45 protein-coding genes, 1 tRNA gene and 2 rRNA genes (2 of these 48 cut by a window edge) are annotated in these 57,245 nt (G+C 68.1%); 15 read left to right on the plus strand and 33 right to left on the minus strand.

Features of this window, described 5'->3' with window-relative positions:
* Positions 1–1,431 (plus strand): 23S ribosomal RNA (locus tag RVX_RS05230) (it extends 1,497 nt beyond the left edge of the window).
* A 103-nt stretch (positions 1,432–1,534) separates the two neighbouring features.
* Positions 1,535–1,649: ribosomal RNA gene (gene rrf / locus RVX_RS05235) — 5S ribosomal RNA — on the plus strand.
* Positions 1,650–1,949: 300 nt separating this feature from the next.
* Here rrf and RVX_RS05240 read toward each other — a convergent pair.
* Positions 1,950–2,894 (minus strand): endonuclease/exonuclease/phosphatase family protein, encoded by a 945-nt coding sequence (locus RVX_RS05240; protein ID WP_116305014.1) that lies wholly within the window; start codon positions 2,892–2,894, stop codon positions 1,950–1,952.
* A gap of 319 nt (positions 2,895–3,213) precedes the next feature.
* Between RVX_RS05240 and RVX_RS05245 the strand changes: the two genes are divergently transcribed.
* Positions 3,214–3,987 (plus strand): inositol monophosphatase family protein, encoded by a 774-nt coding sequence (locus tag RVX_RS05245; RefSeq protein ID WP_230404405.1) that lies wholly within the window; start codon positions 3,214–3,216, stop codon positions 3,985–3,987.
* A gap of 138 nt (positions 3,988–4,125) precedes the next feature.
* On the opposite strand, the gene RVX_RS05250 is transcribed toward RVX_RS05245, so the two are convergent.
* The 4 genes from RVX_RS05250 to RVX_RS05265 all read right to left on the minus strand — a co-directional run bounded on the left by RVX_RS05250 (position 4,126) and on the right by RVX_RS05265 (position 9,174).
* Positions 4,126–5,496, minus strand: a complete 1,371-nt coding sequence (locus RVX_RS05250) for an MFS transporter (RefSeq protein WP_230404406.1) — start codon at positions 5,494–5,496, stop codon at positions 4,126–4,128.
* A 186-nt stretch (positions 5,497–5,682) separates the two neighbouring features.
* Positions 5,683–7,434: a tetratricopeptide repeat protein gene (locus tag RVX_RS05255; RefSeq protein ID WP_172596526.1), complete on the minus strand. Its 1,752-nt coding sequence runs from the start codon at positions 7,432–7,434 to the stop codon at positions 5,683–5,685.
* Between the two features lie 218 nt (positions 7,435–7,652).
* Positions 7,653–8,258 carry a rhodanese-like domain-containing protein gene (locus RVX_RS05260; RefSeq protein WP_116305017.1) on the minus strand — a complete coding sequence of 202 codons (606 nt, stop codon included), beginning with the start codon at positions 8,256–8,258 and terminating at the stop codon, positions 7,653–7,655.
* A gap of 124 nt (positions 8,259–8,382) precedes the next feature.
* The gene (locus RVX_RS05265; RefSeq protein ID WP_116305018.1) at positions 8,383–9,174 is read right to left on the minus strand and encodes a 4Fe-4S double cluster binding domain-containing protein; all 792 of its coding nucleotides are present in this window, start codon (positions 9,172–9,174) and stop codon (positions 8,383–8,385) included.
* A gap of 826 nt (positions 9,175–10,000) precedes the next feature.
* On the opposite strand from RVX_RS05265, the gene RVX_RS05270 reads away from it, so the two are divergent.
* The 3 genes from RVX_RS05270 to RVX_RS05280 all read left to right on the plus strand — a co-directional run bounded on the left by RVX_RS05270 (position 10,001) and on the right by RVX_RS05280 (position 13,258).
* Positions 10,001–11,194, plus strand: a complete 1,194-nt coding sequence (locus RVX_RS05270) for a quaternary amine ABC transporter ATP-binding protein (protein WP_116305019.1) — start codon at positions 10,001–10,003, stop codon at positions 11,192–11,194.
* Positions 11,195–11,235: 41 nt separating this feature from the next.
* Positions 11,236–12,123, plus strand: coding sequence for an ABC transporter permease (locus RVX_RS05275; RefSeq protein ID WP_116306374.1), 888 nt, complete (start codon positions 11,236–11,238; stop codon positions 12,121–12,123).
* Between the two features lie 268 nt (positions 12,124–12,391).
* Positions 12,392–13,258, plus strand: coding sequence for a glycine betaine ABC transporter substrate-binding protein (locus tag RVX_RS05280; RefSeq protein ID WP_116305020.1), 867 nt, complete (start codon positions 12,392–12,394; stop codon positions 13,256–13,258).
* A gap of 74 nt (positions 13,259–13,332) precedes the next feature.
* Here the strand turns inward: RVX_RS05280 and mtgA are convergent, their stop codons facing one another.
* The 4 genes from mtgA to RVX_RS05300 form a co-directional block, all read right to left on the minus strand.
* A complete protein-coding gene (gene mtgA / locus RVX_RS05285) occupies positions 13,333–14,562 on the minus strand; it encodes a monofunctional biosynthetic peptidoglycan transglycosylase (RefSeq protein WP_116305021.1) in 1,230 nt (409 codons plus the stop codon).
* A gap of 149 nt (positions 14,563–14,711) precedes the next feature.
* The gene (locus tag RVX_RS05290) at positions 14,712–16,268 is read right to left on the minus strand and encodes a PhoH family protein (RefSeq protein WP_116305022.1); all 1,557 of its coding nucleotides are present in this window, start codon (positions 16,266–16,268) and stop codon (positions 14,712–14,714) included.
* A 392-nt stretch (positions 16,269–16,660) separates the two neighbouring features.
* Positions 16,661–18,604: an AAA family ATPase gene (locus RVX_RS05295; RefSeq protein WP_116305023.1), complete on the minus strand. Its 1,944-nt coding sequence runs from the start codon at positions 18,602–18,604 to the stop codon at positions 16,661–16,663.
* A 53-nt stretch (positions 18,605–18,657) separates the two neighbouring features.
* Entirely contained in the window at positions 18,658–19,776 is a 1,119-nt protein-coding gene (locus RVX_RS05300) for a type IV pilus twitching motility protein PilT (protein ID WP_116306376.1), read from the minus strand.
* Between the two features lie 333 nt (positions 19,777–20,109).
* Here RVX_RS05300 and RVX_RS05305 point away from each other — a divergent pair, with 333 nt between their 5' ends.
* Positions 20,110–20,913 (plus strand): prepilin peptidase, encoded by an 804-nt coding sequence (locus tag RVX_RS05305; RefSeq protein WP_116305024.1) that lies wholly within the window; start codon positions 20,110–20,112, stop codon positions 20,911–20,913.
* A gap of 201 nt (positions 20,914–21,114) precedes the next feature.
* Here the strand turns inward: RVX_RS05305 and RVX_RS05310 are convergent, their stop codons facing one another.
* Entirely contained in the window at positions 21,115–21,708 is a 594-nt protein-coding gene (locus RVX_RS05310) for a lytic transglycosylase domain-containing protein (RefSeq protein ID WP_371682093.1), read from the minus strand.
* Positions 21,709–21,836: 128 nt separating this feature from the next.
* On the opposite strand from RVX_RS05310, the gene RVX_RS05315 reads away from it, so the two are divergent.
* Positions 21,837–22,517 (plus strand): DUF4124 domain-containing protein, encoded by a 681-nt coding sequence (locus RVX_RS05315; RefSeq protein WP_116305025.1) that lies wholly within the window; start codon positions 21,837–21,839, stop codon positions 22,515–22,517.
* A 205-nt stretch (positions 22,518–22,722) separates the two neighbouring features.
* Here the strand turns inward: RVX_RS05315 and RVX_RS05320 are convergent, their stop codons facing one another.
* The 13 genes from RVX_RS05320 to RVX_RS05380 all read right to left on the minus strand — a co-directional run bounded on the left by RVX_RS05320 (position 22,723) and on the right by RVX_RS05380 (position 39,938).
* Positions 22,723–25,977, minus strand: coding sequence for a PulJ/GspJ family protein (locus RVX_RS05320; protein WP_116305026.1), 3,255 nt, complete (start codon positions 25,975–25,977; stop codon positions 22,723–22,725).
* A gap of 11 nt (positions 25,978–25,988) precedes the next feature.
* Entirely contained in the window at positions 25,989–26,465 is a 477-nt protein-coding gene (locus RVX_RS05325) for a PulJ/GspJ family protein (RefSeq protein WP_116306379.1), read from the minus strand.
* 17 nt (positions 26,466–26,482) lie between these two features.
* Positions 26,483–26,989, minus strand: coding sequence for a pilus assembly FimT family protein (locus RVX_RS05330; protein WP_116305027.1), 507 nt, complete (start codon positions 26,987–26,989; stop codon positions 26,483–26,485).
* A gap of 113 nt (positions 26,990–27,102) precedes the next feature.
* Positions 27,103–28,395 carry a type IV pilus twitching motility protein PilT gene (locus RVX_RS05335; protein ID WP_116305028.1) on the minus strand — a complete coding sequence of 431 codons (1,293 nt, stop codon included), beginning with the start codon at positions 28,393–28,395 and terminating at the stop codon, positions 27,103–27,105.
* 64 nt (positions 28,396–28,459) lie between these two features.
* Entirely contained in the window at positions 28,460–28,879 is a 420-nt protein-coding gene (locus RVX_RS05340; protein ID WP_116305029.1) for a type IV pilin protein, read from the minus strand.
* A 123-nt stretch (positions 28,880–29,002) separates the two neighbouring features.
* Positions 29,003–30,217, minus strand: a complete 1,215-nt coding sequence (locus RVX_RS05345; protein WP_116305030.1) for a type II secretion system F family protein — start codon at positions 30,215–30,217, stop codon at positions 29,003–29,005.
* 244 nt (positions 30,218–30,461) lie between these two features.
* Positions 30,462–32,168 (minus strand): GspE/PulE family protein, encoded by a 1,707-nt coding sequence (locus RVX_RS05350; RefSeq protein WP_116305031.1) that lies wholly within the window; start codon positions 32,166–32,168, stop codon positions 30,462–30,464.
* Positions 32,169–32,225: 57 nt separating this feature from the next.
* Positions 32,226–33,902 (minus strand): type IV pilus secretin PilQ, encoded by a 1,677-nt coding sequence (gene pilQ, locus RVX_RS05355; protein WP_230404408.1) that lies wholly within the window; start codon positions 33,900–33,902, stop codon positions 32,226–32,228.
* Between the two features lie 35 nt (positions 33,903–33,937).
* Positions 33,938–34,534, minus strand: coding sequence for a hypothetical protein (locus RVX_RS05360; protein WP_116305033.1), 597 nt, complete (start codon positions 34,532–34,534; stop codon positions 33,938–33,940).
* A 4-nt stretch (positions 34,535–34,538) separates the two neighbouring features.
* The gene (locus RVX_RS05365; protein WP_116305034.1) at positions 34,539–35,087 is read right to left on the minus strand and encodes a hypothetical protein; all 549 of its coding nucleotides are present in this window, start codon (positions 35,085–35,087) and stop codon (positions 34,539–34,541) included.
* Between the two features lie 11 nt (positions 35,088–35,098).
* Positions 35,099–37,018 carry a hypothetical protein gene (locus RVX_RS05370; protein ID WP_116305035.1) on the minus strand — a complete coding sequence of 640 codons (1,920 nt, stop codon included), beginning with the start codon at positions 37,016–37,018 and terminating at the stop codon, positions 35,099–35,101.
* Between the two features lie 735 nt (positions 37,019–37,753).
* Positions 37,754–39,661, minus strand: coding sequence for a helix-turn-helix transcriptional regulator (locus RVX_RS05375; protein ID WP_230404409.1), 1,908 nt, complete (start codon positions 39,659–39,661; stop codon positions 37,754–37,756).
* A gap of 190 nt (positions 39,662–39,851) precedes the next feature.
* Positions 39,852–39,938 (minus strand) — tRNA-Leu (locus RVX_RS05380).
* Positions 39,939–40,171: 233 nt separating this feature from the next.
* Between RVX_RS05380 and RVX_RS05385 the strand changes: the two genes are divergently transcribed.
* On the plus strand, positions 40,172–41,083 hold the full coding sequence (locus RVX_RS05385; protein ID WP_420192418.1) for an Hpt domain-containing protein: 912 nt from the start codon (positions 40,172–40,174) through the stop codon (positions 41,081–41,083).
* 229 nt (positions 41,084–41,312) lie between these two features.
* Here RVX_RS05385 and RVX_RS05390 read toward each other — a convergent pair whose 3' ends face one another.
* The 3 genes from RVX_RS05390 to RVX_RS05400 all read right to left on the minus strand — a co-directional run bounded on the left by RVX_RS05390 (position 41,313) and on the right by RVX_RS05400 (position 44,782).
* Entirely contained in the window at positions 41,313–41,963 is a 651-nt protein-coding gene (locus RVX_RS05390) for a response regulator (RefSeq protein ID WP_116305038.1), read from the minus strand.
* 286 nt (positions 41,964–42,249) lie between these two features.
* Positions 42,250–43,404 (minus strand): ABC transporter ATP-binding protein, encoded by a 1,155-nt coding sequence (locus RVX_RS05395; protein WP_116305039.1) that lies wholly within the window; start codon positions 43,402–43,404, stop codon positions 42,250–42,252.
* Between the two features lie 58 nt (positions 43,405–43,462).
* Positions 43,463–44,782 (minus strand): M20 family metallopeptidase, encoded by a 1,320-nt coding sequence (locus RVX_RS05400; RefSeq protein ID WP_116305040.1) that lies wholly within the window; start codon positions 44,780–44,782, stop codon positions 43,463–43,465.
* A 414-nt stretch (positions 44,783–45,196) separates the two neighbouring features.
* Between RVX_RS05400 and RVX_RS05405 the strand changes: the two genes are divergently transcribed.
* The 4 genes from RVX_RS05405 (at position 45,197) to feoB (ending at position 48,369) form a co-directional block, all read left to right on the plus strand.
* Positions 45,197–45,463 (plus strand): FeoA family protein, encoded by a 267-nt coding sequence (locus RVX_RS05405; RefSeq protein WP_116305041.1) that lies wholly within the window; start codon positions 45,197–45,199, stop codon positions 45,461–45,463.
* Between the two features lie 27 nt (positions 45,464–45,490).
* Positions 45,491–45,682: a hypothetical protein gene (locus RVX_RS05410; RefSeq protein ID WP_116305042.1), complete on the plus strand. Its 192-nt coding sequence runs from the start codon at positions 45,491–45,493 to the stop codon at positions 45,680–45,682.
* A gap of 123 nt (positions 45,683–45,805) precedes the next feature.
* Positions 45,806–46,063, plus strand: coding sequence for a FeoA family protein (locus tag RVX_RS05415; protein WP_116305043.1), 258 nt, complete (start codon positions 45,806–45,808; stop codon positions 46,061–46,063).
* Between the two features lie 2 nt (positions 46,064–46,065).
* Positions 46,066–48,369 (plus strand): ferrous iron transport protein B, encoded by a 2,304-nt coding sequence (gene feoB, locus RVX_RS05420; RefSeq protein WP_116305044.1) that lies wholly within the window; start codon positions 46,066–46,068, stop codon positions 48,367–48,369.
* 349 nt (positions 48,370–48,718) lie between these two features.
* Here the strand turns inward: feoB and RVX_RS05425 are convergent, their stop codons facing one another.
* Both RVX_RS05425 and RVX_RS05430 read right to left on the minus strand, forming a co-directional pair.
* Positions 48,719–49,141: an FKBP-type peptidyl-prolyl cis-trans isomerase gene (locus RVX_RS05425; RefSeq protein WP_116305045.1), complete on the minus strand. Its 423-nt coding sequence runs from the start codon at positions 49,139–49,141 to the stop codon at positions 48,719–48,721.
* Positions 49,142–49,294: 153 nt separating this feature from the next.
* Entirely contained in the window at positions 49,295–50,497 is a 1,203-nt protein-coding gene (locus RVX_RS05430) for a M20 metallopeptidase family protein (RefSeq protein WP_116305046.1), read from the minus strand.
* Between the two features lie 442 nt (positions 50,498–50,939).
* Between RVX_RS05430 and RVX_RS05435 the strand changes: the two genes are divergently transcribed.
* Positions 50,940–51,677: a TrmB family transcriptional regulator gene (locus RVX_RS05435; protein ID WP_007523009.1), complete on the plus strand. Its 738-nt coding sequence runs from the start codon at positions 50,940–50,942 to the stop codon at positions 51,675–51,677.
* Between the two features lie 67 nt (positions 51,678–51,744).
* Positions 51,745–53,010 carry a diaminopimelate decarboxylase gene (gene lysA / locus RVX_RS05440; protein ID WP_116305047.1) on the plus strand — a complete coding sequence of 422 codons (1,266 nt, stop codon included), beginning with the start codon at positions 51,745–51,747 and terminating at the stop codon, positions 53,008–53,010.
* A 12-nt stretch (positions 53,011–53,022) separates the two neighbouring features.
* On the opposite strand, the gene bioD is transcribed toward lysA, so the two are convergent.
* The 5 genes in view from bioD to RVX_RS05465 are tightly spaced (at most 18 nt apart) and all read right to left on the minus strand, a layout consistent with a single transcriptional unit that may run on beyond the window.
* Positions 53,023–53,760 (minus strand): dethiobiotin synthase, encoded by a 738-nt coding sequence (bioD, locus tag RVX_RS05445; protein ID WP_116305048.1) that lies wholly within the window; start codon positions 53,758–53,760, stop codon positions 53,023–53,025.
* Positions 53,757–55,187: an aminotransferase class I/II-fold pyridoxal phosphate-dependent enzyme gene (locus tag RVX_RS05450; RefSeq protein ID WP_230404411.1), complete on the minus strand. Its 1,431-nt coding sequence runs from the start codon at positions 55,185–55,187 to the stop codon at positions 53,757–53,759. Before RVX_RS05450 ends, bioD begins: the two co-directional genes overlap by 4 nt.
* On the minus strand, positions 55,166–55,642 hold the full coding sequence (locus RVX_RS05455; protein ID WP_116305049.1) for a hypothetical protein: 477 nt from the start codon (positions 55,640–55,642) through the stop codon (positions 55,166–55,168). Before RVX_RS05455 ends, RVX_RS05450 begins: the two co-directional genes overlap by 22 nt.
* Complete coding sequence (locus tag RVX_RS05460) at positions 55,639–57,009, minus strand: beta-ketoacyl-[acyl-carrier-protein] synthase family protein (RefSeq protein WP_230404413.1); 1,371 nt, start codon at positions 57,007–57,009, stop codon at positions 55,639–55,641. The genes RVX_RS05455 and RVX_RS05460 overlap by 4 nt, the downstream gene beginning before the upstream one ends.
* Before the next feature lie 18 nt (positions 57,010–57,027).
* A protein-coding gene (locus RVX_RS05465; protein WP_116305050.1) for an acyl carrier protein crosses the window boundary here: on the minus strand, positions 57,028–57,245 show its 3' portion. 205 nt of this gene lie beyond the right edge of the window; 218 of the gene's 423 nt are visible here — the last part of the coding sequence; its start codon lies beyond the right edge, outside the window — the gene reads right to left on this strand; the stop codon is at positions 57,028–57,030.

Here is a 57,245-nt window from a genome sequence, read left to right on the forward strand (position 1 = left end):
GGTGCAAGCAGGTAGGCTTGAGGGTAGGCAAATCCGCCCTCTTCAAGGCCGAGACGCGAGTCCGTGACCGCAAGGTCTGAAGCTGTTGAGCCTCTACTGCCTAGAAAAGCTCCTAAGTTTAGCGCGTGCGAACCGTACCGGAAACCAACACAGGTGGGTGGGGTGAATAACCCAAGGCGCTCGAGAGAACTCTGGCCAAGGAACTCGGCAAAATAACCCCGTAACTTCGGAAGAAGGGGTGCTCTTATGGGTGAAAGGATTTACTCTCCAAGCCCGCGAGAGCCGCAGAGAAATGAGGGTGGCGACTGTTTACTAAAAACATAGGTCTCTGCTAAGTCGCAAGACGACGTATAGGGACTGACGCCTGCCCGGTGCCGGAAGGTTAAGAGGAGAGGTCAGCGCAAGCGAAGCTTTGAATCGAAGCCCCGGTAAACGGCGGCCGTAACTATAACGGTCCTAAGGTAGCGAAATTCCTTGTCGGGTAAGTTCCGACCTGCACGAATGGCGTAACGATCTCCCTACTGTCTCGGCCAGAGACTCGGTGAAATTGAAGTCGCGGTGAAAATGCCGTGTACCCGCAGAAAGACGGAAAGACCCTGTGCACCTTTACTATAGCTTGACATTGGGTTTTGGGCTTGCATGTGTAGGATAGGTGGGAGGCTGTGAACTCTGTACGCCAGTATGGGGGGAGCCATCCTTGAAATACCACCCTTGCAAGTCTAAGGCTCTAATCCATGCCCGTTACCCGGGATGGAGACAGTGTCTGGTGGGTAGTTTGACTGGGGCGGTCGCCTCCCAAACAATAACGGAGGCACGCAAAGGTTCCCTCAGCCTGATCGGAAACCAGGCGTCGAGTGCAAACGCATAAGGGAGCTTGACTGCAAGACAGACATGTCGAGCAGGGACGAAAGTCGGCGTTAGTGATCCGGTGGTTCCGCATGGAAGGGCCATCGCTCATTGGATAAAAGGTACGCCGGGGATAACAGGCTGATCGCGCCCAAGAGTTCATATCGACGGCGCGGTTTGGCACCTCGATGTCGGCTCATCACATCCTGGGGCTGAAGCAGGTCCCAAGGGTACGGCTGTTCGCCGTTTAAAGTGGTACGCGAGCTGGGTTTAAAACGTCGTGAGACAGTTTGGTCCCTATCTTCTGTGGGCGTAGGAGACTTGAGAGGGCCTGTCCCTAGTACGAGAGGACCGGGATGGACGCACCCCTGGTGGTCCTGTTGTCACGCCAGTGGCACAGCAGGGTAGCTATGTGCGGAAGGGATAACCGCTGAAAGCATCTAAGCGGGAAGCCTGCCTCAAGATAAGGTCTCCCTCTCTTCGGAGCTGAAGGGCCCGGGTAGACAACCCGGTTGATAGGCTGGAGGTATACATGCGGTGACGCATTCAGCTGACCAGTACTAATAGCCCGTGCGCCTTGTTTTCTTCTCTACACTTCCTTTCCACCCTGTTTGATTACATCTTTCGGTCCCGGCCGATGTGGCGGCGCTCAATAGCCAGCCTTGCCGGACGGTGACCAGAAATTTGTGCTGGTGTCCATGGAGGAGGGGGTACACCCGATCCCATTCCGAACTCGGAAGTTAAGCCCTCCATCGCCGATGATACTGCGTACTCTTGCGTGGGAAAGTAGGCCGATGCCAGCACTTATTTTCAAAAGGGATGCGACAAACCGCATCCCGACCCATCACGCAAAGGCCCCGGTGAGAAATCACCGGGGCCTTTGCGCGTTTGTGACAGGACGCGAGGGGGCGGGGGTTAGGAGCGTATTGGGCGAGTTTGTCGGCCTGCCTGTGGCGTTTGCCCACTTCCGTGTCGTTGCACTGCGGCGAAAATGGGGCCGGGCTGTTCGATGGATGCCTTCTGGGCTGTCAGCCGTGAAATTGCAAGGGAAGGCGCACATTCCGCCGTCCCTTTGTCTTTGGAAACGTGCCTCCAACTACCGCTCATCGGATCATCTGCGAAAGCACCATGTCGTCGATGTCGGTACGCATTTGCAGCCAGAGCGGCAGATGGTCGGACATCTGGTAGGTGAAGTCCGTCTTGCTCATGCCGGGGAAAAGCGCGTCGATGCCTGCTTCGCTCCCGTAGAAGTCCAGCACCCCGCCCGTGTTGGCGAAGTTTTCCGGGTAGGTGGGGTAGTGCAGGATCTGGTCGTAGCGCTTGTCCTTTTCCAGATTGGAACCGTGCGATAGCCCGGCAAGCCCCTTGGGCAGGCACAGCCCCCTGGACGTCACCGCCTGGTACAGCGGCCCGGTCGTGTCCGGCACGTTGAAGTCGCCCATGACGATCACGTCGCGATCCACGGCCCATTTTTCCGCGCGCTTGGCGTCCACCCATTCCGCCAGCAGGCGCAGTTCCTTTTCGCGCCCTTCCTCCGTGCCCCACTGGATGTGCGCGGTGATGACCAGAAAATCGAAGTTGCCTGAAGCGAACGACGCCATGTACGGCGGCCGCCACCACGAGGATTCCGGCAGGTATTGCGTGCCCGTCTTCTTGCGCGGCGGCGTGGCGTTCGCGGCCATGCCCTTGAAGGCCACGCAGCGGGTGTCATGGATGAAGGCCACCCGTTCGCGATTGCCGCCCGCGTCGGGAATCATGTCCGAGTACACCACCCGCCAGTACGGCCCCAGAATGTCCAGCACGCGCTTAAGGTCCGTCAGGTTGTCGCGCAGTTCCACCAGCCCCACCAGATCGAACTGACCGATGATCTCGGCGATGTAGTGCACGGCGGGTTCGGTCCGCCGTTTCTTGCCGAATTCACGGACGTTCCAGGTGGCGATGTTCAGCGTTTCGTCCACGCGCGAGGACGGGACTTTGGCCGCCTCCATGCGCGTGCGCAGTTCCAGAAGACCGGCCGCGATCTGCGGCGACACCTTGCCATGGAACATGGTGCTGCCCTCCTGTGAAGAGCGGATGACGCTGCCCCGGAATGGCCGACAGCATTTCTCCCCTCTAGGGTGAGCGAGTATCGAATGCCATTATAAGCAAGGTGATGGCGTGGTTCCCTCCGCGAACTCGTGATGGTAGGGAAGTGAGGCGGCCCTGCGGGCCGCGCCAGGTGTGCCGCGATGCCAATGGCCGGGGATGCCGTCTCGCAATCCTTCAGCATGGGATATCCACATGTCTTCCCCCTCGCCGTCCTGTTCTCCTCATTCCTTGCCGAGTGCGAATGCCGTTCACGATCTGGATATCGATTCCGCGCTGGTCGTGGCGCTTGATGCCGCCAAGGCCGGGTGCGCCGTGCTGTCGCGCGGCCGTTCGCGGCTTGCCGGGCTGCGCACCGCCACCAAAAGCCCCGGTGATATCACCACGGAACTGGACGCGAGGTCCGAGGCGGCCATTTTCGCGCGCATCCGGCAGGCCTATCCGGAACATGCCCGTTTGGGCGAGGAGACGGGCGAGGGAGCAGGCAATGCCGGGGCATCGCCGTACCGCTGGATTGTCGATCCGCTGGATGGAACGGTGAATTATGTGCACGGCATACCCTACTACGCGGTGTCGGTCGCGTTGGAAGTGGACGGGGCGGCGGTGCTCGGCGTGGTGGCAGACCCGGCCCGGCGCGAATTTTTCACGGCCGTGCGCGGCGGGGGGGCGTTTTGCAACGGGCGTCCGCTGAAAGTGGCCGGGCGTGCCCGCATGGACGAGGCCGTGATCGGCACCGTGGTGCCGCCGCCGAAGTGGCCGGGCATGGAGGCGTACCTTGCGCAGTTCTGCGCCGTGGCGCGCTGTGCGGCGGGAATGCGCCGTGGCGGCGCGGCCGCGCTGGACTTGGCTTACGTTGCCGCCGGGCGGTTGGACGGGTTCTTCGTGGTCAGTCTGAAGCGATGGGATTTGTCCGCCGGAGCCCTGCTGGTGCAGGAGGCGGGAGGGTGCGTGGCCGACATCGATGGCCACCCGGACCCGTTGCACGCCAACCGGCTTGCCGCCGCCAACGGGGCGTTATTGCCCGTGCTGCTGGAGCGGCTGCGGGTACCCGCGTAGGGGCGCGCGGGCTGCATCGGGCCGCGCAACGGCTGGCCGGGTTCCGCATGCGGCGCGGCTGCCTGCGGCCATGGGCCGGCACGCCACAAGGATGATCGGCCGGGGGGCAGGCGGACCCATCGGGCTCCGCCCTGCGCGTCAGCGGCCGCCCCGCGTCATGCCCTCGATGGCCGTGCCGCGTCTGCGCAGCCACAGCCCGAACCACAGCGCGTTGCCCAGGCAGACCACGCCCGCCAGCATGATGGCCCGCGAAGGCCCCACGGCGTGGGCCACCGCGCCCGCCAGCAGAGAGCCGAACGGCGCCATGCCGATGAACATCATGGAGAACAGCGCCATGACCCGCCCCCGGTAGGCATCGGGCGACATGGTCTGGAGCAGGGTGTTGGCAGAGGCCATCAGCACCACCATGCTCAAGCCCAGCGGCACCAGCACGGCCAGCGCGGGCCACACCGACCGGCACAGCGAGAAGGCGGTGAGGCTGGCCCCAAGGCCCGTGGCGGCGTACAGCACCCACCGGAAAAGCCCCTTGCCGCTGCCGCGCGAGGCAAGGCCCAGCGCGCCCGCCAGCGCCCCCATGCCCACGGCCCCCATCAGCAGCCCCAGGGTAGAGGCGTCACCCCCCAGCACCTTGTCCGCCACCACGGGCATCAGCACGGAATACGTGATGCTGATGAGGCTTGTGGCCCCCACCAGCAGCAGAATGGTGCGGATGCCCTCGTGCCGCGCCGCGAACCCGAGGCCCTCGCGGATGCGCTGCAACGTCGAAGGTCCGGATGGAGGGGGCACGTGCGCTGGCAGACGCATCAGCAGCAGCCCGGCGATGACCGCGACGAAGCTGACGCCGTTGAGCAGGAAGCACCAGCCTTCGCCCACGGCGGACACCAGCAGGCCCGCCAGCGTGGGCCCCACCATGCGCGCCCCGTTGAACATGGACGAATTCAGGCCGATGGCGGCGGGCAGGTCTTCCCGCCCCACCATGTCCATGATGAAGGCGTGCCGCGCGGGCACATCGAAGGCGTTGACGATGCCGAGGCCCGTAGCCAGCACGAACACGTGCCACACCTGCACGAGGTCGGTCATGGTCAGCACGGCCGCCACGAGGGCCAGCAGCATCGAGGCGACCTGCGTGCCGATGAGGATGGCGCGCTTGTCACGGCTGTCCGCCAGCGCGCCGCCGAACACCGAGAGCGCGAAGACGGGTATCTGCCCGGCAAATCCCAGCGTGCCCAGGGCCAGACTGGAACCGCTCAACCGGTACACCAGCCACGCCTGGGCCATGGACTGCATCCAGGTGCCCAGCAGCGATACGGCCTGCCCGGCGAAGAACAACCGGTAGTTGCGGTGGCGGAATACGCGCAGCAGGCCGCTGCGGCCAGATGCGCCGGTAAGGCTGGCGGCCTCGTTGTCCCCGGGGGACGGCGGGGCATGCGCCGGTTCTCCCGCCGATGGCGCCGGCCCTTGCTGTTCGCCGGGGGCGTGATGGACGTGGGGAGCGTGCACTGGAGGCATGTGGGGTCCGTGGTCGTTTGGCGTGCGAAGGAGGCCGCGTAACAGCACATCATGGCGCGCCAGCGGGGCGCATTCACCGCGTAGCCTGCGGGCTGCCGTGCCCGCTTTCCTGACCCGCCCGTCGCGCCTGTCCTGTCTGATTTGGCCGTCGCGCCGTCGCGCCTGCCGCCCGCCGGACGTGCGGCGTCAGTTGGTGGCGCGGGCGGCCTTGCCTGTCTTGGCGCTCTTGGCTTTCTTCTTCTGGACCGGGGCGGACGACTTCGTGCCGTTGGTCGATACCTTGGCGGACGAGGCCTCGGGCGCGGCCTGCACGGCGGGGGCGTCCTCTTGCACGGGTTGCACGGGCTGCGCGGGCTGCATGGACTGATTCGACTGTTCGGGCGTGGCGGGCATGTCGCTCATGCCCTGTCGGCCGGTGTCTTCGGGATGCCCCGGCGCCGCTTGCGGCTCGGGCAGGCCGGGAACGGCGGGCTGAAACTGCGGATGCGCCTGCATCCACTGCGCGGCGATGTTCTTGGAATGCACCAACTGGTCGGGCGTCATGCGCTGCTGCACCTCGGCCGCCACGGGGGCGGCGTCGCCATCGCCGAAGAGCATGGCGCGGGTCAGCCACGAGTGGGCGGTGACGATGTCCACCGGGGTGCCCTCTCCCTCGGCCAGCATGCTGCCCAGCAGGGTCATGCAGCGCGGGTGGCCGCCTTCGGCGCACTGGCCGAACAGTTGCAGACTGCGGCCAAGGTCTTTGGGCACGCCCTTGCCCTCGTGATGCAGGATGCCCAGATTGAGCCGCGAATGCTGGTCCCCCGCCTTCTCGCCCATCTGGAAATAGCGCACCGAGCTTGCCAGGTCCGGCTCCGTGCCCTGGCCCCGGTAGAGCATTTCGGCCACCAGGCCCATGGCGTCGGGGTTGCCGTTGTCGGCGGCCTCGCGCAGCAGTTGCAGGGCTTTCGCGTCGTCGCGTTCGGTGCCCATGCCGTAGCGGTAGTGCACGCCCAGCCAGAACCGGGCGCGCACCACGCCCAGCGCGGCGGCGCGCTCCGTCCAGCGGAAGGCCTGCTTCTGGTCTTCCGGCCCGGCCAGCCCCTTGCGGTGGTATTCGGCCAGCAGGTCGCAGGCCTGCGGATGGCCGCGTTCGGCCGCCAGCGAAAGCCACTTTTCGCCCTGCATGAAGTCGCGCCGGGTGCCGCGTCCGTACGTGTACAGCACGCCCACCAGGGTCTGCGCGTTGACGATGTCCTGCTCGGCGGCGGACATGGCCAGCGAGAACGCCTTGGCCTCGTCCTTCTGCACGCCCGCGCCGTCCAGATACATGCGCGCCAGCACGTCCTGCGCGGGGCCAAAACCCTGCGCGGCAGACTTTTCCAGCCACTGCGCGGCGCGGGCCGGGTCGGGCTGGCCGTCCGCGCCCTGCAGCAGGGCCATGGCGAAGGCAAACTGGTCCTGCGGGCGGGTGGGGGCCTCTATGCTGGTGCCGTCGGAAAGTTCCACCAGTTCGCCCACGGGGGCGGCGAGGGGGGCCGCCGTGGCGTTCCGGGGCGGTTGCGCCGGGGCGGTTGCCTGCCCCGCCATATCCGCCGTATCCGCTCGGTCTTTGCCTGCGTCCGCCATGCCCTCGGGTTGCACCACAAGGTCGGGCGTCGCGGGCTGGGCCGGAGCCGTGGCGGGCGGCGCGGCCTCTTCAGCCGCCTTGCCGTCGGCATTTGCCGCGGCGTCCTGTCCCGTGGCCTCGCGCACGTAGGTGGGGCGCTCCGGCAGCGCGGCCGTGCCTTTTTTGGGGGGCTTGCAGCCGCCCAGCAGCACTCCCCCCGCCAGCAACGCGATCAGCGCGAGCCGGGCGCAGAGGGCGGGGCGCGCCGCACGGCGCGCGCGGCCGGGCCTGGCGGGGGCATGGGGCAAGAACGAAAGGGAACGCGCGGCGATGCGGCGGGCTATGGTCATGGTCACTCCGGGTGTGCGGCTGCTGGCGGCGTGCGGAACGGGGCGAACGCATAGCGCTCGGGCGGCCGCGTCGAAGGTGTGGGCATAGCACGCGCCGGGGTGGGGGTAAACGGCTGCGGGACGGCTCCGACCGGTTGGGTCGAGCCGCCTTGCACTGCACGTGACTGGCGGAAGAAGAGGAAAAGGGCCGGTACGCGGACGCGCCGGGTGGGGGCTGCCTAGTGCGCGCCGCCGCCTTCACCGCCCGTGGAGCCGCCCCCCGTGCCGCCCGGCGCGTCGTGCCGCTTGGCGCGCGCGTGTTCATGGCCACCGGCCTCGCTGCCGCCCCGTCCGGGCTGACCGGTCTGACCGGGCTGCCCGGACTGTCCATTGGGGCCGGTGCCCATGGGGCGGTGCAGGCCGCTTTCGCCCCCGGCGGGGATGTGCCCGCCGGGTTCGCCGCGCACCGGAGAATGGCCGCAGCCTTCACCCGCGCGCAGGCCCTGCGCGCCGAGCCCTCCCGGCTCGCCGTGCTCGCCGCCGTGCTGCCGCTGCCATGCGGCCAGACCGCCTTCCAGATAGCGCGCCGCCACCCCGCGCGCCGCCAGGCGCGACTGGATGCCCCGGCTGGCCTCGCCCCCGCCCGCGCAGTACACCACGGCGCTGGTGCCTTCCGGAATGGAGGGCAGCCACGTGTCGGCCGCCGCCGGGTCGCGCCATTGCGAGCCGGGGATGGCCTCTGGATGCAGGGCGTGTTCGCTCTGGCTGCGCACGTCGAGCAGCAGCATGCGCTCTTCGCCGCAGAGGGCGTCGTCGAGTTCACGGGGGGTGATGGCGCGGACCATGGGGGCCTCCCTGGGCTGCGGTGTCATGCGGGCACACGGCTGTGACGGTTCGGCGCATCGGCCGGGCCGTGGCCCCGGGGTAGTCGCATGCGCGGAAAACCTGCGGGCTGCCCGAGCCGTGCGTTCAGGACGACTGCGGAAACAGGGTGAACTGGTCGTCCATCATGGTCATGGGCACGTCGTCGCGCCCGTGCAGCACACCCTTGCCGCGTGCGCCCCACGGGCACACCTTCACGCACACCCCGCACACCGAATGCCCGATGAGCGGACGCCTGGCGAAGTCTTCGCGCAGCAGGGTGCGGCAACGCTCGAAGTGCAGGGCCTCGTCGCGGCTTTCGTAGTGCGCGCCCGGCTCGTTGGGCAGCGCCGTCCCCTTGATGGCCCCGGCCGGGCAGGCGTCGGCACAGCGGGTACAGTTGCCGCAGCGGTTCATCAGCGGGCGGCCCGGCTGCAGGGGCAGGTCTGTGAGCACCGTGCACAGGCGGATGCGCGGGCCGTACAACGGAGAAATGGTCAGCAGGCTTTTGCCCTGCCAGCCCAGCCCGGCGGCCACGGCCACGGCCTTGTGCGAGAGCATGCTGGTGCAGGCCACGGGGTCCAGCGTTTGCGAGGCGGGCAGCGGCAGGGCGCGGCCGCCAGATTCCTGGATCAGCAGGGTGAGGCGCAGGGCGGTGTCGTCCAGGCGGGTGTTCACGGCCTGGTAATGATGGGCGTAGAGCGGGGTGGGGCCATCGACGATGTCGTCCAGCACGGGGTCCGCCAGGCGCACACCCAGGCTGATGGCCCGCGACCAGCCGTCCAGCAGGTTTTCCGGATGGGTGGGCAGGGTGCGCAGGCGGTCCAGGTCGGCCACGCCGAACAGACTTGCCCCCCACCGTAACGCCGCCTGTCGCAAGGAAAAACTGTCCACGGCCATGCTTGCCTCCGCAGCGTGCTGCCGTCATGGATGGCATGTTTTCCGCCTGGGTGCAACGGCCTTGGGCGCATGGGCGAACCGTTTCCGAGGTGGCGTGGTACGCCTGAAATATCGGGGATTGTCATGAAAATACATTGCGGGTGGACACAGGACATTTTTTGATTTATATCTAGAAAATGGTGCCGGTAGTTGATTGCATCATGCAACTAAAACATGCTGCCGCACGAAATTGAAATATTATGCTTCGATGTCCTGGAGGATATTGAGCGCACGGGCCAGGGCCAAGGAATGCCTGCCCGCACGCACATGAGTTCGGTTTGATGATGGCCTCCGGAATAGTGTGACTTTCCGGTGCGCGATATTCAGGATGCAGTCGCCTTGCGCGGCCCGTGCCTTTTGGTGTGCCTTGCGGCCCGGAGGGTGGCGGCCGTGTCGTGGCCCGTGCCGCATGTCCGGGCGCCCGCCTTGTGCGGGTGCTGTCGGGGGCGGCTGTCCTCGCGGCGTGCCCGCAGGGCCGCCGCGTGGTCCGCTTCACGCTCCCCGCCGTACTGCATCCGTTCCGTGTCTCCCTCCCGTGCATCCCCACGAAAACATGACGCGCGCCCTCGCCGGGTGTTGCCCCCAGCCGGTCCGTCCGTGTCCGCCCTTTTGCGGATGACGCACGGCATGGCCGGTGGCGGGTTCGCCCTGGTGCTTTGGCGGGGCCGCACCGCCCGCACCATGCACGGCGGGTGCATCTGGTCCGGTCCGCTCCGCCCGTTCCCGTCAGGTCCGGCGCGGGCCTTCCGAACCGGGACACCGATGGCGCGAGCCCACAGGAGGCAACATGGCCAAGATAGAAATCCGCAACCTTACCAAGATATTCGGGCCTGCGCCGGAAAAGGCGCTGGGCATGGTCCGCGAGGGCAAGCCCAAGGACGAGATATACAAGCGCACCAGGCACGCCGTGGGCGTCAACCGCGCCACCTTCGACGTTGAGGAGGGCGAGATCGTGGTGGTCATGGGCCTTTCCGGCAGCGGCAAATCCACCCTGGTGCGCTGCCTGAACCGGCTCATCGAACCCACCGACGGCATGGTGCGCATCGACGGCGCGGACGTGACCTCCCTTTCGGTGAAGGACCTGCGCGCCCTGCGCCAGCGCACCTTCGGCATGGTGTTCCAGAACTTCGCGCTGTTTCCGCACCGCACGGTGCTGGAAAACGCCGAATACGGGCTGGAGGTGATGGGGGCGTCCAAAGCGGCCCGGCGCGACAAGGCGGCGGAAGCCCTGGCCCGCGTGGGCCTTGGCGGGTGGGAAGCGGCCCGGCCCGGCCAGCTTTCCGGCGGCATGCAGCAGCGCGTGGGCCTGGCCCGCGCCCTGGCGCTGGACCCGGACATCCTGCTGATGGACGAGGCCTTCAGCGCGCTGGACCCGCTGATCCGGCGCGACATGCAGGACGAGTTGCTGCGCCTGCAGGACGACGTGCGCAAGACCATCGTGTTCATCAGCCACGACCTGGACGAGGCGCTGAAGATCGGCGACCGCATCGTGCTCATGCGCGACGGGGCCGTGGTGCAGGTGGGCACGCCCGAAGACATTCTGACCAGCCCGGCGGACGACTACGTGGCCCGCTTCGTGGCCGACGTGGACATTGCCCGCGTGCTCACGGCGGGCACGGTCATGAAGCGGTCCGAGGCGGTGGCGGTGCTGGGCGTGGACGGCCCGCGCACGGCCCTGCGCAAGATGCGCAATCACGCCATCGCCACCCTGTTCGTGCTCGACCGCAACCACAAGCTGTTGGGGCTGGTCACCGCCGACGACATCGCCGACCACATGGCGGGCGGCGAGCGCGACCTTGCGGCCATCATGCGCACGGACATCACCACCGTGCCGCCTGAAACCCCCGCCTCCGAACTCATCCCCCTCATGGCCGGGCTGCCCCACCCGCTGGCCGTCACCGACGAGCGCGGGCGGCTGGCGGGCGTCATCGTGCGCGGACTGTTGCTGGGGGCGCTGGCCGAACGCGGAGGGAACGCCTGATGGAGGTGACGAACATGACGAGCGTGACGAGTATGGCGGATATGACCGGCCTGCCCGATCTGACCGGTCTGCCCGATCTGACGGGCCTGCTGGAAGCCTTTCCCCGCATTCCCCTTGGGCAATGGCTGGAGGCGGCCATCGACTTTCTGGTCACCCACCTGGCCCCGGCCACGCGGGCCTTTTCCGCCGTGACCGAAAGCGGCCTGGACCTGCTGGAGGCCGGGCTGGACGCGCTGCCTCCCCCGCTGGTCATCGCCGTCGTGGGGCTGGCGGCGTGGCGCGTTACCCGCAAGGTGGGGCTTGGCGTGTTCGCCGTGGCCGGGCTGGCCCTGGTCTGGAACATGGGCCTGTGGCAGGCCACCATGAGTACCCTTGCGCTGGTGCTGGTGGCCACCCTGCTGGCGGTGCTGGTGGGCATTCCGCTGGGCATTGCCGCCGCCATGAGCGACCGGGCCCGCGCCGTGGTCATGCCCGTGCTGGACGTGATGCAGACCATGCCCGCCTTCGTCTACCTGATTCCCGCCATCCCCTTCTTTGGCCTTGGCAAGGTGGCCGCCGTGTTCGCCACGGTGATCTTCGCCATGCCGCCCGCCATCCGCTTTACCTGTCTGGGCATCCGGCAGGTGCCCGCCGAACTTGTGGAATGCGCGGAAGCCTTCGGCACCGGGCGCTTCCAGCGGCTGGTGAAGCTGGAACTGCCCCTGGCCGCGCCCACCATGCTGGCGGGCGTGAACCAGACGGTCATGCTGGCCCTGTCCATGGTGGTCATTGCCGCCATGATCGGCGCGCGCGGCCTTGGCGGCGAGGTGTGGAAGGCCATCCAGCGGCTGGAAATGGGCAACGGCTTCGAGGCGGGCATCGGCATCGTCATCGTGGCCATCTGCCTTGACCGCATATTGCAGCATGTGGGGAAGCGGGTGGGCGGGTAACAGACTGTTGGAAAACCAAGTTCATGCGGGGGAGGGGCCCTTTTGGAAAAGGGTCTCCTCCCCCGAACCCCCTCCTCCTAAAACTTTTATTTGTATTCTGCGTACCTTACGAGAGTGCAGAGAAAAAGGGATTCCAAGAGGCGACAGCCACTTGGCCGCTGGAGGTGTCCCAAAGCAGATTTTTCCAACTGCCTGTTAAGGCCCCGCCCACACGCCCCGCATCACATCGCCGCAGTGCGCGGCATAACCTCCAACAGAGGAGCACGACATGAAGAAGATACTGCTGATGACCGTGGCGGCCCTGCTGCTGACGTCGCAGGCCCTTGCGGCCCCCGCGCCCGTTGCGGGGGACGGCAAGCCCGTTCGCCTTGCCTACGTGGAATGGGACTGCGCCACGGCCAGCACCCATCTGGCCAAGGCGGTGATCGAGGACAAGTTGGGCCGCAAGGTGGAAGTGCTGCCCGTCAGCGCCGCCGCCATGTGGATGGCCGTGGCCTCTGGCGACGTGGACGGCATGGTCACCGCGTGGCTGCCCGTGACCCACGGCGACTATCTGAAGAAGGTGGACGGCAAGGTGAAGGACCTTGGCCCGCTGGTGGGCGGGGCGCGCCTTGGCTGGGCCGTGCCCGACTACGTGCCGCTGAAGTCCATCGAGGAACTGAACGCCAACGCGGACAAGTTCAAGGGCAAGGTCATCGGCATCGACCCCGGCTCCGGCCTGATGAAGCTGTCCGAAAAGGCCATGCAGGAGTACGGGCTGAATAAGCTGACCCTGGTGGAGGGCAGCGGGGCCACCATGACCGCCGCGCTGGATGACGCCATCCGCCGCAAGGAATGGATCGTGGTCACCGCCTGGTCGCCGCACTGGATGTTCGGCCGCTGGAAGCTGCACTACCTGGATGACCCCAAGAAGACCCTGGGCGAAGAGGAGCGCATCCACACCGTGGTGCGTAACGGCCTGGACAAGGACATGCCCGAGGTCTACGCCTTTCTCGACCGCTTTCGCTATGCCAACGCCAACCAACTGGAAACGCTGATGGCCTGGAATCAGGAAAAGGGCGCGGACCTCATGGCCAACGCCCGGCGGTTCATGAAGGAACACCCCGAACTGGTCAAGGAGTGGCTGGGGAAGTAGGGAAAAGGGAAGAAGAAAGAAATGAAAAGCGCGGCGGGTAACCGTCGCGCTTTTTTTGCCGGGATGCGTTTGCGCTACCCGCCCCCCATCCGCCGCTCCATGCGCGAATGGATGATCGACGCCCGCACCTGCACCCCGCGCGAGGTGCCCGTGGGCGACCAGCGCAGGGGGTTGGGCAGCACCGCCGCAAGGCGGGCCGCCTCCCAAGAGGTGAGCGCGGCGGCGGACTTGCCGTAGTGATGGCGCGCGGCGGCCTCCGCCCCGAACACCCCGTCGCCCCATTCCACCACGTTCAGGTACAGTTCCAGAATGCGCTTTTTGGGTAGTTCGCGCTCCAGGCGCCAGGCCATGATGGCCTCCTTGGCCTTGCGCGACAGGCTTTTTTCCGGGGTGAACCACAGGTTCTTGGCAAGCTGCTGGGTGATGGTGCTGCCCCCGGCGGCAATGCGCCCTTCCTCGATGTTGCGCAGGAATGCCTCTTCCATGCCGTCGAGATCGAACCCCTCGTGCTGCCAGAACTTGTCGTCCTCGGCGATGGTCACGGCCAGCACGAGGTTGCGCGAGATGTTGCCCAGGCTCACCCAGTTCTGGCGGTAGCTGGGGCCGCGCCCCTGCCGCGCCCACTGCGCCTGCCGGTATTCCATGAACGAGGTGACGGCGGGGTTCTGTTTCTCCAGCCGTTCCACGGGCGGCCACACCGCGTAGCGGGCGATGTCGCCCCCCATCAGCAGCGCCACCAGCAGCGCCAGCCGCACGGCCAGCGGCCAGCCGGAGCGGGGCGCGCGCGGGCGCGTGGGGCCTTGCGGCGTTTTTCGTGGCGGGGTGGGCGAAGTGGCGGGCGGCTGCATGCTCAGGTAGGGGGAGGAGCGGTGATCGGCGTCCCGCGGCGATGCGCTGGGGCCGCCGTGCGTCCCGGTTTCCTGGCTACCACCAGAACCCGGCACCGTGCCCGATTTTCCAGAGATTCCTGCCGAACTGGCCGGACTGGCGGCCTTGCCGCCCTTGCGGCCCAGCAGCGCGCCCACCACGTGGGCGATGACCGCCCACAGGCCGCGCGCCATGCGCCACACGGACACGGCCAGCCAGCGCAACGCGCCGAATATCCCACGGCCTGTTGCCGTCACCGCCAGCGTCAGGCCCAACGCCACCCCCCGCAACACGCGGCCCGCCAGCCAGCCTACGCCGTGCAGCGCGCGGCCGGTCAGACCGCCTTCGGTGTGCGGGGCGGGCAACTGGATGTCCGGCAGATCGGCTGCGGACGTGGCGGGGGCATGGCCCCTACGTGGGGTGTGGTGGCTGGACATGCAAGGATGCTATCCGTGCCGCACCGGGTGCGCAAGGGACCCGTGCGGCCATTTTGTCCCTCGCCGCCGGGCCGGGCGTCATCACGACAAAGGGCGGATGCCTCGCGGCATCCGCCCTTCGCGGTTCTTACGGCAGGTCCGGGTTAGTTCTACAACCCCGCCGCCACCACCATGTCGGTGATGGGGCCGCGGCTCTTGCGGCCGCGCAGCACCAGGTGGGCATAGCCGGGGTTGCCGCGCAGCAGGCGCACCAGCCAGTTAAGGCCGTTGTTCTCCGGGCTGTTGAAGGGGGCGTCCACCTGCTGGGTGTCACCCATGCAGATCACCTTCACGTTGCGGCCCATGCGGGTGAGCAGGGTGCGCAGGTCTTCGCGCGAGAGGTTCTGGGTTTCGTCCAGTATCACCACGCAGTCTTCCAGGTTGCGGCCGCGCGTGTAGTTGATGGGCAGCACCTGGATCACCTTGGGGTTCAGGCGGCTGAGGCTGGTGCCGTTGGGCGTGGCCGCCAGCGCGTTGGGGGCGCGGCGGTGCTCGTTGTGCAGCTTCAGCATCAGGTCCACGATGTATTCCATGTACGGGTCGGTCTTTTCGGTCAGGTCGCCGGGCAGGTAGCCCAGCTTGGGGCCGATTTCCACCAGCGGTTTGGAGATGAAGATGCGCTTGTGGCGCTTTTCCTTCAGCACCATTTCCAGCGCGCAGCCAAGGGCCAGGAAGGTCTTGCCCTTGCCCGCCGTGGATTGCAGGCTGACCAGCGGAATGCCGGGGTCCAGCATCAGGCGCATGGCCAGCGCCTGGTACACGTCGCGCGGCACGATGTTCCACGGCGTGGCGGCAAACTTCACCTCGTGCGTATCCAGCGCGTGGTCGTGGAACAGGGGGTAGGCCCCTTCCCAGGTGAAGCTGTTGGGCACCACGTCGGCGGGCGCGACGAAGCCGGTGTAGCGTTCCGATTCCGAGCGGAAGGGGATGGAGCAGCGGTATTCCTCGCTGCGCAGGCCGGAACTGGTGTCGGCCATGATGCGCAGCAGCCGGTCGTTGGAGACGAGCACCACGGGTTCCTCGCGCGGCACGGTGGCCAGCAGCGAGCGGGCGTCGGCGATGATGTACTGGTCGGGGGAGGATTTTACCTCCGGCGCGGAGGAGGGCAGGGCCAGGGCCTGGTAGTCGCCGGTGACCACCCGCAGATGCCCCTGGGTGACGGCTGCCTCCACGGCGGATACGGCGCGGGATACCAGGTGGGCCTTGGCGGGCTGGCGTTTCAGCTTGTCCAGTTCCTGCAGGACGGTCTGGGGCAGGTAGCAGGCGTTCTCGCTGCCGCTGCGCAGCTGCTCGATGCAGCCGGGGTCTTCCAGCAGGACGTTGGTGTCGATGACGTAATGCTTGCGGATTTCTCCGGCGGAGGGGCGCGTTGCGGCCTTGCGGCGTCCCGCCGCGCCAGTTGCGGCTGTCGCTGCGGTCTTGCCGCCCGGTTTGCCGGTGGGGCGGGGGGCCGCGCGGGCGGCGTTCCTGAGGTCGGCGTGGTGCGCCTGCTTGTGCTCCTCGAAATCCTCCAGTGACGAGAGCCTGAGCTTGCCGTTGCGTTCCGGCAGGGGCGGGGCCTCTTCCTGCATCGCAGAAGGCGCGGGGACGGATGTGGCGCCGGTGACGGGGACAACCCGTTCCTTGCGGCGCTTGCCGTTGCCTGCGTCCACCTTCTTCTTCGCCATGGGTGCTCCTGGGTTGGGGGCCACGAGGCGGAATGGGCGGGGCGACGTGCGCTCCCTATTTCGAGACTCTAGAAAATCTTTAGCGCGGTTTCACCAAATAAGGAAGCATCCCTCGGCGTGCGTTGCGTGAGGATATGGTGACGGCGCGGTGACGGCGGCGCGGGCGCGCGTTGGAAGGGCGTGACGGCGCGGTTCCGGATACGTCGCGCGCGCGCGTGACCGGCGCGTGGCATACGGCGCGAGGCATACGGCGGAGCAGGGTGGGGCACGGTGACGGGCGTTGCCACCCCGGCGAGATGGTACGCGCAGCCGGGGCCGAACGGAATGCGGCCCGGCAGTGCTGACGGGCCGCCTGGGTTCGTGCGTGGTGCACGGCCGGGAACGTGGCCGGATCAGTCGAAGTGGCGGTAGAACACCGCGCCGTCGCCAAAGGCGGGTTCCACCGTGGCGGCGGGAAATCGCTGGAACAGCCGTTCGGCCGCGGCGTGGGCCTCGGCGGGTTTGGCGTAGAAGCGTGGCGGCATCAGGTAGAAGCGCAGCCCCCGGTCGGGCTTCCACACCGGGGCCAGCACCACATCCCGCTTGCCGCCGCCCTTGGCGCGCAAGGCGCGGTAGGCTTCTTCCACCGTAGGGTGGCTTTCCAGCAGCAGGGCGCACTGGCCGCGCCGCTCCATGCCCGGCTCCGTGGCGATGGCGGGCAGGGCCAGGATGGTGTCCGACGGCAGGCGGTTGGGGTTGGTGATGGCGGGGTTGGCTTGCAACACCGCGTCCAGCACGGCGGCGGCGCGCCCGTACACGGCGTCCAGCAGGCTGAGCAGGGTTTCGCCGCGCGGCAGCACCACCATGCCCAGCCGGGCGGGCGGCGCGGTTGTCGCGCCCGTGGGGCCTGTGGAACCTGCTCCGGGCAGCGCGGCCGTTGCCGGGCCAGCCATGGCGGGGGTTGCCGCCTGCGGCCGGGCCGATGCGCTGGCGCGCGTTTCCGCGCCGGGCGCGTTGGCTGGCGCAGCGTCCTTGCCTGTTCCGGTGCCGGTTTCCGCGCCGGACAGCCCCAGAGAGGCCAGCAGCGGACGGAAGAAGCCCACCATGCCGCCGTCCGCTGCTCCTTCTGCGGGCGCGGGCGTGGAACCCGCCATGCCGACATCGGCCACCTGTACGCCCTTGGCGGCCCACGGCAGGTGCAGTTCGCCGCCGCGCAGCATGTGCCCGCCCGTCCACATCCCCGCGCCCAGCAGCAGGGCGGCCAGCGCGACGTAGCCCGCCACGCGCAGCGGCCCCGGCCCGCCCCCGACCGCAAGGCCGACAAGTCCCGCCGGGCCGGTTTCCAGCCTGCCGCCCAGCCCGGCATCGCGGCTGGCGAAGGCGTTCACCTCGCGCCAGGTGACGCGGCGGCGGTTGTTTATGAGCAGGTTCATGACCAGTTGGTGGCACAGGCGCATGATCTTGCGCGGGTAGCCGCCGGTGGCGCGGTGCACGGCCAGCAGCGCGGGCAGGGTGAACAGCCGCTCCCCGGCGGGGCCGCCCGCCAGGCGCAGCCGGTGGCGCACCAGGCGGATGGTTTCGCGCGGCGAAAGGGGGCGCAGGGGCAGGTATTCGTTGATGCGGTCGCGAAAGTTGGGCAGCGCGGCGATGGTGTCTTCCAGTTCGCGCTGGCCGAACAGGATGATCTGGAGCAGCTTTTCGGTGTTGGTCTCGAAGTTCAGCAATTCGCGCAGCACTTCCAGGCATTCGGGCAGCAGCTTCTGGCCTTCGTCGATGCACAGCACCACGATGCGCCCCTGCTCCTGCGTCAGGCGCAGCAGGGCGGTCTGGATGCGTTCCACCGCCTCGCGCCGCAGTTCGCTGCCGGGGGCCGCCCGCGCGGCGTCGCCCGGTGCGTGCGCCGGGGCGCTGCTGACGGTGATGTGCGCCGGAGTGGGGCCGAACCCGTCGTCTTCGCGCATACTGCCGATTCCGGCGTCGGGCGCGTTCACCGTATCGGCTGCGGCCGCCTTCGCGCTGGTCCCGCCCGCCGGGCTGGCGGCCGGGCTGGCAGAAGGCCCGGCCAGCAGTTCGCACAGGTGCAGGGCAAAGGCTTCCGCGCTGGCGAATCCGGGGTCCAGAATCAGGTGGGCCGTCACTTCCGGCTGTTCGGCAAAGGCGCGCAGCAGGCAGCGGCACAGGGTGCTCTTGCCGGTGCCCACCTCGCCCAGCACCACGTTCAGCCCGCGCCGCAGCCGCACGGCGATTTCCAGCCGGTGCAGGCACAGTTCGTGGCCGGGCGCGCGGTAGTACGAGAGCGGGTCTGGCGAGGTGGAAAACGGTTCGCGCGAGAGGCCGAGCAATTCAAGATAGTTCATGGCGTATCCTTGAGCGCCTTGGCGTCCTTGGGGTCCGTGGGGGGGGCCGCCGCTCAGAAATCGTCGTCCGTTGCGTCCGATGCGCTGGCCGCGCGGCCCATGGCGGTGGGGCCGACCCCGGCCAGATACGGCTTGAAGCGCGGCTTGTCGGCCACGTGCACGGCGGCGTCGCGCGGGTGGATCAGCCCCGCGCCCAGCAGCCGCAGGATGTCGTCGTCCAGGGTCTGCATGCCCGCGTTCTTGCCGGTTTGCAGCACGCTGGTCAGCTGGTAGGTCTTGCTTTCGCGGATCAGGTTGCGCACGGCGGGCACGCCCAGCATGATTTCCAGCGCGGCCACCCGGCCCGGCCTGTCGGCGCGCGGAAACAGCACCTGCGAGATGACGGCCTGCAGGGTTTCCGAAAGGCTGGTGCGGATCTGGGCCTGCATTTCCGACGGAAACACCTCGACGATGCGGTCGATGGTCTTGGGCGCGGAGATGGTGTGCACCGTGGACAGCACAAGGTGCCCGGTTTCCGCCGCCTCCAGCGCCAGGCTGATGGTTTCGAGGTCGCGCATTTCGCCCACCAGGATGATGTCCGGGTCTTCGCGCAAGGCACCGCGCAGGGCTGCGGCAAAGCTCTTGGTGTGGCGTCCCACCTCGCGCTGGTTGATCAGGCACCCGCGCGGCTCGTGCACGAATTCCACCGGGTCTTCGATGGTGATGATGTGGTCGCGGCGGTGGGTGTTGGCGTGGTCGATCATGGCCGCCAGCGTGGTGGACTTGCCGCTGCCGGTGGGCCCGGTAAGCAGCACGAGGCCCTTGGGCAGCATGGCCAGGTCGCGCAGCAGCGGGGGCAGGCCCAGCGCCTCCACCGAGGGGATGTTGCTTGGAATCTCGCGGAATGCCGCGCCCACGCCGCGCTCGTGGCGGTAGAAGTTGGCGCGGTAGCGGGCCATGCCGGGCACGGCGTAGCCGAAGTCCAGGTCGCCTGTTTCGGCGAATTCCGCGCGGCGGGCGGGGGGAATGATCTCGTCCAGCATGGCGGCGAGGTCCGCGTCGTCCAGCGCGGGCTGGTCCAGCCGTTGCAGCGTGCCGTGCACGCGCACCATGGGGGTGCAGCCGCTGGAAAGGTGCAGGTCCGAGCCGCCAAGCCCGTGCAGGATGTGGAAGAACTGGTCGATGCGTGCCATGCGTGGTTCCTTGCGCCGCACGGGCGGCAGCGGGGGATGTGCGTGCGCGGGGCCGGTTGTGGCGGTCGTGCCGGTCATGTCGGTCATGCCGGTCATGTCGGTGTGCCGGTCGGGTCGGTCGTGCGCCAGCGTGCCTCGGTGCCTTGCCGCCGTTGCGAAGCGTTTCCGCCGTTGCGGGCGCGCAAGGCCCGCGCGCCGCTCTCGCGCCCGGTTTTCAGGCTGGCCCGATCCTATGCGGATGGGCGGAATAATCAAGCATCGTATACTAATGGCGTCACATGGCCCCTTCTGCTAGAAGGCGGGTGCGCAACGGCGCAGGAGGAACCGACACCCATGCCGTTCACCGATCCCGCCGTCTTTCCATGGCTGGCGCTGGTGCTGGGCCTTGTGCTTGGCAGCTTCTACAACGTGTGCATCCACCGCGCCATAGAGGGCCAATCGCTGCTGTGGCCGCCGTCGCACTGTCCGCATTGCGCGGCGCGGCTGCGCCCGTGGCATCTGGTGCCCATCCTCAGCTATCTTGTGCTGCGCGGCCGCTGTCATGCCTGCGGCCAGCGCATCAGCCCGCGCTATCCCATCGTAGAGGCCGCATCCGGCCTGCTGGCCCTGCTGCTGGCGCTGCGCTTTGGCCCAACGTGGCCCTTCGCCGTGTACATGGTGTTCGGCGGGGCGCTGCTGGTGGCCTCGTTCATCGACTTCGAAACGTTCATCCTGCCCGACGTCATCACCCTGTCCGGCGCGCTGGCCGCCCCTGTGGCCGCCGTGCTGCTGCTGGACATGCCCCTGGCCGACAGCCTGATCGGCGCGGCGGCGGGCGGCGGCGCGTTCTGGCTGGTGCTGGCGGGCTTCAAGCGGGCGCGCGGCATCGACGGCATGGGCCTTGGCGACGTGAAGCTGATGGTGCTCATCGGCGGGCTGTGCGGCTGGCAGGCCCTGCCCGTGGTCACGCTGCTGGCGGGCCTTTCGGCCCTGCTGGCAGCCGCGTGGTTTCTGCGCCGCCGCGAAGCGGGGCAGTCGGCCCGCGAGGTGGCCATTCCCTTCGGCCCGTTCCTCAGCCTGGGCGCGGTGGTGTACATGCTGTACGGCCCGGCCATCGTGCGCTGGTGGTTCGGGTTCGTCACCGGCAAGCCCGCGTAGCCAGCCAGCAGCCATCCTTTTTACAACGGGCGAAAGGACAAGTTGTAACTGCCTCTAGGGGCTGTTTCTAAATAAGGCATTTCGTTCGTTGGCAAGGAAAACAAGCCCGCCATGAGGGAGTATACTCTTCTTGTATTCGACCGAAATGGCAGGTGAAGTTTGACGATGCCAACGGGCGAAAGGACAATTTAGAAACAGCCTCTACCGCGAAAGCCGCGCATAGGTATCCATCACCTTGGCCACGTACTGCTGCGTTTCCGGTATGGGCGGGATGCCGCCGTGCTTCGCCACCCGTTCCGGCCCGGCGTTGTAGGCGGCCAGCGCCAGCGGCAGCTCGCCGAAGCGGTCCATGAGCGATTTCAGGTAGCGCACGCCGCCCTCCACGTTGGCGTCGGCGTCGAACGGCGCGGAAACGCCAAGGTCGCGCTGGGTGCCGGGCATGATCTGCATCAGCCCCTGCGCCCCGGCGGGCGAAACGGCCGTGGGGTCGTAGTTCGATTCCACGGCTATCACCGCCTCCACCAGCTTCGGGTCCACGCCGTGTCGCGCGCCGTGCCGGGCGGCCAGCCCCTTGATGCCCACCGGCCCCACCGCCTTCACCAGTTCCTGCACCCGAAACCGTCCGAACACCCGGTAGCGCGCATCGCCCTTGGGCTTGTCGGTCAGGTGCACCACGCCGTCCTCGTCCACGTAGCGGTAGATGGTGACGACTTCTGCGGCGGCGGCGGGGCGGACGAGCGCGCCGCACGCGCCAAAGGGCGCGGCCATGGCCACCAGCAACGCGGCGGCCAGCACGGCAGCGCGGCCCCGCCCGCGCCATCTAATGGGCGTGGCTGATGCGCCGTTCCTGGTGTATGGTCCGGATTGCGGGGCGAATGCCCACGGTAGCGACGAAATTTGTACGCGATGCATGGGAGGTGCCGATGTTCTCACCGAAAAAGCCGGGTTTGCCGCTTGCGGCATTGCTGGTGGCGGGGCTGCTGCTTGCGCCGGGCACGGCCCTTGGCGGCAAGGTGTACATATGGACCGACGAGAAGGGCGTGAAGCACATTTCCGACACGCCCCCGGCGGCAGCGCCCGCCGACATGAAAAGTCTTTCCGCCACGCCCAACGCGGGGCGGGTCGATGCCCCGTCCGACCCCTCGCCTGGCAACCCGGCGGGCGTCGCCGCTGTGCCGGGCGTTCCGGGGCCGGGCGAGGGCGGCACGCATGTCGTTGACGGCGTGGTGGTGGGGCCGGACGGCCAGCCCGTGCTGGGGCCGGACGGACAACCCGTGCGCGTCGCCCCAGACGGCCAGCCTGCCGCACCCGGCCAGCCCGCACTGGACGCCGACGGGCAGTTGCTTCCGGCCATTCAGGCCGGGCCGGACCCCAAGGCCGAAGAGCGCGAGGCCCTGCAACGCCGCCTTGAGGAACTGCTAAAGGAAAAGGACGCCTACGACCTTGCCAACCGCCGCGCCCGATCCTCTGGCGACGGTTACGCCAAGCAGCGGTCGCGCTACTACCAGAACGAGGTGGAAGGGCGCATCAACGAGGTGCAAAGCCGCCTCAAGCTGCTGTCCCCCGAAGGGGCCGAGGCGTCCGGCGAGGGCGGCGGCCAGTAGCGGCCCGCCTTCCCGGCCCTTTTCCCCGCGTCGCCTTCGCGCCGCGTTCACCCCGGCGTTGGGCCGCTGCCCGGCCATGTCTTCCACTATCCAGCAAGCACGCGCCCCTCGAACAACGGGGGGCGCGCTTTTTCCTGCCCTGTTCCTGCCCTGTCCCTGCCCTTGTCTTGCCTGTCCTCGGCGTGTCCGCGCCTTTCCCTGCCGCCTACTGCTGGATGGGCGGCAGAAAGCCCTTGCCGCCGCGCAGGTCCAGTTGCAGCCCGAAGTCGTCGAAATACAGGTTGTCGCCGCTGGGGCCGCTGGTGACGATGGATATCCCTTCCGACGGCGAAAACACGGGGTTGGCGGCATCGTACGCGGGTGAAAGCAGGTTGGTGCTGCGCACTATGGTCAGCCGGTCGGTGCTGTCGCCCAGCCGTTCGTTCATGCCGGTGGCCCCCACGGTGTTCACGCCGTCCCACTGCACCAGGGTGAAGTAGTCGGTGGTGGATGTCCACTGCTCGTAGTCGTCGGGTATCCAGTTCAGCTTGGCGTCGGTGGTGGTCAGGCGCTGGTTGGAACGGCGGGTGTTGTCGTAGGGCGTGGCGTTGCCCGTGGTCGAACTGCCCGCGTCGGAATAGTAGATGCGGATGTAGTTGCTCTTGGCGCCCAGCCCGCCCGCCCCGGTGGCGGCATGCTGCACGTTGTCCACCCGGATTGCCTGGTTGGCGCTGAAGTTGCCTTGCGTGGTGTCGATGTTGGTCAGCACCAGCGTGCCGGCTGCGGTGCCCGACGACCACGCCCCGCCGGTGACGATGGGCGGCCCGATGACCCGCGCCTTGGCCCCGGTGGCGGTGGTTATCTCGTCGTCGTAGTTGATGCGCAGCGTGCCGCCGGAACCGTCCGCGCCGCCCCCGCTCTGGAAGGCCAGAGACTGCCCCTCCACCAGCCGCACCAGCATGGTGGGCCAACTGGTGAGCCGGTAGCGCTTGTTGCTGTCGGTGTAGGTCACGATGCCCGACGTGCTGCCCGTCAGCGCCTTGTAGGCCAGCCAGCGGAAGTTGCCGTCGCGCCGTTCCCACAGCAGGATGGCGGGCACGGAATACTTGTAGCGGATAAGGCCCAGAAAGCCGGACCGTATTTCGCTGTTGCTGTCCGAAAGGAACAACGGGCCGGGGTCGGCGGCACTGTTGTAGTAAGGCGCCAGCGCCGTGGGCACGTCGCCTTCCCAGTACCAAGAACCGCCAAACACGCTGGTCATGCGGTAGCGCACGAACGAGATGCCGAAGGAATCCAGGTCGTCGCCCGCCGCGTTGTTGCGGGCGCGAAACAGCACGCCCCCAAAGAATTCCTGCGCGCTGCCCTGGTCCGGGTCGTACATCTTGAATTGCAGGTCGTAGCTCAGAAAGCCTTCCGCGTCGCTCCAGCCACGGGCCAGGTTCACGTTGGTGGCCCCCCAGTTGAAGAACAGCGTGCTCCACTGGTTGCTGCCCGTCAGCCAGCTGAAGAAAGCCCCCACCCCGCTGGTGGATGCCGTGGCCATGCCGGTGATGTCCAGCGCCGAACTGCCGTCCGCCGTGGCCACCTGGTGCCCGCCCAGATGCCCTTCGCTGGAACTGCCGGTGTACCACGCGCTCAGGTTGGCGAAGGTGTCCTGATACTGTTCCTTGCTGAAGTTGCCGCCGCCCAGAATCCAGCCGATGGGCACGTTGTAGATCACCTCGCGCGCCATGCCGCCGGGCGGGGTGCCCGTGGAATGCAGGCGCAGGTAGGCTTCCAGCGTGATGTTAGAGGCGGCGGTAAGCGCCAGGTTGGACCACGTGACGCCCTGGCCCTCCACCAACCGCACGTCTTCCAGCGTGTTGCCCGTCTTGCGGCGGTACACGTAGGCCACGCGGCCGGTGTGGGTGGTGCCGTCGCGGATGGTGAACATGCCGTTCACGTTGGGAAAGGCGGAGACATGGGTGGAATTGAGGGTAAGGTTGCCGCGCTGGGTCACGGTCTGGCTGGCGCTGGGCTGCCCGCTGAAAAAGACGTCCGTGCCCGATGAGATAAGCGGCGAGGGCGTGCTGGTAAGGGTGAAGGTTACCGTGTCGCCCGAAACAGCAATGTTGTTGTAGGTGTAAAAGGTGGACCCGGTGCCCACGCGGATGCGCCCGGTGGTGTTGGCGGGCAGGGTGGGCGGCGTGCCGTAGGCGCGCGTGGTCAGGGTGGTGCCGGTGTTGTTGGTCACCTCGTACCAGTAGGGTTCCACGCCCAGGGTGAACGAGCCCGCGTTGCCCGACAGGTTGTAGGTGGAGCCGTCCATGGTTTCCAGCAGGTCCTTGCGGGCCTGCTCGTCGCCCGCCGCAAGAAACATGCTGCCCGCCGCGCCAAAGCCAGATTCCGCAAGGTAGTAGGCCTGGTCGCCCTGCACGGCCGAAATTTCGCCCATCAGCGATCCGGTCATCATGGGCACCAGGGTGGCGGCCAGCACCGAAAAGGCCATGATGGTCACGATGACGCTCAGCAGCACGGCCCCGTGCTGCCGCTGCGCACCGGGGGCGATGCCGCCCGCCTCTTGCCCGGTCCTCGCGCGCGCGGCGGTGCGGCCCCGGCGCAGGGCGCGCCCCGTCACGGCCACCAGCAGCACCGACAGCGCCACCGTGGCCGCCAGCCAGCCGGGGGCGTGCACGGCCATGCCCGCCAGCGCGGCCACGGGCGTCAGCGCGGCAAGGGTGGCCACGCGCAAAGGTTCGTGCGCGGCCACCACGCGGGCCATGTCCGGCCCCACGGCGTAGTAGGCCCGCACCAGCGCCCGCCCGCCTGCCCACGGCAGCAGCAGCCTGTCGCGGAACTGGCGCAACTGCACCACCACGGGGTGCCCGCCGTCGCCCGCCGCCGCCGTGGCCACGAAGCACACGTCGTAGCGCGCCAGCGAAGGGGGCGCGGCATTGGGGCTGGCCCCGCCCCGGTTTTCGTTGTTGCGGGGCACGATGCGGTTGGTGAAGGTGCGGGTGGTGCCGCCCGGCGCGGTGAGGGTGAAGGTGACGTCGATGGCCGAAAGCAGGCGGGCGTCGGTGGTGGATGCCCAGGTGGTGCTTGATGTGTCTTCCTGCCAGTAGGTCAGCCCGAAGGCCGTCACGTTGTCGATAAGCGTATCGCCGTTGGCAGCGCCGCCGGTGCCGTCGGCAACGCGGATGGCCTGCGCGTTGGCCACGTACTGGATGGACCGGTTGAACTGCGCCGTGCCTTGCGCGCCCACGTTGCGGATGACCAGCAGGGTGGAGGTGCTGTTGGCCGGAACGTCCACCAGTTCCACAATCTCGCGGGTCAGGCGGTCCATGGCCAGTTGCGCTTCCTGCGCCAGTTCGCTGGCCTCGCGCGCCTGCACGAAGCTGCGCGCCCCGGTGACAATGCCCACCCCGGCCACGGCGGCCAGCAGGCCCGTAAGCATCAGGACCACGACGGTTTCGATGAGGGTGAAGCCCTTGGCGTTCATGGCATGTCCCCCTAACGCGAAAACAGGGTGGTGGCGGTGGAACCGTCCACGCTGATGGTCACGCGCAGGATGTCGCCGTTGCTGTCGGCCTGTTCGCTGAAAGCGGGCGCTGCGCCGGTGAAGCGGATGCGCCGGTTCACCACCACGGTGTATGCGCCATAGGTGTTGTTCTGGGCGGAGCCCGCCGTGCCGATGCGCGTCATGATGGTGGCGATGGGGTCGGCGACGGTGGCGTACAGTTCGCGGTAGTCGGCGGTCATGGATTCGATGGCGTCCGTCAATCGGGCTTGCGCCGTGGCTCGGACAAGGCTATCGGCACTGCCGCGCAAGGCCGTGCCGGACACTGACCACATCATGGAAGCCATGAGCGCGAGCATGATAATGGTGGCGATGATTTCGATGAGCGTGAAGCCCGCGCGCCTGTCCTTGAAGTCGTTGCGGTCGTTGAGGCCGATGAGATCGGTGCGGACGGGCGCGGCTGCGGTCATGCGGGGATGGTGCCGGTTCATTGCAGATACCCCGTGTTGCGGACCACGACGATGTTCTCCGTCTGGCCAAGGTAGCTGACGGTGACGGTGGTGTTGGCCGTGCGCAGGGTGGTGCCCGCCGCGTTGGAGCAGGGCCTGCCCCATGCGTCGAAGCTGATGATGGCAGCCCCGGTGGTGAACGCGGCCTGGTTCTCCACGGTGATGATGCCGGTGGCCGGTTGGCCGGGCAGCACCACGCGGGTGCCGGTATTGCCGTTGCGGAATACGGCGTAGGTGGTGGCGGAGATGATCTGCACCCCGAACACCTCGTCGCTGTTCATGGACCGGGTGCGGGCGTAGCGCAGGTGGCTGCGCACGCTGGCGGAGATGCCCGCCAGTTCCGCCGGGGTCTGCTCGAAGATGCGCCCGGCGGCCACGGCGGTGATGACCGCCATGATCACCAGCACGGCCACCACTTCGAGGATGGTGAAGCCGCGCTGCCCGGCGGGGGGCATGGAAGCGGTATGCGGAGTGTGCATCGTCATGTGCGTGCCCGCCGGGCGCGGGGCCCGGCCGTTGCGGCGGGCGCTGGCCCGCCCGTAAGGCGTGAAAATTTCCTGCTGCTGCGTGGCGGCGTTCCCCCCTGCCGCCCCTGCTGCTATCGGCCGGTAAACTCCCGCAACACATCCTCCAGCCTGCCCTCGTCGGTCAGGGTGTACACCGGTTCGCCGTGTTCTTCGGGCTGGGCCATGTCGGCACGGGTCGCCCCCGGCTGGGCCGTGTCCACGGTTGCGTGCATGGCCGCGTGCAGGGCCGGTCCATCCGGCCGGGCCAGGTGCCGGGCCGATTCCGGGGTGTAGTGGGTGGTGCCCAGGCCCCGGTCCATGAGCGGAGAATCGTAGTCCGGCTGCTGGTCTTCTTCCGGCGCGGGGCGAAACACGTTGGACGGGGCGGAAAAGCGCTGCGGCCGGTTCAGGAAGTCGTCGTAGTAGGCATCCATGGTGTACATGCCCTCGCCGCGCCCCATTTCCATGATGCTGTGCAACTGGGCGAACTTGCCCTCGCGCACCAGCATGCGCACCGGGTGGGTGCCGATGAGCAGCGACAGCACCGGCACGCGGAACCGGGCCACGGGGTGCATGCGCAACTGCTGCACCACGATGGCGTGCAACGTGGACGACAACTGGTGCCGCACCAGGTCTTGCGCCTCCAGCGGAAAGGCGTTGCACAGCCGGTACAGGGCTTCTTCCGGCGTGGCCGAGTGCAGGGAAGCGATGACCAGGTGGCCCGATTCCGCGGCGGAAAGGGCAAGGCGGATGGTTTCCGCCTCGCGCAGTTCGCCCACCAGGATCACGTCCGGGTCTTCGCGCAGCACGTCCAGAAGGCCGCGCTCGAAGCTGGGAAAATGCGCCCCCAGTTCCCGCTGCTCCACGAGTGCCTTCTTGGAGGCGAAGCGGTATTCGATGGGGTCTTCAAGGGTGATGATGTGCGCCGGGCGGTTGCGGTTTATCTCGTCCAGCATGGCGGCGATGGTGGTGGTCTTGCCGCTGCCCGTGGCCCCGCACACCAGTATCAGCCCGGCCCGCAGGCGGGTGAATTCTTCCAGCGAGGGGTGCAGGTTCAGGTGGGCCAGGGTGGGTATGCGCCCGGCCAGCAGCCGCACGGCCAGGCTGAGGCCCCGCGTGGTGTTGAAGATGTTCACCCGCACCCGGATGCCCGCCACGGAATGCGCGAAGTCCACCGACCAGCGGCGGCGCAGTATGTCCGCCCGGTGCGGGTTCAGCAGGTCGCGGGCCAGCCCGTCCACTTCCACGGGCGACAGCACGGTGTCGCGCAGCATGCCGATGTCGCCGTCCTTGCGGTACGCCACCGGATGGCCGCCGGTGATGTGCACGTCGGACCAGCCGTGGGCCACGGCCTGGGAGATGATGCGGCTGAAGGCTTCGTTCATGGCGGACACCTGTGCGTAGATGGGGAAAGGGCGGCGGCGCGGGTGCGCCGCCGCCGACGTGGTGTTAGTCGCAGAGAGGCGGACGCAGGTTGTAGGCACCGGTGATAGTGGTGTCTGCGGCGTTGGTGAGAGTAACCGCAACCACACCGTTGGTAGCAGCCAGCGGGTCAGCCCAGCCAGTGCCCGCAACCGTCCAGCCACCCACGTTGCCGTCTGCGTCCGTCAAGTTGGTTGAGCCAACTTGAGCAAGGGCAGTCGTGCAAACGCCGTTGGAAACTTGCAACTGTTGGGCGAACAACTGGTTGATGCGTGCTTGGACTTCAGCGCCAGCCGCGCGAACCGCAGCCTGGTTGGCGTTGTTGGTGAGCTCAAAGTAGCGTGGCGCAACAACCGCTGCCAGAATGCCCATGATGACGAGCACCGCGATGATTTCAATGAGGGTGAAACCCTTCTGCCCTTGCCTGTTGGTGCGATCCTTTTTCATAATTCCTCCTGATATACATTTAATATAGCCTGTTGACGTCATTCGCGGTCTATCCGCATATGCTCCCATATCTTTCCTCCGAGTACCATCAGCATGCTTGATAGTCCGGAGTGTTGGGCCGATTTACCGCTGGACCATTTTTGTCAGGTCCCACATGGGCATGAAGATGGCGAGGGCGAAAAAGCCCACCACCGCCGCAAGCGCCACGATGAGCACGGGCCCGATGGCCTCGGCCATGCCCGCCACGGCGTATTCCACTTCCTCATCGTAGTGGGCGGCCACGTCTTTCAGCATGGAATCGAGGCTGCCCGATTCCTCGCCAATGGCCACCATGTTGATGACCAGCGGGGTGAAGAATTTGGCCGATTTCAACGGGTCTGCAATGCCCCGGCCTTCGCGCAGCTTGTCCTGTATCCTGCGAAATTCGCGGGCGATGGCCGCGTTGCCGATGGTGTTGGTCAGCACGTCCAGCGCATCGAGCACGGATACACCGCTAGACTGCATGATCGAAAAAATGGATGCGAAACGGGCCATGACAGACTTTTGCAGCACAGGCCCTGTAATGGGGATGAGCAGAAGGGTGTGGTCGCGCCAGTAGCGGCCTGGTTCAGTGCGCACCCACCATTTGTAGGACACAATTCCGCACACCAACAGGCCGAGCGCAATTGGCCAATATGTAGTCAGAGCATGGTGTAATCCCAACGCAACCTTGGTGGGCCAAGGAAGCTCAATGCGCGCTTTGGAGAATATGGTGATGAACTTGGGAATGACCATGTTCAGCAGCACGAAAAACGCAATGGTCAATGCCCCCAGCACCATCTTGGGGTAGCGCATGGCCGACTTGATGTCGGAGCGTATCTTGTGCTCGTGCTCCAGCAGGTAGACCAGCCGTTCCATCACGTCGCCCAGCGCGCCGCTGGCTTCGCCCGCGCGCATCATGGAGCAGTACAGTTCGCTGAACACGCGCGGGTGCGCCTTGAAGGCGTCGTACAGGGTGCTGCCGCCCACGATGGACTGGGCCATGTCTGCCGCCACGCGCTTGAGCTTTTTGCTTTCCGTCTGGTTCTGCAGCACCTGCAACAGTTGGGTGATGGGTATGCCCGCCTGGAACAGGGTGCGGAACTGCTTGGTGAACAGGATGAGTTCCTTGGGCTTTACCGGGTTCAGGATGTCGCCCAGCGCGCCGAACTCGAAGCTGGCCCCCTGCGCCTTGACCTTCATGGGCACGTAGCCGCGTGACAGCAGCAGGGCGCGGGCGGCGTCTGCGGTGTCCGCGTCGATGGCGCCTTGCATGTTCACGCCGTTTTCGTTCAGCGCGGTGTAGACGTAGGTGGGCATGTCGTGCCTGTTGCTGATGTTGCCGGTTAGCTGAGAAAATGTGCCTGTACGTTGGCCGATGGCTTTTTGTTTGTTCAGCGCTCTGGTTTTTTCACGCCGTTGCGAGGCTGTCAGCTTTCAACGTAGGATTTTTCTTCGTTGGCGAGGAAACCGAGTCCGCCGTGAGGGAGTATACTTTTGTGGTATTCGACCGAAGCGGCGGACGAAGGTTGACGACGCCAACGGAGAAAAGGACACGTTGAAACTATAGCATGACGGACGTCGCCGCTTCCTCGACCGTCGTGGTGCCCCGCAGAATCTTCTGCGCCGCGTCCTGCTTAAGGGTGCGCATCAGCCCGGCCTCGATGGCCGTTTCCGCGATGATCTGCGTGGAGCTGCGCTTGATCACCAGATCCTGGATGGTCTGGGTCATGGGCAGTATCTCGAACACCCCGGTGCGCCCCCGGTAGCCGGTATGCGCGCAGTGGTGGCAGCCGCGCCCCTTCAGGTAGGTGGCCCCCGGCGTGTCCGGCGCAAGGCCGAAGGCGGCAAGGGCCGCAGGCAGCGGCTCGTAGGGTTCCCCGCAGTTGGTGCACACCCGGCGCACCAGCCGCTGCGCGAACGAGACCAGCAGCACCGAAGACACCAGAAACGGCTCTATGCCCATGTCGATAAGGCGCGTCACCGCGCCCGCCGCGTCGTTGGTGTGCAGGGTGGACAGCACAAGGTGGCCGGTAAGGGCGGCCTGCACGGCAATGGCGGCGGTTTCCGCGTCGCGTATTTCGCCCACCATCACCACGTCCGGGTCCTGCCGCAGGATGGAGCGCAGGCCGCTGGCGAATGTCATGCCCGCCTTGCGGTTCAGCTGCACCTGGCGGATGCCCCGGATGCGGTATTCCACCGGGTCTTCCAGGGTGATGATGTTGATGTCCGGCCGGTTGATGCTTTTCAGGATGGCGTACAGGCTGGTGGACTTGCCGCTGCCCGTGGGGCCGGTGGACAGGATCATGCCGTAGGGCTTGTGGATGGCCCCTTCGATGGTCACGTGGTCGTTCTGCTGCATGCCCAGCATGTCCAGCGTGTAGTCGCGCCCGCTCATGTCCAGCAGGCGCATCACCATGTTTTCGCCGTAGATGGTGGGTATGCTGGACACGCGCACGTTTATCTCGCGGTTGTCCAGGTGCATGGTAAAGCGGCCGTCCTGCGGCACGCGGGTGACGGCGATGTCCATGTTGCCCAGGATCTTGATGCGCGAGACAACGGCGGGGGCCACGCTGCGTGGCGGGGCCGGGGCCTCGCGCAGCTTGCCGTCTATGCGAAAGCGCACCTGCACGCTGTCCTTTTCGGGGCTGATGTGCACGTCGCTCGCGCCTTCGCGCACGGCCTGCGCCAGAATGGAGTTGACCAGCCGGATGACGGGCGCAAGGTCGGCCTGGTTGGCCAGTTCGTCCACGGCCACGTCGCGCTCGGCGGCGTCTGTGGTGCTGGCGGCGGCGGTTTGCAGGTCGCCCAGGCTTTCGATGACGCCATCGAGGTTGGTGAACATGCCGTAGATGGCGCTGAAGAGCTGGTTGTACTCCTGCTCGGTGCAGATGAGCGGCTCCACCTCGCTGTTGGTGATGAACTCCAGCGTGTCCAGCGCGTCGATGTCCAGCGGGTCGACCATGGCCACCACCAGCACGTGCCCGTGCTGCTGGATGGGCACGGCGCTGCACTTCTGCGCGGCGTCCAGCGGCAGGCGCTCGGCCATGTTCAGGCTGAGCGGGTACTGCTGCGGGCTGTACCGGTCTATCTTCAACTGGCGGCTTACCAGTTCCACCACGTCGGCTTCGCGGCACAGGTTGGTCTTGGTCAGGTACTGGCCAAGGCGCAGCCCGCTTTTCTTGTGTTCGCGCAGGGCGGCCTTGAGCTGCTCGTCGGTGAGCAGCCCGGCCTGCACCAGCAGTTCGCCCAATCGTACACGCTGACGCACGGCGTTCCTACCTTGCTACGGGGTGATGGTGTGGCGTCATGGTTTGCGTTCCTGCGGCTACTGGCGGGGCAGCACCGGCTGGCTGACCACGGGGGGCTGGCCTTGCTGGCCAGACTGGATGGTCTGGCCTACCTGGCCCGGCTGCACGGTGATGCTCTGGGTGCCGCCCTGTTCCGCCAGTTCGCGGTAGGGCAGCACGGACGGGGTGATGAAGATCAGCACTTCTTCCAGCTTGCTGCCCTTGGAATCGCTGCCGAACAGCCAGCCTATGCCTTCCACGTCGTGCAGGCCGGGCACGCCGCTGCGGCCCGTGCTCTTGCGGTCCTTGGTCAGGCCGGAAATGACGATGGTCTCGCCGTCCTGCACGATGAGGGTGGTTTCGGTCTGCTTCTTGATGATGAAGGGGTTGCCTTCCACCGTGCGGGTAAGGTCCACCTCGTCCTTCTTTACCAGCACCTTCAGCTTCAGGTTCTTGTCGTCGATGACGTGGGGGGTGATTTCCAGGCGCAGCACCGCATCCTCGAACTTCACCTCGCGGTCGCCCTGGGCGTTGGTGGAAACGTAGGGCACCTTCTCGCCGTTTTCGGTGAAGGCCATCTGGTTATCCAGGGTGGAGATGGAGGGCGACGAGAGGATGTTGACCTTGTTGTTTTCCTGCAGGGCGGAAAGCTGCATTTCCAGGATGTTGCCGCCAATGGTGCCGAACATCAGCCCAAGGGACGCAGCGCCCGACTTGCCCGTGGTGTCGATGGGAAAGTTGACGCCGTTGCCCTGCCCGCTGATGCCGGGGCTGCCGAAGAACGGCGTGTAGCCGCCCGTCTGCGGGTTGGTGCTGGTGGAGCCGCTGGTGCCGCCGGGGGTGAAGTAGAACCTGTCGCCGTTGCCCGCGTTGCCGCTGCGGCCAAGGCCCGCCCACTGGATGCCCAGGTCGCGCGCGGTTTCCTTGGTGGCTTCCACGATGTGGGCGCGCAACTGGATTTGCGCGCGGGGCTTGTCGAGGTTGGCGACCAGGGTCATCAGCTTGCGCTGGTCGTCTTCCACGGCCTGGATGATCAGCGAGTTGGTGAAGGTGTCCACCACCACCGAGCCCACGGGCTTGCCCGCGTCGTCCTTGGAAAGGAAGCCTTCCAGGTTCTTTTTCAGTTCCGCCGCCTCTGCGTAGCGCACGTCGAGCACGGTGGTGATGAGCGGGCCAACCTTGCGGCCCTTCAGCTTTTGGGCGATGCGCTGGTTTTCCAGGGTGGTGCGTTCAAGCTCGGCCTTCTTGTCGGCCATGGTCATGACCTTGATCAGCTCGCCCTGCCACGCGTAGTCCAGCCCGTTGCTGTCCAGCATGCCCTTGAACACGTCGGACCACGGCACGCGGTTGACGTTGACGTTGACCGCGCCCTTCACGCCGGGGCTGAGGATGATGTTGCGGCCAGCGGCGGCGGCCAGGCTGCGCAGGGCCACGCCCACGTCCACGTTGTGGAGCTTGAGCGTTACCGGCACGGTGGGCAGCGGGCGGGCCTGCTGGTCTTGTTCTTCCGCCACCTTGTCCTGCCGCAGCACGGCGCGGGGCTTGAGGTCGCGCGTTTCGCGCGAGGGCGAGAAGCCCGTGGAGTTGGTGGCCATGGTCTTCCACTTGTCGAAGAACGGGTCGGCCTCTTCCTTGCGTTGGGCGCAACCCAGGGTGCCGACGATGAATGCCGCCGCAAGCAGGACGACGAAGGCCAGGGGAACGTGTCTTCTCATGGAGCGCATCAGAATTCTCCCGTACTGCTCGCAGGTTACAGGTCGTCGCCCGAGTAGGGAATTTCCCTGTCGGTCACATCGCCCGGCGATGCCAGGACGACCTTGCCCGGCGTTATCGACTTCACCACGTATCCGGAGTCCGCAACGGTTTCGCCCACGCGGTATTCAAGCCCGTCGAGTATGGCCAGCACGCTGTTGCCGATGGCCACGTAGCCCGTAAAGGCGATGTCGTGCGCGGCGCTCTTGCCGTCTTTTCCATACTGCCCGCCGCCCGCGCCGCCCATGCCGTCGCCCTTGCCCGGCAGGGGGTGGAAGGGGTTGGGGGCCGCCTGCCGGGTGGCCGCGTCCAGCACGTAGAGCTGGCTTTGGGTCACCACCGCCTCGGCCAGGGTCTTGCGGGCCTGATCGACAATGGCCTGCGGGGCCTGCGGGGCCTGCGGGGGGCCGGAGGCTTCCGCGCCGCCCGTAGCGCCCGTCGCGCCGGTCGGGCCAGCAAGGCTGGACGACATGGAGCCGGGGGCTCCGGCGGCCGGGACGGGCCGCGAAGAACCCGACGGAATCAACAGGATGACCACCGCCGCGATGGCCGCGACGCCCGCCATGCCGAGCAAAATCTTTTCCCTGGTGGTCATGCCGTTATCCACCGATGCGCGTTGCGCTGCCGTTAACCTTCACCCAGATGGACACCTTGTAGCCGGGCCACTGGGTGCCCGCGGCCACTTCCATCGATTCCACCCTGTCCAGCCACGGCTGGGCGGTGACCTGCATGAGGAAGGCGCGGAACGATTCCAGCGGGCCGTCCATCGTGCCGTCCAGCCGCACCAGGTTGCTGCCGCCCAGCACCGATTCCGCCAGCGGCACGAAGCGCACGCCCTTGAGCGAGGCGTGGTTGCCCATTTCCTGCAACGTGCCGATGGCCTCGGCCAGCGCGGGCGGGTTGGGCGAGGCCAGCGCGGTGCGGCGCGACAGGGGCGCGTCGAAGCGGGCCGCGTCGGCCTTCATTTCGGCGATGACCGGGGCGAAGGCCTGCTGCATCTGCAACATGGCGCGAACCTGCGCCGTTTCTTCGCGCACGCGGGCCGTTTCGCGCATGGCGGGCGCGATGAGCAGGGCCGCCATGCCCACGATGGCCGCCAGGGACAGCCCCGGGACGAGAAAGGGCGATGTGCTTTTGGATGCTTGCATGGCTGTGCCCGTCACACCAGTTTGAGGGTGGCTATGAACTGCAGCGATTCGGTGGCCGCGCCCGTTTCCGGGGTCTTTTTCTCCACCGTCACCGAAAGCACCATGGGGGAGCGTTCCAGCCGGTACAGGAAGTCGGCCAGCATGGCCTCTCGCTGGAGCATGTCGCCGGAAACCACGCCCGTCACCACGGCCATGGCCGTGGCCTGGGCCGTCTTGTCTTCTGGCTTGCCCTGCGGCTGCGCGGCCTTGCCCTTGGTGTCCTTTGCCCCCTGGGTCTGCCCCGGCTGGTCGAGCTGGGTCAGGCGCAGGCCGGAAAGGCGCACCCCCGAGGGGGTGACGGCCGCCAGTTCCGCCAGCAGCGCCACGGAAACCTGCCGCCTGCTCATGGACTGCACGGCAAGGCGCAGCGCCTTGCCCTTGGCCGATGCGGCCAGCAGCTTCGGCTTGTCGAGTGTTTCGCCGTAGGCGGCAAGCTGCTGGCGCAGGGCGTCTCGGTCGGACCGGGCGGACAGCAGGATCGCCCCCTGGAAGCTGGCGAACACCGCCGTGCACAGCACAACGACAATGCTGCCCACGGCCACCGCCATGCGGATGCGTTCGTGCTTGCGGGCTTCCTTGCGCTCGCGGAAGGTGTTCACGCAGTTCTGGGTGCGGGCGTCGTCCGACAGCGAAAGCCCGATGGCCCACTGGGCCTCGGCGCAGTCGGACGGCAGCTTGGCGATGTCCAGTTCCGCGCCGGGCGTGGCCGGGCCGCGCTGGCTGTTCAGCGCCGCGCACGGAATGCCCACCTGCCGCCCGAATTCGTCCACCAGCGGTTGCAGGCAGCCGCCGGGGGTGGAAAGGAACATGCGCGACACGGCCGGGTAGCCGAGGGTGTTGGCGAAGTGGTCCATGGTGCGTTCCAGCTGGCGCACCAGCCGTTCCACGGCAGAGGCGATGCTGGAGCCGATGTCCGCCACCGGCGGCCCCGCCGGTGAGGCGGCTTGCGCCGTGGGCGCTGCGGGCACGGGCACGGGCTGGCCGGTGGACCCCGTGGCGTGGGTGGCAACAGGCCCCGCCATCGTGCAGGTTGCGTTGCGCAGCAAGAGTTCGCGGGCTTCGGCGTCGGTGAGGGGGCGGGCGGTGGCGGCGGTGGATTCCACCAGGGCGCGGGCCAGGCTGGCGAAGCCGGTCTTGACCATGCGGCTCAGCACCACCTGCGACGAGGAGTAGATGTCGATGCGGGTCGATTCCTCGTCGATGTGCAGCACGGCGAACTGTTCGGTGGCCGGGTCCAGCCAGCCGGTGGTGAACAGGTTGTGCGAGGCGATGACCCGCGTGGCCGCGCCGGCAAGGGCAAAGCCCGCCCGCTGCACGATGTTGCGCACCTCGCCAACGGCCGCGCGCACCGCCAGGGTGGCGGTGACGGGGAGCTTGGGCACGCCCTTTTCGATGATCTCGCCGCCGATGGTGCAGTCGAACACCGACTGCCGCTCGTCGAACTCGCGCTCCTTGCGGGCGGTCCAGAAGGCCACGTCGTCGCGTTCCTTGGCCGCAACCTTGGGAATGCGGAAGTGCCAGTGTTCGGCGTGTTCGTCGGGCAGGGCGGCCCACACCTCAAGGTCGGGCGCGGGGCCGCAGAAATCGAGTATCTGCTGGCGGAGAAAGGAGGAGAAGGCGTCGTCGCCGGGGCGGATGCCCGCGGGAATGCGGATGGCCTGCACCCCCTGCAGCACCGGCAGGCCGGCGCGGCCGTGGCGGCTTTCCGCCAGGTACAGGCAGCGGCCGCGCCATTCCACGCCGAGCACGCGGCGTTCCTTCAGCGGGCGCAGCAGCGGGATGTTCCACTTGCCGGGGCCCGGCACGGGCCGTGGCGCGGGGCGCGCGGAATCGCCCTTGCGGATGAGTTCGAGCAGACGCCCGGTGGAGGACGCATTGGCGTGCAGACCCATGAAGCCACCATCCCGATTACGGTTTCCCGGGCGGCGCGGGGCCGCCCGTGGTTGTCGTGCCGTATCGCAAGGTCGATGCGCGGCGCGCGTGGCTGTCCGTCGCCGGGGCGACGGCTGGCTGCCGCGCGGGCCATGCTCAACCGCTTGTCAGTTCCCGGCGGCCCCATAGGTTCCACCAGGTCATGACGGTGAGGTGTCCGTCCGGTTCTGCATGTGTGGAAACGTTGGAATGCGCCAGGTCGAAGGCCCCCCCTGCGGCCCGGCGTATCCCCCCCTCAATGCTGCGGCTGCGACCTTGCTACAGAATATTGCTGACGCGCAAGCGTGTTATAACTTTTCTAGAGAAAAGGCCACACACCGTTACATCATTTGACAGGCCGGGTGGCCCAGGCCGGGTGCGCGGCCAGATTGGCGCGCGACGGGCCGGGGGCTGGGCCTGATCATGGAAAGGTAACGGTGCTGCCAAGATATCCGTCGAAAGAAAAAAAACAATCACCCACCGTGGAATCTGCGGGTGATATTTTGGGTGATTTTTAAGGGGGGAGGCGCGGCGCGGGCCATGGCGGGGCGCTTTGCGCGTTGTCGCGAACCCTGGCGGTCGGTAGCGCCCCGTAGCGCCCCGTGGCCAACAGTTGTGCACGGTGACGAACGGCCGCGAACGGGCGCGCCTGTTGCGCGACAAGGCCGATCGCATGCATGGGGGCCGCAGGGAGCCTATCGGGCGGGGACTGGTTGCTACGCGCTTGGCCGGGCGGGGTCGAACCGCGTGACGGCGTTGCGCAATTCCTGCTGGTTGGCCACGCCGAGTTGGCGGTAGATGTTGCGGACGTGGGTCTTCAGGGTGTTGTAGGAAATGTTCAGCCGGTCGCAGATTTCCGGGCCGGAGTGGCGGTCGGCCAGCAGCAGGGTGACGGCCACCTGCTGCCGGGTGAGCCCCATGCGGCGCAGGGAATCGGCCAGGCACTCGGCGGGCGGGGCCGAAGGGTAGGGGCGCGGCGCGGCCGAGGCGGATGGCGCGGGGCGGGCCGGTGGCGCGGGCTGCGCCGCGTCGGCGGGGCCGCTGGCGGATGCGTGGGCTGGCGGGCTTATCGTTGCCCCCATGCCGGGCAGGGTGAACGGGGTGGGCAGCGGCAGTTCCGCGCCGTCCGCGCCCACGGGGGCGGGGTGGCGCGGCATGGCTGGGTGCTCCGGCGCGGCGGGCGCCGAGCGCGCGGACTCGACGGAGACGGGCGTGCCGGGAACGCAGGTCGGCGCGGGCGGCCAGGCTTGGGGGGGCGCGTCCGTGATTGCGGCATCCGCAACCGCACTGTCCGTGGCCCGCCGTCGCGACGCGGCGCAGGCGTCCGTCGCCGTCGTTTCTTCCGTTTCCGTCGCCATGTCGGAAAGAATGGTCCGCAGCATGGCGTTGTCATCGCAGTCGGCGTCGTCCACCGGGCAGGCGATGTCGGATGCGTCGTCGTCCGGCACGTGGCCTGGCAGCCGCCAGCCCATGTAGGTGGCCGGGTCGGGGCGCACCACCAGCATGATGGAAATGATGGCGCACACCGCCGCCAGAGAGATGATCTGGATGTGGGCGATGTCCGGCGGCAGCAGCCATCCGAGTCCCATGGACAGCAGGCTGCCGGTCCACTGCGCCCCGAAGATCATGGCCCAGTAGAGGGCCACCATGCGCGCGCGGTTGCGGTTCGCGTGCAGCCCCGCGCTGTGCAGCAGCGAGGTGTACATGAACACGTCCAGCAATGCGCTGCCCGAAAGCTGGATGAACATGGGCACGCGCGGCAAGCGCTGGCCCAGCAGCATCAGCGTGGCAAAGCCAAGGCCCAGCAGGGGCAGGGCCAGCCGAAACAGATGGCGCGGGGCCACGGTGGGTTGGAAGCGCAACAGGATGGCCGCGCACAGGGCAACCCCGCAGAACACCGCGCTGGAGGCCATGACCGTGGCGTCGCTTTCCGGGGGCAGTTGATCCAGCAATTGGTAGAACAGCCCGCACGCCGCGCTGGCCAAAAACAGCGCCGCCAGCAGCGAAGGGGGCAGGGGCCGCAGCGGAGCGGGTTCCCTGCCGTCGGGGACTTCGGGCAGGGAGACCTTGCCCAGCAGCAGGCGCGCGCCCAGCGGCAGGCCCACGCCCACGGCCAGCCAGGCGGCTTCGCCGCCCAGTCCGGAAATGGACAGCGCCAGCACCGATTCCGCCACGAAGGTGGCCACGGCGAAGCAGAGCGCGGCGTCGAGGCTGGACAGGGCTGCCAGGCGCACGCCCCATCCGTGGAACAGCAGCGTGGCCCCGGCCACTGCCAGCGCGCCACAGAGTATTCCGATGCCCGGGGCGAGCGGGCCAAGGCCCGGCACAAGTCCCAGCAGGGGCAGCAGCAGCGCGGCCAGCGCCGCGTCGTGCACCCGCGAAAGGTGCGTGGCGCGCGGCATCAGGGCCACGCAGCGCGAACACGCCAGCATGGTCATGATGGCGATGGGCATCACCCATTCCCCGGCGGTCTCGGGCAGGGCCAGCACCTGCGGCAGGTGGGCGCGCAAGAGGCCCGCGCGCATGAGGTACCACACGCAGGCGATGGAAAGGCCGAAACCCAGCCCCCCGCGCACGATGGCGGTGGCGGAACGCAACGGCGGACGATCGACGGGCAACGGCATGGGCACTCCCTTTCGTCGTGGCGCGATTGAATGGGAATCTCTTGTGCCATGCATGATTTTGGCGATGGGGGCAACGCGGTTAGAGATATTCGCGCAAGGATGGGAGCTGCGGGGGGAAGGCGCTTGTTGGCGCGATGGCGGGCTGAAAATGCAGAAAGGTCCCGGCGAATGCCGGGACCTTTGCGTGCGATGGTGCCGAAGGGGAGAGTCGAACTCCCACTCCCTTGCGGGAACTAGACCCTGAACCTAGCGTGTCTACCAATTCCACCACTTCGGCGCAGGAGGGTCTTCTAGCCAAAAGGGGGGGATGTTGGCAAGCGTTTTTTTTAAATCCCGTGGGAATTCCGGCCAAAGTAGGTTGCCGTCTCCCCATGGGGCGTTGGCGGGCGCGGAAAAATACTTGCGCTGCGGGCGTGGGCTAAGGCAATGCGTCATGCCTGCCGATAGCACCGGGGCGGGCATGTGGACAGGCGCGACAGCGTCGCCCGGCACGAGGGAAATGGAGGTGCGATGCCAAAGGTCTTGAAGGGTGGCGACACGCCGACCCTGCACGGGGATGATGCCGGAACGGATGCGTCGCAGCAGCGGAGCGTCGCCGTTGATGGTCTGGACGGCGCACGCCCCGGCATGGGGGGGGCTGTGGGGTGCCTCGTGCTGGTGCTCGACGCGCACCCGGCTGCGCGCGACGCCCTGGCGGCGCAGGTGGCCCTGCTGCTGCCGGGGGCGCGGCCTGCCTCGGGCATTGGGGGGGATGCCGTTGTTGGCGGAGCCTCCGCTGGCCCGTTTTGTCAGTCTGGCCCGTCGGGCCCGGCCGTTTCTTTTGGCCCGGCCGCGCGGCTTGTGGTGCGCAGCGCGGGTGGGGGCATCCCCATTCCCCCGGTCTGGGAGGGGGTTCCGGTGGCCGAGGTGCGCCCCCGTGACGTGGACGGCGACGGAGCCGACGTCGTGCCGCGAGGCCGTGCGGGCGCACGGCGCGAGGCCGACCCGGGCGGGCGCGTGGATCTTGCCGATGTGGCGTTGGCCCTGGCACGCTGCGGCCAGTTGCGACAGGTGGCCGTGCCGGAGGCGTCGTCCGGCCCCGGGCTTTCCGGATCGGCCCTGGCCGCGGGGGTGCCTGAAGTGATGCGCCCGCTGCTGCCCGGCGTGCAGCGTACGGCCGATGCCCTGGTGGGGCAGGCGGAGGCGGCGCTGGCTGCGGGCGACCAGGCGCTGCTGGCCCGAGTGGGGCACACCCTGCGCGGCATGGCGGCCAACTACGCCATGCCGGAACTGGCCGCCTGCTCGGCGGCGCTGGAACGCTCCGCCCATGGAGGCGACGTGGATGCGGCGGCGGACGCCCTGGCGTGGCTGCGGGCGGCCGTGGCCGCCCTGACCTCGGTGATCGCCATGCCCGGCGATGCGGGGATTCAGGAACGCGAATAAGCGCCGCGCCCTTCGGTGCGCCGCCGCAAGCGGGCAGCGCCGCCAAGGCACGGCGATTTCCTCCCTACCCATTTCCAACGCCTTTCCGGATGCCCTGGTGAACCCGGCGGTTCCGGCGACTGGGGCGCGAACGCATCGACGGGCCGGACTCCCATGGGAGTCCGGCCCGTCGTCAGTGTCTTCTCGTGATGTCGGGCCGCGTTGCGGCGTCGGGGCACGCCGTGCCCGGCTACGGCGTGACGGTCAGCCCGTGCTCGATGGCGAAGCTGACCAGTTCGGCCGTGCTGTCCGCGCCCAGCTTGCGCTTCAGGTTGGCCTTGTGCTTTTCCACGGTCTTGTGACTGATGCACAGCTTGTCCGCGATCATCTTGTTGCCGTGGCCCTCGGCCACCAGCTTCAGCACCTGCTTTTCGCGGTCGCTCAACAGGTCGAGCAGCGACCCGCTTTCGCGGCGTCCGTGACGAAGGAAATCCTCTATGAGCAGTTCGGAGATTTCCGGGCTGATGTAGCGGCGGCCGGAAAGCACCGTCTCCATGGCCTGCACCAGGATGTCGCTGGAAACGTTCTTCAGCACGTAGCCGTCGGCGCCCGCGCTGAGGGTGCGGTAAATCAGGCTGTCCTTCTTGTGGGCGGTGAGCGCCAGCACCTTGGTGTGCTCGCAGCGCCGCTTGATTTCACGGATGGCTTCCGTGCCGTCCATGAGCGGCAGCGTCAGATCCATCAATACGATGTCCGGCGTGTGCTTTTCGACGATTTTCAGGGCCTGGATGCCGTCCGGGGCTTCACCCACGATGGTGAACGCGGGATAGGTCCCGAGCAGGGCCTTCAGCCCTTCACGGACGATATCGAGGTCTTCAACGAGCACAACGGTTTTCGACATGTTGGCAGCCTTTGACTATGATGTCATCTGGTCTGAAAATAACACGATACCTTATATGTGCCCCGGTTGGAATTGTAAACCTGCTTTCGGCGCAGTAGGGTTATTCCCCATTATAACGTAGGGAGGGGTGTGCGCCATGGCGTAAATGAACGCATCACCGCGGCGTGGGTGGAAAAGGAGCGGCGCACCTGTGCGCTGCTGTGTCGGCGCATGCGGCGCGGGGTGCGTGCCGCGCGCAACTCCAGCCCACTGCGGGGGCACGCGGGCGCCAATGCGGCCAGCCCGGCTATTGCGCGCCCTGTGCGTGCAGCCAGCAGCGCACGCCGCGGGCATGGGGGGCGGCATGGGGGGGCTCCCCCGTCTCGCGGTCGGGGGTGAGCAGGGGCGGTTCTTCTTTCCCGCACCGCGCGAAGGCGTGCGGGCAGCGATCGCGAAAGGTGCAGCCCGTGGGCAGGGCCCACAGCGGCGGCACCGTGCCCGGAATGGCCGAAAGGCGGTCGGCGCGCGGGCCGGAAACCGCCTGCGGCACCGAATGCATCAGCCCTACCGCATACGGGTGCAGCGGCCGGGTGAAGAATTCCCCCACCGGAGCGTATTCCATGATCCGCCCGGCATACATCACGGCCACGTGGTCGGCGGTTTCCGCCACCACGCCCAGATCATGGGTGATCAGCAGCACGGACGCCCCCCGGCGGGCCGCCAGTTCGCGCATCAGGCGCAGTATCTGGCGCTGGATGGTCACGTCCAGCGCGGTGGTGGGCTCGTCGGCGATGAGCAGGCGCGGGTCGCAGGCCAAGGCCATGGCGATCATCACCCGCTGGCGCATGCCGCCGCTCATCTGGTGCGGAAAGTCGCGGGCGCGCAGTTCCGGCGAGGGAATGCCCACCTGGCGCAGCAGGTCCACGGCGCGGGCGGCGGCCTCGGAGCGCGAAAGGCCCAGGTGCAGCCGCAGTCCCTCGGCGATCTGCTCGCCCACCCGGAACACCGGGTTCAGCGATGTCATGGGCTCCTGGAAGATCATGGAGATGCTGCGCCCGCGCACCCCGCGCATGTCCTGTTCCGGCAGGGTCAGCAACTCCCGCCCTTCCAGCCGCACCGATCCGGAAGCGATGCGCCCCGGCTCGGGCACCAGGCGCAGCAGGGCCAGCGCCGTCATGCTCTTGCCGCAGCCCGATTCACCCACCAGGCACAGGGTGCGCCCCGGCTCTATGGCGAAGGAGACGCCCGCCACGGCCCGCAGGGACGCGACGTCTGCCGCATCTCCCGCGCCGCCCGCGCCGGTCCGGCCGGGAAACTCCACGGTCAGTTCGCGCACGTCCAACAGGGGGTGGGGCGTCGGCCCGGAGAGGGGCTGATCCTTGGCGGCGGTCTGCGCGCGAGGCGCTGTCGAGGGCGCCTGGTCGGGCATTGCGTCGGTCGTGGAGGTGTTGGCGTTGGTCATGTCTGGCCTGTAGCTGTTTCCTGCGGATGTTGCCAGCGGGCGGCGGGGCGGGTGGCGGCTATGCCCCGGCCCGGTGCGGCCGCCCTTGCTGTCCGGTCGTTCCGGCCTCTTCGAGCGCCAGGGCCAGCAAGGCCTCGTACACCGGCACCAGGCTGGCGATCAGCAGATGCTCCCGGTCGGTATGCTGACTGGTTTCACCCTCCGCGCCCCAGACCACCCCGGCAATGGAAAGGTCGGTCAGGAAGCGGGCGTCGCTGGCCCCGTGGGCGCAGCCGGGGGCCGCGCCGGGGGCGTGACGCAACAGCCTGCCCATCCACGGGGTGTCGCCGGTGACGAAAAGCGGTTCCATGCGGGTGACGGCCAGTTCCCCTTGCACGGCGGCGCGCATCTCGGCCACCAGTCGCTGCGGGTCGTCGTGTTCGGTGTAGCGCACGTCCAGATGGGCCACGGCCTCGCCGGGCACCAGGTTCACCGCCGTGCCCGCGTGCAGCAGGCCCAGGTTCATGGTGCGGTGCCAGTGGTCGGCCGCGCGGGGGGCGTCTCCCTCGGGCGCGCGGTCCGGGTGCGGGCCGGGGTACTGGCCGGGAAAGAGCGGCTTCAACGCCTCGTAGTCGCGCACCAGCGCGTCCACGGCGTTTTCGCCCATCCACGGCCGTGCGCCGTGGGCGCTCTTGCCCCGCGCGGTAAGCACAAGGTCGATGACCCCTTTTTCCCTGGTAATGACGGAGCCGGGCGCGCCACCGTCCAGCGCCACGCAGAAGTCGGCGCGGATGTGGGGCAGGGCGCGGAACGCACCATTGCGCCCGCCGGTTTCCTCGTCGCCGGTGATCACCAGCACCAGGGGCAGGGATTCCGCCCCACGGCCCTGCACGGCAAGTTCGCGCAGGCAGCGGCGGCACAACACCAGGGCCATGGCCACGGCGTACTTGTCGTCGATGGCGCCGCGCCCGTGCAGCACGCCGGTGGCCGTGTCCATGCGCGGTGTGAACAACGCGTCCGCGCCGTCCACGACGTCGAAGTGCACCAGCAGGGCCAGCGGGGCGGCATGGGCGGGGTTTCCCGCCAGCAGCGAGGGTATGCCCTCGTGCTCCATGCGGGTGCAGGGAATTTCGTTATCGGCCAGCCAGGCGGCGATGACGTCCGCGCAGCGGGTCACCTCTGCCGGGCGAGAGGCGGTGGAGCGGATGGCCATGAGCCGGGCGGTCAGCGCCACCATGTCGGCGATGTCTTCCGCCGTGACGTCGGCAAGGTCGGCTGGCAGGCAGGCGCGGGCCTGTTCGGCGAACGTGGAGAAGGAGGCGTCGTCATCGGCGACTGTGCTCTTGTCTCCGATGACGGCATGGCTTTCGGCGGCGTGGTCGGCGGTGCGATGCGACATTTCGGTGAAGGCTCCGTGGATGCGATGTGAGGCCGGTGCGGGCTTTCCGCACATTGCGCGGGGCTGGCCGGGCCGTCCGCAAGGCTACCGCAGCGGGCGGGGCGCGTCCAGTTCGCCGGGGCCGGGCGAAGGCCGATGGCGGGGGAGCGGCAAGGCCGTGATCTGTCGGCAGGGCGGGCGGAACGCCTGCGGTCGTGCACGAGTAGCCGCGTGCTGCCCGGAAGAAGGCGACTTTGTCGAGAAGGAACTTGACAATCATTTTCAGGAGGTGCAGATTTGGTGCGTCGGGCGTGCACGCCCGGTTGTTGTCCCGTTCCCGTTCCCGTTCCCGTTCCTCGTGCCCGCGCAGGCGCGGCGCAGGAGCAGGACGGCGGCGGTGCGGCGACGGTCGCGGACCGAACCAAGGAGTAGGATATGCCCTGTTGCAAGTTGAGCGATGTTCCCGCCGGGTGCCGGGTTCGGGTGCGTCGCCTGTGCGACAAGCAAGGCGAGCGGGGCAGGCTGTGTGCGCTGGGCATAACGCCCGGCACGGAGCTTGAGGTCTGCTCGCAGTCTGGTTCGTGTTGCGTACGGGTGCGTGACGCCTCGCTGGTGCTTGGCGACACGCTTGCCTGCGACGTTTACTGCGAGCCGGTGGCCTCCGCGTCGCCGGATTCCGCACATGACGCGCCGCGTCGATAGCGGCGCGCTGACGCAAGGAGAATGCTGATGACCTGGGACACCCTTGTGGTGGTAGCCATCGTGGTGGCGGCGGCGTGGTATGTCGCGCGGCGCTACCTGTTCCGCAAGCCGGGCGGTTGCGGTTGCGGCTGCTCCACGAGCTCTGGCGGTTCGGGCTGCTGCGGCGGCGGGGGGCACATAGCCTCCAGGCCGGGCGCATCCTGCGGCTGCGGCAAGTAGGGCTGATAGTGCTGGAAATGGCCGGCCCGAGGGCCGCGCCTTTTTTTAACGCCGCCTAATGAGAAAGATTTTCAATTTCGCGAGGGCAGCCAGCCCCGCGCAGCTTGAGGAGGAGACACGAAGATGGGCAAAACCATTCCCCTGCGGCAACTGGCCGTGGGCCAGCGGGCGCGCATCGCCAAGGTGGACGCGCACGGCGAACTCGGGCGGCGCATCCGCGACATGGGGCTGATCCCCGGCGCGGAAGTGGAAGTCGTGGGGCGCGCGCCCCTGATGGATCCGGTGGCCCTGCGCCTGAAGGGGTTCACCCTTTCGCTGCGCAACAACGAGGCCGATTTCATCGCCGTCGAGACCGACGCCCAGCCCCGCCCGCAGGAGTAAGCATGTCCGCCAACGTCATCGTCGCCCTTGCGGGCAACCCCAACTCCGGCAAGACCACCGCGTTCAACGAGTACACCGGCTCGCGCCAGCATGTGGGCAACTACCCCGGCATCACGGTGGAAAAGAAGGAAGGCATCGCCCGCGTGGACGGGCGCGAAGTGCGCGTGGTGGACCTGCCCGGTACCTATTCGCTCACCGCCTATACCCAGGAAGAAGTGGTGGCGCGGCGCGTGCTGGTTGAAGACAGGCCCGACGTGGTCATCGACGTGCTCAACGCGGGCGCGCTGGAGCGCAACCTGTACCTGGCCGTGCAGCTGATGGAACTGGGCATTCCCGTGGCCCTCGGCCTGAACATGATCGACGAGGCCCGCAAGCAGGGCCTGCGCATCGACGTCGCGCGCCTGTCGCAGCTTCTGGGCCTGCCCGTGGTGGAAACCGTGGCCCGCACCGGCGAAGGGCTGAAGGACCTGATGTCCGCCGCCATCGCCCATGGCGACGCCCGGCGCGGCACCCCCTGGAAGCCGCTGGAAATCTCCTACGGCCCCGACCTTGATCCCGTCATCGCCCGCATGGTGGAACGCATCGAGGCCGCGCGCTTCCTCACCGACAAGTATCCGGCCCGCTGGGTGGCCCTGAAGTACCTTGAAAGCGACGAGGACATGCGCACCCTTGGCCGCGCCGCAGGCCCCCTTTCGGCCGAGCTGGAAGCCATGGCCGCCGAAGTGGCCCGCCATCTCGACGCGACCCTGAACAGCTACCCCGAAGCCGTCATCGCAGACTACCGTTACGGGTACATTTCCGGCGTGCTGCGCCAGGGCGTGCTGACCCGCCATGATGAGCTTTCGCAGCGTCTCGCGGCCTCCGACCGCATGGACCGCGTGCTCACCAACCGCGTGCTCGGCCCGGTGATCATGCTGGCGATCCTGTACGGCATCTACGAGGTCACCTTCGCCATCGGCGAATACCCCATGGGATGGGTGGAGGCGTTCTTCGGCTGGCTGAACGAGACGGCGTCCGCCGCGCTGCCCGACGGCCTGCTGAAGTCGCTGGTGGTGTCCGGCATCATCGACGGCGTGGGCGGGGTCATGGGCTTCGTGCCGCTGATCATGCTGATGTTCATGATGATCGCCTTCCTGGAAGACTCCGGCTACATGGCCCGCGTGGCCTACATGCTGGACAGGGTGTTCCGCATGTTCGGCCTGCACGGCTGCTCGGTGATGCCCTACATCGTGTCCGGCGGCATCGCGGGCGGCTGCGCCGTGCCCGGCGTGATGGCCGCGCGCACCCTGCGCAGCCCGCGCGAGCGGCTGGCCACCATCCTCACCGCGCCGTTCATGACCTGCGGCGCCAAGCTGCCGGTGTTCATCCTGTTCGTGGGCGTGTTCTTCGCCGAGCAGCAGGCCCAGGCCATGTTCGCCCTTACCCTGCTGGGCTGGGGCATGGCGCTCATCGTGGCGCGCCTGCTGCGCTCCACGGTGATCAAGGGCGAATCCACCCCCTTCGTCATGGAACTGCCCCCGTACCGCCTGCCCACCCTGCGCGGCATTCTCATCCACACCTGGGAGCGCACCTGGCAGTACATCAAGAAGGCCGGCACCGTCATTCTGGCCATCTCCATCCTGCTGTGGGCGGCCATGACCTTCCCGCAGTTGCCGGAAGACAAGACCGCCGCGTTCGAGGAGCAGCGCGCGGCCATCACCGCCCAGAAGGAAGCGGTGGAAGCCGCGGCCCAGCAGGAAGCCGGTCCTGAAGCCTCTGGCGAGGCCGTTGCCGAGGCCCCCGCTGGCGCAGCCGATGCCCCGGCCGGAGAACCCGCCGGTGAGGAAGCCGATGACGAGGAAGAGAACCCGTTCGACGCGCAGCTTGCCGCCATCGACGCGGCCGAAGCCGCCGCCGGGCTGGAATACTCCATCGCCGGTCGCGTGGGCGTCGCCCTTGAATCTGTGACCAGGGTTGCCGGGTTCGACTGGCGCACCAACATCGCCCTGGTGGGCGGCTTCGCGGCCAAGGAAGTCATCGTCTCCACCCTCGGCACCGCCTACTCGCTGGGCGAGGTGGACGCGGAAGACGCCGCGCCGCTGGCCGAGCAGATCAAGGCCGACCCGCACTGGACTCCGGCCGCGGCCGCCGCGCTGATGGTCTTCGTGCTGCTGTACGCCCCCTGCTTCGTCACCGTGGTGGCCATCAAGCAGGAATCGGGTTCGTGGGGCTGGGCCATCTTCAGCACCGTGTTCAGCACCATCCTGGCCTTCGGCCTTGCGGTGGCGGTGTACCAGATCGGCACTTCCATGATGTCCGGCGGCTAGCCCGGGGGACAGCGCGGCGGGCATCACGCCCGCGCTCCCTTCGCAACCACACGGGGCGTCCTTATGGACGCCCCGTTCGCGTTTTCCTGGGGCGCGTCCCCGCAGGGGCGGCACCTTGGGTGCCTTGCGGGGCGTTACCCTTGTCCCCCGTGCTCGCTGCCGTCGGCCCATCGGCCCGTGCGCGGGTTGCATGCCGTTTGCCGTTCCACGCTGCCAGCCTTACCCAGCAGGAACATCCGCAGGTGAGCAACGCGAAAACGGCGCCCCCTTCAGGGGACGCCGTTCATGCATTCGGGCATGGACCGCTGGCGACCCGGCCGGTTGTTCCGGGCCGGGCGGGGCAGCTTTCCTAGCAGATTTCGACCAGTTCGATGTCGAAGGTCAGATCTTCGCCGGCCAGGGGGTGGTTGGCGTCGAGGGTGACATGCTCTTCGGTGACGTCGGTGACGGTGACGTCAAGTTCGCCGTCGTCGGTCATGAGCTGGAGCATCAGGCCCACTTCGGGCTCGATGTGCGGGGGCACCTGGTCGCGCGGCACGGTGATGATCATTTCTTCCACATGTTCGCCGTATGCTTCGGCGGCGGGAATGGTGACCTTCACCGACTGGCCCTTGCCAAGGCCGATCACGGCCTTTTCAAAGCCGGGGATGAGCATGCCTTCGCCCAGGGTAAATTCCAGCGGTTCGCGGTCGCGCGAAGAGTCGAATTCGGTGCCGTCGTCCAGCGTGCCGGTGTAGTGGACGCGGACGGTATCGCCGTTCTTGAGTGCCATTTGGGGCTCCTTGGGGGAGAATCTGTGATGATGTCCGCCAGCCGGATCGCCAGGGGCGGCAATGGCCCCGGCGAGCGGGCGGACCCGCCGACAATCGCCCGCCGGGTGCGGAATGTCAAAACTTATTCTGGCGGGGGCCCTGCCGGGGCGGGCCTACCCCTCTGCGGCGGGCGCATCCCATCCGGCGCACAGCAGCGCGGCGGCGCGGCACAGCACCTCGGTCCCCACGGGCAGGCAGGCCTCGTCCGGGGCAAAGCGCGGGTTGTGCACCGGGGCCACGCCCGGCCCGCCGCACCCCACGAAGAAGAAGCACCCCGGCACGCGCTGCAGGAACATGGAAAAATCCTCGCCGCCCATGGTGGGCAACGGCTCCACCACGTGCTGTGGCCCCACGGCGTCCAGCGCAGCCCGGCGCACCACGGCCGCCGCGCGCGGCTCGTTGATCACCGCCGGATGGCACCAGTGGAAATCCAGGCGATGGGTGGCTCCCATGGCCGCGCATACCCCGCCCGCCACCTGGTTGATGCGCTGCTCCCACAGGTTGCGCACCTCGGGCGCGAAGGCCCGCACCGTGCCCGTCATGCGCGCCTCGCCGGGGATGACGTTGTATGCCGTGCCCGCGTGCAACTCGCCAATGGTCAGGATGACCGGCTCCAGCGGGCTGGTCATGCGGCTGACCACCCGTTGCAGCGCGCCCACCACCTGGGTGGCCGTTTCGAGCGCATCCACGCACAGGTGCGGGTTGGCCGCGTGCCCGCCCTTGCCCTGCACGGTCAGTTCAAAGCGGTCCATGGCCGCCATGAGCGGGCCGGGCTTCACCCCCACGGAACCGGCGGGCAGTTCGGGCCAGACGTGCGCGCCAAGGCATACATCAACCTTGGGGGCGTCCAGCACGCCCTCGGCGATCATGGGCTGCGCGCCGCCGGGGCCTTCCTCCGCCGGTTGGAACAGGAACAGGATGCGCCCGCGCAACGCGCCGGGGCTCTCGGCGGCCAGCGCGGCCAGCACCCGCGCCGCGCCAAGCAGCATGGCCATGTGCATGTCGTGCCCGCAGGCGTGCATGCGGCCGGGGTGCTCCGAGGCGTAGGGCAGCCCCGTGGCTTCGGTGATGGGCAGGGCGTCCATGTCCGCGCGCAGCATCACCGTGGGGCCGGGCCGCCCGGAGTCGAGCAGGGCGGTGACGCCGGTTCCGGCGATGCCGGTGCGCACGGGCAGGCCCAGCGCGGTCAGTTCTTCGGCCACCAGGGCGGCTGTGCGCACCTCGTTGAAGCCGGTTTCGGGGATGCGGTGCAGACGGCGGCGCAGTTCCACGATGTGCGGTGCGGCAGCGCGGACGCGGGCGGAAAGGGAATCCATGAAGTCTCCTGCCGCATCCCCGGAGGGGGCGGCGATATGCGGTGCCGCTGCCCCTTCGGGACGCGGCCCATGACGCAACGCAGGGCGCGGCGCGCGGGATGCGCGGGGCGCGCGCCTACGGCGTACCAATGACGCTGCGGGCGCGTCATGACCGACACGCAGTTGGCCGGATTCGCGGCTTGGGCGTTGACAAGCCGCGCCCGCAAGTTTAGTAGTACCAATCAGTACCACGCATAAGGTCTTCTTCGCCACGCACGGGATCCGGTGCCGCCTTGGGCAGCAACTGCCAAGGCGCACGGAGCGGGCAAAAGAACGCCACGGACGGTGTACGGGCGCAGTGTAGCGCAAGGCGGCATCGCCGTCAGCCCCGCCGCCGCATTGCCGTCCGGCGGCCCTCATGCATCGGTACCCCGCCGCCCGGCGGGCCTTTGGAAGGAAGCACATGGAACTCATTCAGGCGTTGCGCAAGTTCGGTTTCACCCAGCAGGAATCGTTGATGTATCTCACCCTGCTGCGGCACGCGGGCCAGAATCCCATGACCGGGTACGAGGCGGCCAAGGCCGCCGGAATTTCGCGCTCCAACGCCTATGCGGCGCTGTCGAGCCTGGTGGAAAAGGGCGGGGCCGTGGTGGCCAGCGGCGACACCAGCCGCTACATGGCCATCCCGCGCGAGGAACTGCTGCTGAACCTGCGGCGTGACGCCGAAGGCACGCTGGCCTTCCTCGAAGCCCACCTGCCCGAGACGGAGCCCGACGAGACGCCCTACCTGACCGTGGCGGGGCTGCGCAACACCGAGGACAAGATCCGCAACATGCTGCACCTGGCGCGGCTGCGGGTGTACGCCTCGATGCACGCGGACAACGTGGCGCTGTTCCGGCGCGAGTTCGACGACTGCGTGGCGCGGGGGCTGAAGGTGGTGTTGCTGTCCAACGCCGATCCGGGCATCGCCGGGGCCACCTTTCTGAAGAACCAGGCGGGCAGCGGCCACGTGAAGCTCATCGCCGACACCAGCGAGGTCATCGCGGGCCTGCTGGAGCCGGGCGTGAGCGGGCGCTGCCTGTATTCGCGCAACGAGCACCTCGTGTACCTGATGCGCGAGGCCATACTGCACGAAATGGAACTGATCCGCATCCGCGCCGCCATGCCGGGCGCAGCAGCGGACCCCGTTTCGGACAACTGACGCACCACCGGCCGGACGCACCGCGGCAATCCGCGGGTCCGACGCCGGAAACACGACGGAGACCTTCATGCCCAACGTTCGTTCCACGTACACCGATGCGGTCGGCTTCTTCGGCCGGACCACGCCCGAAGAATTGGTGGCCGCCTTCGGCAGCCCCCTGTACGTCTACAGCGAGGATATGCTGCGCGCCCGCTGCCGCGAGATGAAGGCCCTTTCGTCGCACCCCGGCTTTTTCGTGAACTATTCGGCCAAGGCCAACACCAACCTCTCCCTGCTGCGCATCGTGCGCGAGGAAGGGCTGGTGGTGGACGCCATGTCGCCCGGCGAAATCCACGTCAACAAGGCCGCCGGGTTCACCCCGGACCAGATCCTGTACGTGTGCAACAACGTGTCCGAGGCGGAACTGGCCAATGCCGTGTCGCACGGCCTGCTGGTGAGCGTGGATTCGCTGGCGCAGTTGGACACCCTGGGCAGGGTGAACCGGGGCGGCAAGGTGATGGTGCGCTTCAACCCCGGCATCGGCGCGGGGCACCACCAGAAGGTGGTCACGGCGGGCAAGGCCACCAAGTTCGGCGTGGACCCGTCCGACGCCTCGCTGGCCGAGTTGCGGGCCATCCTGGCCAAGCACGACATGACCCTGGTGGGCATCAACCAGCACATCGGCTCGCTGTTCCTTGAGCCGGAAGGGTACGTGGCGGCGGCGGAATTCCTGCTGTCCGTGGCCGAGAAGTTCGACACCGTGGAGGTCATCGACTTCGGCGGGGGCTTCGGCATTCCCTATCGCAAGTACGAGGACCAGCCCCGGCTGGACCTTGCCGCCACGGCGGAGCGCCTGCACGCGCTCATCAGCGGCTGGTCGGAACGCACCGGCTACAAGGGCCGCTTCTACATCGAGCCGGGCCGCTACGTGGTGGCCGAATGCGGCCTGCTGCTGGGCACCGTGCACGCCACCAAGCACAACGGCCCCACCCGCTACGTGGGCACCGACCTTGGCTTCAACGTGCTGGCCCGGCCGATGATGTACGACGCGCACCACGACATCGAGGTGTACCGCACGGGCGGCACCCCCGACGCGGCCCTGCACCCCCAGACCGTGGTGGGCAACATTTGCGAGAGTGGCGACATCATGGCCAAGGAACGGCAACTGCCCGCCATCCAGGAGGGCGACATCCTGGGCGTGCTGGACGCCGGGGCCTACGGCTACGCCATGAGTTCCACGTACAACCAGCGGCTGCGCCCCGCCGAGGTGCTCATCGGTCTTGATGGCCAGCCCCGGTTGATTCGCCGCCGGGAAGAGCTTTCGGATTTGATGCAACTCTTTCCTGACGCCTAGTCCGGTCAGGGGCTAATCAGGCGTCGTCACCCCGTCCAGCACGTCGAGCATGCGCCGCAAGGGCGCGAAGGCGGCGTCGGGCGGATGCAGCAGATTTTCGATGGGCGGCACCACGCCGCTCACCGGAAAACCGGACAGCATGGCTACCGCCTCCATGTTGTCCCGCACAAGGTCCGGGGATGCGGAACGTTCCTTGGTGTGAACGAAAACGATCCCTGCCGGTTCCATCCCTCTCCGGACCAGCGCCTCCACCGAGAGGAGCGTGTGGTTCACGGTGCCCAGCCCCGCCCGCGCAACCAGCACGGGACGGGCGTCGGCGGCCCGGATGCAGTCGATGCACAGGGCCTTCGGCGTGAACGGCACCATCAGGCCGCCCGCGCCCTCAAGGACCAGTGAGGCGTGTTCACTGCGCAGACATGCCAGACTGCGCACCAGGTCTTCCGTCTCCACGCCGCGCATTTCGTCCCGCGCGGCGTGGAGCGGAGCCTTAGGCGCCGCGAAGCACCACCCCACCGCCTCCGCCGGGTCGCGCCCGGCAAGTTCCGGAACGTGCCGGTACACGAAGGCCGCGTCGCTGTCCGTGTCGCACGGGTTCCTGCACCCGGTCTGCATGGGCTTGGCGTAGAAGGGCCGCTCCCCCCGCGCGAACAGTTCGCGAACCAGCAGCATTGAAGCCACCGTCTTGCCCACGCCCGTGTCCGTGCCCACCACGAACAGGGCGCGGGAGGGGGGGATGTTCATTGCGTTCATGATTGATCCCCGGGGGCACCGCCCCGCTTTGCTTCCTCTTTATTCCACGCGCGGGTCAGCAACTCCACGCAACGTGCCACGTCGTCCACCCGGTGCAGGGCGGTAAGCCCCAGGCGCAGCACGGCCGCGCCGCGCCCCACGGTGGGGTGGCGCGCGGCCAGGGCCAGCACGCCGGGGCCGCCGTCGTCCGGTTCGCGCAGCTTTGCGGCAAGGCGCGTGCAGCGGGCCTCGTCGCCCACATCCACGCAGACCACGTGCGCGCCCTCTCGCACCGGCAAGCCTTCGGCGCGCAGCCCGTCGCGCAGGGCCGCGCCCAGCGCGGCAAGGTGGTGGCGGCGGTCGTCCAGCCGGGGCAGCAGGTCCAGCAGGGCCAGGCAGCATGCGGCGTGCGCCTCCGGCAGGGCGGTGGAATGGATCACTGGCGAGGCCAGGTTTTCCAGCGCATTGCGGGTGCCGCGCGGCAACAGCAGAAATGCCCCGAACAGCCCCAGCGCCTTGCCCAGCGTGCCCACGGCGGCGTCGGCCACACCATGCGCCCGGCCGCGCCCGCCCGTGCCCAGGACGCCGAAGGCGTGCGCCTCGTCCACGATGACGAAGGCCCCGTGTTCGCGGGCCACCGCGCCAAGGCGCGCCATGTCCGGCAGGGTGGAGTCCATGCTGTACAGCGATTCGGCCAGGATAACGGGCTGGGGGGCGTCCGTGTCGGCGGTCGCCCCGCAGGCGGGCGGGACGCTGTTCCCTCCGTCGGCCTCGGCCCGCCACGCGGCCAGACGGCGCGACAGGTCGTCCATGTCGCCGTGGCGGTGGGTGTGCAGCCGCGCGCCGGTGGGCGGCAGGGCATGGGCCATGCTGGCGTGCACCCTGCGGTCCAGGAACACGGCGTCGCCGTGGCCCAGCAATCCCCACAACAGCGCCAGATTGGCCTGGTAGCCGCTGGGCAGGAACAGGCATTCGGCATAGCCGAAATAGTCGGCCCAGGCGGCTTCGGCCTCGGCCGCCAAGGCGGTGTGCCCGGCGGCCAGGCGCGAGGCCGTGCCCGAGGGCGCGTGGCGGGCGAAACAGGCGGCCACCGTGCCCCGCCATTCCCCGTCGGCGGCAAGGCCGAGGTAGTCGTTGCCCGCGAAGTGCAGCAGGGGGCGGCCGTCCATGCGCACCAGCGCCGGGGAGGGGGAACCCGCCGTCCTGGCGGTCACGCCGGTTCCGGTGAAGGGTGCGGCAGGGGCGGACACGGGCAGCCCGTCGAGCAGCAGGGCGCTGCGCCCAAGCCCGGCGGCGCGCAACTCCTCCACCCGCAGGGTCAGGCGCGCGGCCAGCAGGCCGGGAGACACAGGGGGCGGCGCGGCGGTGGGCGTCGCGCCGGATGGGGCAGTGCCGGACAGGTCAGCGCCGGGCGGATGAGCGTCGGTCAGGCGGGTCTGGTCAGCCATGCGAAGGTCTCTTGGTAGCGGGCGGCGAGGACGTCGCCGTTGAAGCGGCTGTTGTAGTTCGTGCGGCCGATGGTCAGGGTGGCGGTCATGTGCGGGGGCACCGCCGTATCAGCACCGGGGGCGGCCGGTAGGGGCGTGATGCTGGTGGCGTAGGTGGCGGCGCGGTCGCTTTCGGCCAGCAGATCGGCCCGGATGTGCAGGGTGCCATGCAGGGCTCCGGCGGACGGCCAGGTGCATTCATCTGCCGTCAGCAGGAAGGCGTGGCGGGCGAACCCGGCTGCCCAGCGGGCGTGCAGTGCGGCCAGTTGGGCCATGGCCTCCAGCCCCTGCCACGCGGGGGCGCTGGTGAAGGCGCGGCGGGCCGTGGCCCCGGTTTCGTCGCAGCTGTCCAGCCGATCCAGCAGCAGGAAGCGGGCAGGTGTATTTTTCGGCAGGGCGGCAACGATGGGCGTCACAACCGCACCACCAATGCCGCGTTCTGCCCGCCGAAGCCGAAATTGAGCAGCAGCCCGATGGAGCCATTCCCGTTGCCGGGCAGGGGGCGCGTCCGGCGCACCCGGCGCACAAAATCCAGCCGCCCGCTTTCCGGCGCGGACAGGTTGCGCACTGGCGGCAGAAAGCCCTCCGCCGTACAGGCCAGCAGCACGGCCAGTTCCACCGCGCCGCAGGCCGAGGCGCAGTGCCCGGTCCACGACTTTACGGCGGTGACGGCGGGCGCGTGGCCCGCGTCGGCGAACATTCGTTCCAGCAGACGGATTTCCGCTGCGTCGTTGAGGGCGGTGCCCGTGCCGTGGGCGGCTACCCAGTGCACGTCGCCGGGCGACAGGCCCGCCTCGGCCAGCGCGCCGCCCACGGCGGCCTCGGCCCGGCGGGCGTCGGGCTCCGGTGCGGTCAGGGCATGGCCGTCCAGCGTGGCCCCCATGCCCAGCACTTCGGCCAGCGGCGTGGCCCCGCGCGCCAGCGCCGCGTCCAGCGGCTCCAGCACGAAGGCAGCGCCCCCCTCGCCGGGCACGAAGCCGCGCCGCGCGGCGTCGAAAGGACGGCAGGCCGCGTGCGGGGCGGCGGCATCGGCAGGGTCCAGGTCGCGCTGGATGGCCCCGGCGCGGGCGTAGCCCAGCAGCCCTCCTTCCGACAGGCGCGAATCGCCGCCAACGGCCAGCGCCGCTGGGGCAAGGCCCCAGCGCACCCGCCGGGCGGCCTCGCCCACGGCCTGCAATGAGGCGGCGCAAGCCGTGCCCAGCACCAGTCCTTCGCCCCGGATTCCGCAGCGCATGGCCACGGCCGAGGCGGCGGTGTTGGGCAGCCAGCGCAGCATCCACAGGGCGTCCAGGCCGGGGTGTTCCAGACCGGGCGGAGTGTCGTGTTGGATTCTGCCCCGCCCGCAGGCCGTCGGAAAATCGGCCCCCACGTCCATGTTGGGGCCGCTGGCGGCCACCAGCGCGGTGTCTTCAGGGAAGGGCTGCGGATGCGGGGCGTCGCCGCCCGTCGCCACTCCCGGCATGCCGGCCATGTCGGAGCAAGTGTATCCGGCCTGCCCGGCGGCGGCCAGGGCCGCCGCCAACGCCAGCAGTCCCCCGCGCGAAAGATAGCGACGGTGCCGCCAGCGGCCGGTGGCCGCTGCGGCGTCGAAGTCCGGCACCGGGGCGCAGGCCGCGCCGGGCAGGGCCGGGGCATGACGGAACGGGCTGCGTCCCTCGCGGATGGCGCGCGCCATGTCCTGCGGGGTGTGCCCCAGCGGGGTGAATGCGCCCGCGCCGGTGATGACCACGCGACGGGAATGATGGGGGGGAGAAACGTGAAACTGCATATGGTTGGCAAGCATGGGCGCAGACGGTGCCGTTCAGGCCGGTTGACTGTTGTTCCGCGCCAGCGCCCACGCCACATAGGCCGCCACGTCGCCGATGGTCAGCACCGGGGGCGCTCCGGGCACGCGCACTGCCTCCAGCACCTCCGCCACGCGCGCGGCGGACAGGTGCGGGTATTCGCGCGCCAGCCGGGCTTCGGGCGCTTCGCCGGTACGTTCCGCCTCCAGCACGTGGATGCGCAGGTCGGTGAGAA

It is taken from the genome of Nitratidesulfovibrio sp. HK-II (assembly GCF_003402415.2).
GTDB lineage: Bacteria > Desulfobacterota > Desulfovibrionia > Desulfovibrionales > Desulfovibrionaceae > Cupidesulfovibrio.

Bases quoted from the DNA above. Each gene is read 5' to 3' on its own strand.
- RVX_RS05390 (WP_116305038.1), bottom strand. From the start codon at position 41,963: ATGTCGAAAACCGTTGTGCTCGTTGAAGACCTCGATATCGTCCGTGAA.
- RVX_RS05320 (WP_116305026.1), bottom strand. From the start codon at position 25,977: ATGAACGCCAAGGGCTTCACCCTCATCGAAACCGTCGTGGTCCTGATG.
- RVX_RS05370 (WP_116305035.1), bottom strand. From the start codon at position 37,018: ATGGGTCTGCACGCCAATGCGTCCTCCACCGGGCGTCTGCTCGAACTC.
- RVX_RS05250 (WP_230404406.1), bottom strand. From the start codon at position 5,496: ATGCCTCCAGTGCACGCTCCCCACGTCCATCACGCCCCCGGCGAACAG.
- RVX_RS05360 (WP_116305033.1), bottom strand. From the start codon at position 34,534: ATGACCACCAGGGAAAAGATTTTGCTCGGCATGGCGGGCGTCGCGGCC.
- RVX_RS05345 (WP_116305030.1), bottom strand. From the start codon at position 30,217: ATGCCCACCTACGTCTACACCGCGCTGAACGAAAACGGCGTGAACATG.
- RVX_RS05300 (WP_116306376.1), bottom strand. From the start codon at position 19,776: ATGGCACGCATCGACCAGTTCTTCCACATCCTGCACGGGCTTGGCGGC.
- RVX_RS05290 (WP_116305022.1), bottom strand. From the start codon at position 16,268: ATGGCGAAGAAGAAGGTGGACGCAGGCAACGGCAAGCGCCGCAAGGAA.
- RVX_RS05450 (WP_230404411.1), bottom strand. From the start codon at position 55,187: ATGGCTGACCAGACCCGCCTGACCGACGCTCATCCGCCCGGCGCTGAC.
- RVX_RS05270 (WP_116305019.1), top strand. From the start codon at position 10,001: ATGGCCAAGATAGAAATCCGCAACCTTACCAAGATATTCGGGCCTGCG.
- RVX_RS05335 (WP_116305028.1), bottom strand. From the start codon at position 28,395: ATGAACGAAGCCTTCAGCCGCATCATCTCCCAGGCCGTGGCCCACGGC.
- RVX_RS05340 (WP_116305029.1), bottom strand. From the start codon at position 28,879: ATGAAAAAGGATCGCACCAACAGGCAAGGGCAGAAGGGTTTCACCCTC.
- RVX_RS05330 (WP_116305027.1), bottom strand. From the start codon at position 26,989: ATGACGATGCACACTCCGCATACCGCTTCCATGCCCCCCGCCGGGCAG.
- mtgA (WP_116305021.1), bottom strand. From the start codon at position 14,562: ATGTCCAGCCACCACACCCCACGTAGGGGCCATGCCCCCGCCACGTCC.
- RVX_RS05385 (WP_420192418.1), top strand. From the start codon at position 40,172: ATGCCAAAGGTCTTGAAGGGTGGCGACACGCCGACCCTGCACGGGGAT.
- pilQ (WP_230404408.1), bottom strand. From the start codon at position 33,902: ATGAGAAGACACGTTCCCCTGGCCTTCGTCGTCCTGCTTGCGGCGGCA.
- RVX_RS05415 (WP_116305043.1), top strand. From the start codon at position 45,806: ATGGGCAAAACCATTCCCCTGCGGCAACTGGCCGTGGGCCAGCGGGCG.
- RVX_RS05425 (WP_116305045.1), bottom strand. From the start codon at position 49,141: ATGGCACTCAAGAACGGCGATACCGTCCGCGTCCACTACACCGGCACG.
- RVX_RS05430 (WP_116305046.1), bottom strand. From the start codon at position 50,497: ATGGATTCCCTTTCCGCCCGCGTCCGCGCTGCCGCACCGCACATCGTG.
- RVX_RS05400 (WP_116305040.1), bottom strand. From the start codon at position 44,782: ATGTCGCATCGCACCGCCGACCACGCCGCCGAAAGCCATGCCGTCATC.
- RVX_RS05255 (WP_172596526.1), bottom strand. From the start codon at position 7,434: ATGACCATAGCCCGCCGCATCGCCGCGCGTTCCCTTTCGTTCTTGCCC.
- RVX_RS05365 (WP_116305034.1), bottom strand. From the start codon at position 35,087: ATGCAAGCATCCAAAAGCACATCGCCCTTTCTCGTCCCGGGGCTGTCC.
- feoB (WP_116305044.1), top strand. From the start codon at position 46,066: ATGTCCGCCAACGTCATCGTCGCCCTTGCGGGCAACCCCAACTCCGGC.
- RVX_RS05295 (WP_116305023.1), bottom strand. From the start codon at position 18,604: ATGAACTATCTTGAATTGCTCGGCCTCTCGCGCGAACCGTTTTCCACC.
- RVX_RS05325 (WP_116306379.1), bottom strand. From the start codon at position 26,465: ATGACCGCAGCCGCGCCCGTCCGCACCGATCTCATCGGCCTCAACGAC.
- RVX_RS05375 (WP_230404409.1), bottom strand. From the start codon at position 39,661: ATGCCGTTGCCCGTCGATCGTCCGCCGTTGCGTTCCGCCACCGCCATC.
- RVX_RS05260 (WP_116305017.1), bottom strand. From the start codon at position 8,258: ATGGTCCGCGCCATCACCCCCCGTGAACTCGACGACGCCCTCTGCGGC.
- RVX_RS05405 (WP_116305041.1), top strand. From the start codon at position 45,197: ATGCCCTGTTGCAAGTTGAGCGATGTTCCCGCCGGGTGCCGGGTTCGG.
- RVX_RS05395 (WP_116305039.1), bottom strand. From the start codon at position 43,404: ATGACCAACGCCAACACCTCCACGACCGACGCAATGCCCGACCAGGCG.
- bioD (WP_116305048.1), bottom strand. From the start codon at position 53,760: ATGAACGCAATGAACATCCCCCCCTCCCGCGCCCTGTTCGTGGTGGGC.
- RVX_RS05435 (WP_007523009.1), top strand. From the start codon at position 50,940: ATGGAACTCATTCAGGCGTTGCGCAAGTTCGGTTTCACCCAGCAGGAA.
- RVX_RS05305 (WP_116305024.1), top strand. From the start codon at position 20,110: ATGCCGTTCACCGATCCCGCCGTCTTTCCATGGCTGGCGCTGGTGCTG.
- RVX_RS05265 (WP_116305018.1), bottom strand. From the start codon at position 9,174: ATGGCCGTGGACAGTTTTTCCTTGCGACAGGCGGCGTTACGGTGGGGG.
- RVX_RS05315 (WP_116305025.1), top strand. From the start codon at position 21,837: ATGTTCTCACCGAAAAAGCCGGGTTTGCCGCTTGCGGCATTGCTGGTG.
- RVX_RS05410 (WP_116305042.1), top strand. From the start codon at position 45,491: ATGACCTGGGACACCCTTGTGGTGGTAGCCATCGTGGTGGCGGCGGCG.
- RVX_RS05275 (WP_116306374.1), top strand. From the start codon at position 11,236: ATGACCGGCCTGCCCGATCTGACCGGTCTGCCCGATCTGACGGGCCTG.
- RVX_RS05280 (WP_116305020.1), top strand. From the start codon at position 12,392: ATGAAGAAGATACTGCTGATGACCGTGGCGGCCCTGCTGCTGACGTCG.
- RVX_RS05460 (WP_230404413.1), bottom strand. From the start codon at position 57,009: ATGCTTGCCAACCATATGCAGTTTCACGTTTCTCCCCCCCATCATTCC.
- RVX_RS05240 (WP_116305014.1), bottom strand. From the start codon at position 2,894: ATGTTCCATGGCAAGGTGTCGCCGCAGATCGCGGCCGGTCTTCTGGAA.
- lysA (WP_116305047.1), top strand. From the start codon at position 51,745: ATGCCCAACGTTCGTTCCACGTACACCGATGCGGTCGGCTTCTTCGGC.